The sequence below is a fragment of the Streptomyces sp. NPDC052299 genome (assembly GCF_040679335.1).
GTDB lineage: Bacteria > Actinomycetota > Actinomycetes > Streptomycetales > Streptomycetaceae > Streptomyces.
Genome location: NZ_JBFAUP010000029.1, coordinates 1 through 55454, shown reverse-complemented (window position 1 = coordinate 55454; position 55454 = coordinate 1). Strand labels below are relative to the sequence as shown.

General features: G+C 73.4%; 51 protein-coding genes and 1 pseudogene (1 of these 52 running past the window's edge). 23 read left to right on the top strand and 29 right to left on the bottom strand.

The features are described 5' to 3' along the window. The 7 genes from AB0L33_RS32795 to AB0L33_RS32765 all read left to right on the top strand — a co-directional run. Positions 1 to 1009: the 3' portion of a D-arabinono-1,4-lactone oxidase gene (locus AB0L33_RS32795; protein WP_365687216.1), read on the top strand. 251 nt of this gene lie to the left of the window's left edge; only the last 1009 of its 1260 coding nucleotides appear in the window; its start codon lies beyond the left edge, outside the window; the stop codon is at positions 1007 to 1009. A gap of 15 nt (positions 1010 to 1024) precedes the next feature. After that, positions 1025 to 1531: a hypothetical protein gene (locus AB0L33_RS32790; protein ID WP_365687214.1), complete on the top strand. Its 507-nt coding sequence runs from the start codon at positions 1025 to 1027 to the stop codon at positions 1529 to 1531. 45 nt (positions 1532 to 1576) lie between these two features. After that, on the top strand, positions 1577 to 2530 hold the full coding sequence (locus tag AB0L33_RS32785) for an aldo/keto reductase (protein WP_365687212.1): 954 nt from the start codon (positions 1577 to 1579) through the stop codon (positions 2528 to 2530). A gap of 117 nt (positions 2531 to 2647) precedes the next feature. Next, entirely contained in the window at positions 2648 to 3232 is a 585-nt protein-coding gene (locus AB0L33_RS32780; RefSeq protein ID WP_365687211.1) for a helix-turn-helix domain-containing protein, read from the top strand. 13 nt (positions 3233 to 3245) lie between these two features. After that, positions 3246 to 3434: a hypothetical protein gene (locus AB0L33_RS32775; RefSeq protein ID WP_365687209.1), complete on the top strand. Its 189-nt coding sequence runs from the start codon at positions 3246 to 3248 to the stop codon at positions 3432 to 3434. Positions 3435 to 3492: 58 nt separating this feature from the next. Then, on the top strand, positions 3493 to 4713 hold the full coding sequence (locus AB0L33_RS32770; RefSeq protein ID WP_365687208.1) for a metallophosphoesterase: 1221 nt from the start codon (positions 3493 to 3495) through the stop codon (positions 4711 to 4713). A 94-nt stretch (positions 4714 to 4807) separates the two neighbouring features. Then, entirely contained in the window at positions 4808 to 5491 is a 684-nt protein-coding gene (locus AB0L33_RS32765; RefSeq protein ID WP_365687207.1) for an AroM family protein, read from the top strand. Positions 5492 to 5500: 9 nt separating this feature from the next. Here the strand turns inward: AB0L33_RS32765 and AB0L33_RS32760 are convergent, their stop codons facing one another. Further along, positions 5501 to 6271: an IclR family transcriptional regulator gene (locus tag AB0L33_RS32760; protein ID WP_328903388.1), complete on the bottom strand. Its 771-nt coding sequence runs from the start codon at positions 6269 to 6271 to the stop codon at positions 5501 to 5503. Between the two features lie 201 nt (positions 6272 to 6472). Between AB0L33_RS32760 and AB0L33_RS32755 the strand changes: the two genes are divergently transcribed. The 3 genes from AB0L33_RS32755 to AB0L33_RS32745 are packed head-to-tail and all read left to right on the top strand — an operon-like array spanning position 6473 to position 10689. Further along, on the top strand, positions 6473 to 8122 hold the full coding sequence (locus AB0L33_RS32755; protein ID WP_365687205.1) for an OPT/YSL family transporter: 1650 nt from the start codon (positions 6473 to 6475) through the stop codon (positions 8120 to 8122). Between the two features lie 55 nt (positions 8123 to 8177). Beyond that, complete coding sequence (locus AB0L33_RS32750) at positions 8178 to 9242, top strand: DUF917 family protein (RefSeq protein WP_365687204.1); 1065 nt, start codon at positions 8178 to 8180, stop codon at positions 9240 to 9242. Beyond that, the gene (locus tag AB0L33_RS32745; RefSeq protein ID WP_365687202.1) at positions 9235 to 10689 is read left to right on the top strand and encodes a M20/M25/M40 family metallo-hydrolase; all 1455 of its coding nucleotides are present in this window, start codon (positions 9235 to 9237) and stop codon (positions 10687 to 10689) included. Before AB0L33_RS32750 ends, AB0L33_RS32745 begins: the two co-directional genes overlap by 8 nt. 7 nt (positions 10690 to 10696) lie before the next feature. Here AB0L33_RS32745 and AB0L33_RS32740 read toward each other — a convergent pair whose 3' ends face one another. The 6 genes from AB0L33_RS32740 to AB0L33_RS32715 form a co-directional block, all read right to left on the bottom strand. After that, entirely contained in the window at positions 10697 to 11296 is a 600-nt protein-coding gene (locus AB0L33_RS32740; RefSeq protein WP_365687200.1) for a class F sortase, read from the bottom strand. 49 nt (positions 11297 to 11345) lie between these two features. Then, positions 11346 to 12014: a hypothetical protein gene (locus AB0L33_RS32735; protein WP_365687198.1), complete on the bottom strand. Its 669-nt coding sequence runs from the start codon at positions 12012 to 12014 to the stop codon at positions 11346 to 11348. A 205-nt stretch (positions 12015 to 12219) separates the two neighbouring features. Continuing rightward, a complete protein-coding gene (locus AB0L33_RS32730) occupies positions 12220 to 13083 on the bottom strand; it encodes an ATP-binding cassette domain-containing protein (protein ID WP_365687197.1) in 864 nt (287 codons plus the stop codon). Next, a complete protein-coding gene (locus AB0L33_RS32725; RefSeq protein ID WP_365687195.1) occupies positions 13080 to 14822 on the bottom strand; it encodes a dipeptide/oligopeptide/nickel ABC transporter permease/ATP-binding protein in 1743 nt (580 codons plus the stop codon). Before AB0L33_RS32725 ends, AB0L33_RS32730 begins: the two co-directional genes overlap by 4 nt. Further along, positions 14819 to 15760, bottom strand: a complete 942-nt coding sequence (locus tag AB0L33_RS32720) for an ABC transporter permease (protein WP_365687194.1) — start codon at positions 15758 to 15760, stop codon at positions 14819 to 14821. Before AB0L33_RS32720 ends, AB0L33_RS32725 begins: the two co-directional genes overlap by 4 nt. A gap of 28 nt (positions 15761 to 15788) precedes the next feature. Then, on the bottom strand, positions 15789 to 17324 hold the full coding sequence (locus AB0L33_RS32715; protein WP_365687192.1) for an ABC transporter substrate-binding protein: 1536 nt from the start codon (positions 17322 to 17324) through the stop codon (positions 15789 to 15791). A gap of 156 nt (positions 17325 to 17480) precedes the next feature. Here AB0L33_RS32715 and AB0L33_RS32710 point away from each other — a divergent pair, with 156 nt between their 5' ends. Continuing rightward, positions 17481 to 18113: a TetR/AcrR family transcriptional regulator gene (locus AB0L33_RS32710; RefSeq protein WP_365687188.1), complete on the top strand. Its 633-nt coding sequence runs from the start codon at positions 17481 to 17483 to the stop codon at positions 18111 to 18113. Positions 18114 to 18117: 4 nt separating this feature from the next. On the opposite strand, the pseudogene AB0L33_RS32705 reads toward AB0L33_RS32710, so the two are convergent. Next, positions 18118 to 18605 (bottom strand): annotated as a pseudogene (locus tag AB0L33_RS32705) (hypothetical protein). 316 nt (positions 18606 to 18921) lie between these two features. On the opposite strand from AB0L33_RS32705, the gene AB0L33_RS32700 reads away from it, so the two are divergent. Together AB0L33_RS32700 and AB0L33_RS32695 are read left to right on the top strand one after the other, a co-directional pair. Beyond that, on the top strand, positions 18922 to 21216 hold the full coding sequence (locus tag AB0L33_RS32700) for a glycoside hydrolase family 3 C-terminal domain-containing protein (RefSeq protein WP_365687186.1): 2295 nt from the start codon (positions 18922 to 18924) through the stop codon (positions 21214 to 21216). Position 21217: 1 nt separating this feature from the next. After that, positions 21218 to 22393, top strand: a complete 1176-nt coding sequence (locus AB0L33_RS32695; RefSeq protein WP_365687184.1) for a serine hydrolase domain-containing protein — start codon at positions 21218 to 21220, stop codon at positions 22391 to 22393. 61 nt (positions 22394 to 22454) lie between these two features. On the opposite strand, the gene AB0L33_RS32690 is transcribed toward AB0L33_RS32695, so the two are convergent. Both AB0L33_RS32690 and AB0L33_RS32685 read right to left on the bottom strand, forming a co-directional pair. Continuing rightward, positions 22455 to 23042 carry a TetR/AcrR family transcriptional regulator gene (locus tag AB0L33_RS32690; RefSeq protein WP_365687182.1) on the bottom strand — a complete coding sequence of 196 codons (588 nt, stop codon included), beginning with the start codon at positions 23040 to 23042 and terminating at the stop codon, positions 22455 to 22457. A gap of 10 nt (positions 23043 to 23052) precedes the next feature. Next, positions 23053 to 24348: a family 1 glycosylhydrolase gene (locus tag AB0L33_RS32685; RefSeq protein WP_365687179.1), complete on the bottom strand. Its 1296-nt coding sequence runs from the start codon at positions 24346 to 24348 to the stop codon at positions 23053 to 23055. A gap of 219 nt (positions 24349 to 24567) precedes the next feature. Here AB0L33_RS32685 and AB0L33_RS32680 point away from each other — a divergent pair, with 219 nt between their 5' ends. Then, complete coding sequence (locus AB0L33_RS32680; RefSeq protein ID WP_365687177.1) at positions 24568 to 26124, top strand: family 20 glycosylhydrolase; 1557 nt, start codon at positions 24568 to 24570, stop codon at positions 26122 to 26124. 7 nt (positions 26125 to 26131) lie between these two features. Here AB0L33_RS32680 and AB0L33_RS32675 read toward each other — a convergent pair whose 3' ends face one another. After that, on the bottom strand, positions 26132 to 26806 hold the full coding sequence (locus AB0L33_RS32675; RefSeq protein WP_365687176.1) for a winged helix-turn-helix domain-containing protein: 675 nt from the start codon (positions 26804 to 26806) through the stop codon (positions 26132 to 26134). A 65-nt stretch (positions 26807 to 26871) separates the two neighbouring features. Between AB0L33_RS32675 and AB0L33_RS32670 the strand changes: the two genes are divergently transcribed. Next, on the top strand, positions 26872 to 28452 hold the full coding sequence (locus tag AB0L33_RS32670; RefSeq protein ID WP_365687175.1) for an isocitrate lyase/phosphoenolpyruvate mutase family protein: 1581 nt from the start codon (positions 26872 to 26874) through the stop codon (positions 28450 to 28452). Here AB0L33_RS32670 and AB0L33_RS32665 read toward each other — a convergent pair. The 8 genes from AB0L33_RS32665 to AB0L33_RS32630 all read right to left on the bottom strand — a co-directional run bounded on the left by AB0L33_RS32665 (position 28414) and on the right by AB0L33_RS32630 (position 36507). After that, on the bottom strand, positions 28414 to 29010 hold the full coding sequence (locus AB0L33_RS32665) for a hypothetical protein (RefSeq protein ID WP_365687173.1): 597 nt from the start codon (positions 29008 to 29010) through the stop codon (positions 28414 to 28416). The genes AB0L33_RS32670 and AB0L33_RS32665 overlap by 39 nt on opposite strands. A gap of 13 nt (positions 29011 to 29023) precedes the next feature. After that, complete coding sequence (locus AB0L33_RS32660; protein WP_365687172.1) at positions 29024 to 30187, bottom strand: ROK family glucokinase; 1164 nt, start codon at positions 30185 to 30187, stop codon at positions 29024 to 29026. 111 nt (positions 30188 to 30298) lie between these two features. Then, a complete protein-coding gene (locus AB0L33_RS32655) occupies positions 30299 to 31141 on the bottom strand; it encodes an ATP-binding cassette domain-containing protein (protein ID WP_365687170.1) in 843 nt (280 codons plus the stop codon). Next, the gene (locus AB0L33_RS32650) at positions 31138 to 32184 is read right to left on the bottom strand and encodes an ABC transporter permease (RefSeq protein ID WP_365687168.1); all 1047 of its coding nucleotides are present in this window, start codon (positions 32182 to 32184) and stop codon (positions 31138 to 31140) included. The genes AB0L33_RS32655 and AB0L33_RS32650 overlap by 4 nt, the downstream gene beginning before the upstream one ends. After that, on the bottom strand, positions 32181 to 33164 hold the full coding sequence (locus AB0L33_RS32645; RefSeq protein ID WP_365687166.1) for a sugar ABC transporter substrate-binding protein: 984 nt from the start codon (positions 33162 to 33164) through the stop codon (positions 32181 to 32183). Before AB0L33_RS32645 ends, AB0L33_RS32650 begins: the two co-directional genes overlap by 4 nt. A 171-nt stretch (positions 33165 to 33335) precedes the next feature. Further along, on the bottom strand, positions 33336 to 34511 hold the full coding sequence (locus AB0L33_RS32640) for a cytochrome P450 (protein WP_365687165.1): 1176 nt from the start codon (positions 34509 to 34511) through the stop codon (positions 33336 to 33338). 86 nt (positions 34512 to 34597) lie between these two features. Further along, positions 34598 to 35296, bottom strand: coding sequence for a response regulator transcription factor (locus AB0L33_RS32635; protein WP_365687163.1), 699 nt, complete (start codon positions 35294 to 35296; stop codon positions 34598 to 34600). Continuing rightward, positions 35293 to 36507 (bottom strand): histidine kinase, encoded by a 1215-nt coding sequence (locus tag AB0L33_RS32630; RefSeq protein ID WP_365687161.1) that lies wholly within the window; start codon positions 36505 to 36507, stop codon positions 35293 to 35295. Before AB0L33_RS32630 ends, AB0L33_RS32635 begins: the two co-directional genes overlap by 4 nt. A 146-nt stretch (positions 36508 to 36653) precedes the next feature. On the opposite strand from AB0L33_RS32630, the gene AB0L33_RS32625 reads away from it, so the two are divergent. Next, complete coding sequence (locus tag AB0L33_RS32625; RefSeq protein WP_365687160.1) at positions 36654 to 36857, top strand: hypothetical protein; 204 nt, start codon at positions 36654 to 36656, stop codon at positions 36855 to 36857. Positions 36858 to 36862: 5 nt separating this feature from the next. Here the strand turns inward: AB0L33_RS32625 and AB0L33_RS32620 are convergent, their stop codons facing one another. Then, on the bottom strand, positions 36863 to 37792 hold the full coding sequence (locus tag AB0L33_RS32620; protein WP_365687158.1) for a DMT family transporter: 930 nt from the start codon (positions 37790 to 37792) through the stop codon (positions 36863 to 36865). Between the two features lie 205 nt (positions 37793 to 37997). On the opposite strand from AB0L33_RS32620, the gene AB0L33_RS32615 reads away from it, so the two are divergent. Then, complete coding sequence (locus AB0L33_RS32615; protein ID WP_365687157.1) at positions 37998 to 38744, top strand: SDR family oxidoreductase; 747 nt, start codon at positions 37998 to 38000, stop codon at positions 38742 to 38744. Between the two features lie 83 nt (positions 38745 to 38827). Next, complete coding sequence (locus AB0L33_RS32610; RefSeq protein WP_365687156.1) at positions 38828 to 39658, top strand: aldo/keto reductase; 831 nt, start codon at positions 38828 to 38830, stop codon at positions 39656 to 39658. Positions 39659 to 39832: 174 nt separating this feature from the next. On the opposite strand, the gene alc is transcribed toward AB0L33_RS32610, so the two are convergent. Continuing rightward, on the bottom strand, positions 39833 to 40972 hold the full coding sequence (gene alc / locus AB0L33_RS32605) for an allantoicase (protein WP_365687154.1): 1140 nt from the start codon (positions 40970 to 40972) through the stop codon (positions 39833 to 39835). Continuing rightward, a complete protein-coding gene (gene allB / locus AB0L33_RS32600; RefSeq protein WP_365687152.1) occupies positions 40969 to 42318 on the bottom strand; it encodes an allantoinase AllB in 1350 nt (449 codons plus the stop codon). Before allB ends, alc begins: the two co-directional genes overlap by 4 nt. A gap of 314 nt (positions 42319 to 42632) precedes the next feature. Between allB and AB0L33_RS32595 the strand changes: the two genes are divergently transcribed. Then, complete coding sequence (locus AB0L33_RS32595; protein ID WP_360861727.1) at positions 42633 to 43433, top strand: IclR family transcriptional regulator; 801 nt, start codon at positions 42633 to 42635, stop codon at positions 43431 to 43433. Positions 43434 to 43483: 50 nt separating this feature from the next. On the opposite strand, the gene AB0L33_RS32590 is transcribed toward AB0L33_RS32595, so the two are convergent. Together AB0L33_RS32590 and AB0L33_RS32585 are read right to left on the bottom strand one after the other, a co-directional pair. Beyond that, positions 43484 to 44164, bottom strand: a complete 681-nt coding sequence (locus tag AB0L33_RS32590) for an ABC transporter ATP-binding protein (protein WP_365687151.1) — start codon at positions 44162 to 44164, stop codon at positions 43484 to 43486. Then, the gene (locus tag AB0L33_RS32585; RefSeq protein WP_365687149.1) at positions 44161 to 45234 is read right to left on the bottom strand and encodes an ABC transporter permease; all 1074 of its coding nucleotides are present in this window, start codon (positions 45232 to 45234) and stop codon (positions 44161 to 44163) included. The genes AB0L33_RS32590 and AB0L33_RS32585 overlap by 4 nt, the downstream gene beginning before the upstream one ends. Before the next feature lie 109 nt (positions 45235 to 45343). On the opposite strand from AB0L33_RS32585, the gene AB0L33_RS32580 reads away from it, so the two are divergent. Both AB0L33_RS32580 and AB0L33_RS32575 read left to right on the top strand, forming a co-directional pair. Next, positions 45344 to 46546 (top strand): sensor histidine kinase, encoded by a 1203-nt coding sequence (locus AB0L33_RS32580; protein WP_365687147.1) that lies wholly within the window; start codon positions 45344 to 45346, stop codon positions 46544 to 46546. Continuing rightward, complete coding sequence (locus AB0L33_RS32575) at positions 46543 to 47175, top strand: response regulator transcription factor (RefSeq protein ID WP_018100493.1); 633 nt, start codon at positions 46543 to 46545, stop codon at positions 47173 to 47175. The genes AB0L33_RS32580 and AB0L33_RS32575 overlap by 4 nt, the downstream gene beginning before the upstream one ends. Before the next feature lie 30 nt (positions 47176 to 47205). Here AB0L33_RS32575 and AB0L33_RS32570 read toward each other — a convergent pair whose 3' ends face one another. Next, on the bottom strand, positions 47206 to 47520 hold the full coding sequence (locus AB0L33_RS32570; RefSeq protein ID WP_365687145.1) for a DUF5955 family protein: 315 nt from the start codon (positions 47518 to 47520) through the stop codon (positions 47206 to 47208). A 185-nt stretch (positions 47521 to 47705) separates the two neighbouring features. Here AB0L33_RS32570 and AB0L33_RS32565 point away from each other — a divergent pair, with 185 nt between their 5' ends. Together AB0L33_RS32565 and aceB are read left to right on the top strand one after the other, a co-directional pair. Beyond that, complete coding sequence (locus AB0L33_RS32565; RefSeq protein ID WP_365687144.1) at positions 47706 to 48299, top strand: nucleotidyltransferase family protein; 594 nt, start codon at positions 47706 to 47708, stop codon at positions 48297 to 48299. A 232-nt stretch (positions 48300 to 48531) separates the two neighbouring features. Then, positions 48532 to 50151 (top strand): malate synthase A, encoded by a 1620-nt coding sequence (aceB, locus tag AB0L33_RS32560; RefSeq protein ID WP_365687142.1) that lies wholly within the window; start codon positions 48532 to 48534, stop codon positions 50149 to 50151. Positions 50152 to 50214: 63 nt separating this feature from the next. Here the strand turns inward: aceB and AB0L33_RS32555 are convergent, their stop codons facing one another. From AB0L33_RS32555 to AB0L33_RS32540, 4 genes are all read right to left on the bottom strand, one after another. Beyond that, a complete protein-coding gene (locus AB0L33_RS32555) occupies positions 50215 to 51111 on the bottom strand; it encodes a sucrase ferredoxin (protein ID WP_365687224.1) in 897 nt (298 codons plus the stop codon). Between the two features lie 16 nt (positions 51112 to 51127). Next, entirely contained in the window at positions 51128 to 52339 is a 1212-nt protein-coding gene (locus AB0L33_RS32550) for a cupin domain-containing protein (RefSeq protein WP_365687140.1), read from the bottom strand. Beyond that, positions 52336 to 52680, bottom strand: a complete 345-nt coding sequence (locus tag AB0L33_RS32545) for a BatC protein (RefSeq protein ID WP_365687139.1) — start codon at positions 52678 to 52680, stop codon at positions 52336 to 52338. Before AB0L33_RS32545 ends, AB0L33_RS32550 begins: the two co-directional genes overlap by 4 nt. Before the next feature lie 146 nt (positions 52681 to 52826). Next, a complete protein-coding gene (locus AB0L33_RS32540; RefSeq protein WP_365687138.1) occupies positions 52827 to 55115 on the bottom strand; it encodes a glycosyl hydrolase family 18 protein in 2289 nt (762 codons plus the stop codon). Between the last annotated feature and the right edge of the window lie 339 nt (positions 55116 to 55454).

Here is a 55454-nt window from a genome sequence, read left to right as displayed (position 1 = left end):
CGGGGAGATCACCGGCCTCCTCCACGAGTCGGGGCTCGCCCTGCACAACCTCGGGTCGCTCCCCCACATCTCCATCGCCGGTGCCTGCGCGACCGGTACGCACGGGTCGGGAGACGGCAACGGCACCCTCGCCTCGGCCGTACGGGCCGTCACATACGTCTCGGCCTCCGGCGACCTGGTGACGACGGAGCGGGGCGACGAACACTTCGACGGCTCCGTGGTCGCCCTCGGTGCCCTCGGCGTGGTCACTACGCTGACCCTGGATCTGGTGCCGGCCTTCGACGTCCGGCAGTGGGTCTACGAGGACCTTCCTGTCACCGCCCTGCGCGGGGCCTTCGACGAGGTGATGTCCGCCGCCTACAGCGTCAGCCTCTTCACCCGTTGGAGAGGAGACCTGATCGATCAGGTGTGGTTCAAGCGACGCGCGGATGCCCCAGGGGCCGCGGACGAGCCATCACGGTGGCTCGGTGCCGTCCGGGCCGACGGCCCGCGACACCCCGTCCCCGGCATGCCTGCCGACTCCTGCACCCCGCAGCTGGGGCTGCCGGGGCCCTCCCCGTTCCGGCTGCCGCACTTCAGGCTGGAACACACACCCAGCAGCGGCGACGAACTGCAGTCGGAGTACTTCGTCGCCCGTGAGGACGCCGTCGCGGCCTTCGACGCCCTGCACGCCGTCCGGGACGCCTTCGCCCCGCATCTGCAAGTGGGGGAGATCCGGAGCGTGGCCGCGGACAGCCTCTGGCTCAGCCCGGCCCATCGGCGGGACTCCGTGGCCTTCCACTTCACCTGGCGGCCCGACACCGCCGCCGTGATGAAGGCTCTGCAGGTGATCGAGACCGCCCTCGCCCCCGTCGCGGCCCGGCCGCACTGGGGCAAGCTCTTCGTCACGGCACCCGAGGCCCTGCGCGGTCTCTACCCCCAGTACGACCGTTTCCAGCGCCTGACGGCGCACGTCGACCCAACGGGGAAGTTCCGTAACGACTTCATCGCCCGCTGCTTCCCGCGGTGAACTCCGTCGCCAGGAGTGTTCTTCAAGGACACGACGGACCACCACTGTCCGAGGGCGCCGGCCGACGCCGCGTTTCTGCGGGGCACCGTGCACACCTTCCTGATCCGGGACCCGCGCGAGGCGGTGCCGTCGCACTACGCGCTCAATCCGAAGGTGACCCTGGAGGAGATCGGCTACGCCCACCTGGACGAGCTGTACCGCGCGGTGGAGGCGGCGACGGGCGGGGAGCCGACGGTGATCGACGCGCACGACCTGGTGCACCGGCCGGACGCCCTGGTACGTGCGTGGTGCGAGCGGGTCGGGCTGCCGTTCCGCCCCGAGAGCCTGCACTGGTCGCCGGGCGACCGCGACGAGTGGTCCGCCACCGCGCGCTGGCACACCGACGTCAGCCGCAGCCACGGCTTCCACACCGCCGTACGCGCATACCCCACCACCGTGGACAACGACCCGGTGCTGGCCGCGTACCACGCCCACCACGAGCCGTACTACCGGCGGCTGTGGGAGAGGCGACTGCCGATATGAGGAGAGAGGGCACCGTGCGATACAGGCGTTTCGGCCGGACCGGTCGTGAGGTCAGCGAGATCGGCTACGGAATGTGGGGCATCGCCGGTGGCGAGGGGGGGCTGGACCGGCGCGGACGACACCCTCGGCCGGCGCGCGCTGGACGAGGCGGTCGAACGGGGCTGCACCTTCTTCGACACGGCCTGGATCTACGGCCGCGGCCACAGCGAACAGCTGCTGGGTGAACTGCTGAGCCGTCATCCGGGCCGCGAGCTGTACGTGGCGACCAAGATCCCGCCGAAGGACCGGGCCTGGCCGTCCACCCGTGCGTCACGGCTGGAGGACGTCTTCCCGGAGGACCACATCAGGGAGTACACGAGGCGCAGCCTGGACGGCCTCGGGGTGGACGCGATCGACCTGCTGCAGTTCCACGTCTGGGAGGACTCCTGGGCCGAGGACCGGCGCTGGCAGGACCCGGTGCGGGAATTCAAGGAGGCGGGGCTGGTCCGGGGGGTGGGGATCAGCGTCAACCGCTGGGAGCCCTGGAACGTCCTGCGCACCCTGGAGACCGGGCTGATCGACGCCGTACAGGTCGGCTTCAACATCTTCGACCAGTCCCCCGCCGACGAACTGCTGCCCGTCTGCCAGGAGATGGACATCGCGGTGATCGCCCGTGTCCCCTTCGACGAGGGAGCGCTGACCGGCCGGCTCACCGCGGAATCCAGCTGGCCCGAGGGCGACTGGCGCAACTCCTACTTCGTGCCGGAGAACCTGGTCCCGTCCGTCCGGCGGGTCGCGGAGCTGATGCCGCTGCTCCCGGAAGGCATGACCCTCCCCGAACTCGCCCTGCGGTTCGTCCTCGCCCACCCCGCCGTCTCGACGGTCATCCCCGGTATGCGCACCCCCGCCCATGTCGGCGCGAACCTGGCCGTGAGCGACGGCAGGCCGCTCCCGGACGAGCTGCTGGCCCAGCTCCACAAACACCGCTGGGACCGCGAACCGACCTGGTGGTCGCAGTAGGCCCACGGCCCGGATGCGGCGATGGGCGAACCCTCACCGCGATCCAAGGTAGGCGTGCAAAGAATTAGTTGCAAAGAAACCCTTGCAACCGAGTCTTTGCACGCCTACCTTGGAGTCATGCCAGAACAGCCCGACGGAACGGTCCACCATCTCGACCCCCGCTCACTCCGGGGGCTCGCCCATCCGCTGCGCATGCGACTGCTCGACACGCTGCGCTTCGACGGGCCGGCCACCGCGTCCCAACTCGCGGCGAAACTGGGCGAGTCGAGCGGGGCCACCAGCTACCACCTGCGTCAGCTCGCGGCGCACGGCTTCATCAAGGACGCCCCCGAGCACGGCAAGGGACGGGAGCGCTGGTGGCAGGCGGTGAGCCTGGGTGTGCGCTTCGACGACTCCCTGCTCACCCACTCCAGCCCGGAGGTGCGCGGCGCCGCCGAGCTCTATCTGCACGAGGTCGCGCTCACCCAGGCCCGGGACCTGTCGGCCTGGCTCGGCGACCGCGCGGCCTGGCCCGAGGAGTGGCAGAGCACCTGGGACATGAGCAGCGCGACCCTGCGGCTGACCCCCGGGCTGGCCGGAGAGCTCGTCGCCAGGATGCACGCGCTCATCGACGAGTACCGCGACCGGATCACCGACGAGGACGAGGGCGACAGCGCCCGCGTACGCGTCCACACCCATGCGTTTCCCCTCAGCAGCGAGTAAAGGAGAACCACCGATGCATGCCCAGGCCCACCTCGCCCTGCACCACCTCCGCGCCGCCGAACTCCACGCCGAGGCCGACGAGTACCGCCTCACCCGGTCCGTCCGGAGCCCCCGGCCCCTGCGCGCCGCTCTCGGGCGGACCCTGATCGAGGTCGGACTCCGTCTGACCACCGCACCCTCCCCCGCCCCGGCCGCCTGCTGACGCGAAGGGGCCGGGGAGTACAGTGCCCGGCGGCATTCCGGCCGTCCGAGGAGGAAACGTGACCGACACGAGCGAGGCCCGGCCCGCGGACGGCCGGGCCGCAGCGGCGCCACCGAGCCGGGTGCGGCGCCTGATGCGTTACGTCCCCCTGGTCGCCCCGGTCCTGCTGTGGGCCGTGCCGTGCTGGGTGCTGCTGTACACCGGACAGCACTGGCCGCTCCCCGTCACCGCGGGCGCCACCTGCCTCTTCGTGCTGGGCCTCGTCACCATGCCGTTCGCGATGGTGCGCGGGCACGGCAGGCGGCAGCGGGACCGGGCGGCCATCGTCGGGGACAGCCTGCTCGGGTCCGTCTGGGTGCTGTTCACCTGGTCCGTGCTGCTCGGCGTCCTGCTGCGGCTCGCCCTGACCCTGGCCGGGACCGGCGACGGGCAGGACCGGGCCAGGATCGTCACCTGGTCGGTGCTCGGGGCCGCCGCGGCCCTGCTCGGCTGGGGGTACGCCGAGGCGCGCCGGGTGCCGAGGGTGCGCCGGGTCGACGTACGACTGCCGCGCCTGGGGCCGGGGCTGGACGGGACGCGGGTCGTCCTCATCACCGACACGCACTACGGGCCGCTGGACCGGGCCCGCTGGTCGGAGCGGGTGTGCGCGGAGGTCAACGCGCTGGAGGCGGACCTGGTCTGCCACACCGGTGACATCGCGGACGGCACCGCCGAGCGCCGCCGCGCCCAGGCCGCCCCGCTCGGGACGGTGCGCGCCGCCCACGCCCGTGTCTACGTCACCGGGAACCACGAGTACTACAGCGAGGCGCAGGGCTGGGTGGACCTGATGGACGAGCTGGGCTGGCAGCCGCTGCGCAACCGCCATGTGCTGCTCGAACGCGGCGGCGACACCCTCGTGGTCGCCGGTGTGGACGACGTCACCGCCGAGTCCTCCGGCCTGGCCGGTCACCGGGCGCACCTGGCGGGGGCGTTGGACGGGGCCGACCCCGGACTGCCGGTGCTGCTCCTGGCGCACCAGCCGAAGTTCATCGACCGGGCCGCCGAGGGCGGCGTCGACCTCCAGCTTTCGGGCCACACCCACGGCGGCCAGATCTGGCCGTTCCACTACCTGGTCCGCCTCGACCAGCCGGCCGTCGCCGGGCTGAGCCGCCACGGCGACCGCACCCAGCTGTACACCAGCCGGGGCACCGGATTCTGGGGCCCGCCGTTCCGGGTCTTCGCACCCAGCGAGATCACCCTGCTGGTGCTCCGCTCCCCGGAGGGCCCGGCCGCGCCCTGACCCGCGGTACGGCCGGGCCGGTCCACCGGGGCGGACGATACGGTTATCCGGAATTCGATTCCATTATCCGGAACAACCGTCGAAGCGAGGCCCCGTGCAGCACACCGTGACCTTCCTGACCATCGGTCAGTCCCCCCGCCCGGATCTCTCCGTGGCCATCGAGGCGGAGCTGCCTGCCGGCGCCCGGATACGGCACGCGGGGGTCCTCGACGGGCTCGACCGGGCGGCGGTGGAGTCGCGGTTCGGGGCGGTGCGCGGGCGCGCGACCCTGCTGAGCAGGCTGGCCGACGGGACCCCCGTGACCCTGGACGCGGACGCCGTCGGGGCCGGGCTCGCCACCCTCGTGGAGCGGGTGGAGGCGGACGGGGCGGACGTCGTGGTGCTGCTGTGCACCGGGGAGTTCCCGGGACTGCGGACCCGTCGGGCGCGGCTGGTCGAGCCGGACGCGCTGCTCACGGGATACGTGGGCGCGGTGCTGCGGGGCGCCCGGATCGGGGTCGTCGTACCGCTGCCGGAGCAGGTGGCGGAGGCCCGGACGAAGTGGCGGGCGCTGGACCCGGCCCCGGAGTTCGGCACGGCCTCGCCGTACGCCGACGACGAGGGCGCCCTGTGCGCGGCGGCCCGGGCCCGGCTGGACGCGGGGGCGGAGGCGCTGGTGCTCGACTGCATGGGCTACGGCACCCGGCACCGCGAGGCGCTGCGCGCGGCCGGGATCACCGCGCCGGTGCTGACCCCGGGCGCGGCGGTGGGCGCGATGCTGGGGCCGCTGCTCGTCTGAGGGACGGCCCTATTCGGCCACGTAACGCAGCCAGTACGGGTCGCCGATCCGCTTCCCCACGCGCCGCGCGGCGTCCCGCACCGCGCGGCCGAACCGGGCCTCGTTCTCGTGGCGCAGCTCGGGGGCGGGCAGGGCGATCCCTATCCCGAAGACCTGCCCCGTATCGCCGTCCACGACGGCCGCGGAGATGCCCGCGACGTTCGGCACGAACTCGCCGCGCGAGGACTCCCAGCCGTCGGCGCGCACCCGGGCCAGCGACGAGACCAGCTCGCCGGGGGTGCGGGGCGCCGATCCGGTGGCCTGTTCGAGGCGGGCGTCGACGAGCCGCAGCACCTGCGCGTCGTCCAGGCGGGCCAGCAGGGCGCGGCCCATGGAGCTGGCGTAGGCGGGCGCGCGGGTGCCGGCCGGGGTGTACGCCTGGAGGGCACCGACCGTGCCGATCCGCATGTGCAGCACCAGCGATTCGGCGCCGTCGAGCACGTCCACGTAGCCGGTGTAGCCGATGTCCGCGACCAGTCTGGCCAGCTCCTCCTCCAGGAGCGAGGCGGTGGAGCGGGAGGCGCGGAAGTGGTACGAGGCCTCCATGACGAGTTCGCCGGGCCGATAGGCGCGGCTCACCGGGTCGCGGTCCAGGAAGCCGTACTCGGCCATCATGCTCAGCGTCCGTGACACGGAGCTCTTCGGCAGGTCGAGGGCGCCCGCCACGTCCGTCACGGTCAGGTCGCGCTGCAGGCGCGCCAGCAGCCGCAGGACGTCCCGCGCGTTGGCGAGTGTGCTCACCGTTCTCCTGCCTCCCCCGGGCCCCGGGCCCGTGCGTCCGATCGTAAGGGGCGCCCACATACCGAGACCGCCGCCCACCCCCTTGACGGGCGGGCGTGCCCCGGAGATGATCCAGCACATCCAGATATTCACACACGGTTCCATATTTTGGAACTTCTGGAGTGGCGGACACGCCGCCCCGCACGGAAGCACCGGAGATCCATGAGCACCGACGCGACGAACCGGGCCGTCACCGACGCCCCGCACACCGCGGCCGACGGAGCGCGCCATCCCCGCGCCCTCGCGCCCGGCAATCTGATCCTCACCGTCGTGCTCAGCGTGTTCGGCGCGGTCGTCGGCGTGCAGCTGCTGGCCACGCTCGGCGTCACGCCCAGCACCTCGCTGATCGGCGCGCTCGCCGCGATGACGCTGGCCCGGGTGCCGCTCGTCGCCTTCCGCGGCTTCCGCTCGGTCCACGCGCAGAACCTGGCGCAGACGAGCATCTCGTCGGCCACCTTCGGCGCCGCGAACAGCCTGTTCCTGCCGATCGGCATCCCGTTCCTGTTCGGGATGGGCGACATGATCGTCCCGATGCTGATCGGCGTCTCGGTCGCGATGCTGGTCGACGCCTGGCTGCTGTACCGGATGTACGACACCCCGGCCTTCCCCGCGAAGAACCCGTGGCCGCTGGGGCTGGCCGCCGCCGAGGCGATCAGGGCGGGCGACGAGGGCGGACGGCGCGCCAAGGTGCTCGGGCTGGGTCTGGTGACCGGCCTGGTGGGCGCGGTGTTCTCGCTGCCGATGTCGGCGTTCGGCGTGGCCCTGATCGGCGGCTTCGGCGCCATGGCCGCGTTCGGCGTCGGCCTGCTGTTCACGCAGTACGCGGACCCGCTGTTCGGCCTCGACCTGAACGCGATGTACCTGCCGCACGGGATGATGATCGGCGCCGGTCTCGTCGCCCTCGTCCAGGTCGGCCGGACCATCCTCGGCGCCCGGCGGACGAACGCGGCGCGGGCCGGTTCGGCCGGTTCGGCCGGTGCGCCCGAGGGCGCGGAGGAGGGCGCGCGGCGGCTGGGGCGCTCGATGCGCCTGGGCCTCGGCGCCTACCTCGCGATCTCGGTCCTGCTCGCCTTCGGGACCGGCGCGGCCACGCACATGAGCCCGGGCATGCTGATCGGCTTCCTGGTCTACGCGTCCGTCGCGGCGTTCCTGCACGAGCTGCTGGTCGGCATCGCGTCCATGCACTCCGGCTGGTTCCCGGCCTTCGCCATCGCCCTGATCACCCTCCTGCTCGGCATCCTCATCGGCTTCCCGCCCAAGGCGCTGGTGGTGCTCTCCGGCTTCACCGCCGCGACCGGTCCGGCCTTCGCGGACATGGGTTACGACCTGAAGACCGGCTACCTGCTGCGCGGCGAGAACGCCGACCCGGCCTTCGAGCTGGAGGGCCGCCGCCAGCAGCTGATCGCCGCGATGATCGGCTTCGGCGTCGCGATCGTCGTCGTCCTCGTCTCGTACCGGATGTTCTTCGACAACGGGCAGACCGCCCCGATCGACGCCGCGTACGTCGCCGCGATCAAGGCCGGCCCGTCCGTCGAGACCGCGAAGCACCTCGCGCTGTGGGCGATCCCGGGCGCGATCGTGCAGCTCGTCGGCGGGTCGAAGCGGCAGCTCGGCATCCTGCTCGCGACCGGGCTGCTGATCACCACCCCGATGGCCGGCTGGATGGTCGCCGCCGGCATCGCCGCCCGCGTCCTCGCCCCGCGCCTGCTCGGCCGGGACGTCAAGGGCGACCTGGAGGTCTTCGCCGGCGGCGCGATCGCCGGGGACGCCCTCTACTCCTTCGGCAACGGCGTGTTCAAGGCCGCCAAGTAGCCGGACCGCACTCCATCCCCCGTACCACCCGCACAGCACCACCCTGGGAGAACCCGTGAAGCGACAGCTGACCCATGACGACATCCGCGCGGCCGTGTACGGCGGTGCCGTACTCGGCGGAGGCGGCGGCGGCTTCGTGGAGCGGGGCCTGCGCACCGCCGAACTGGCCCTTCAGGTCGGCACGCCCGAGCTGTGGAGCGCCGACGAGTTCGCGGACGGCGATCTGACCGCGACCGTGGCCCTGGTCGGCGCCCCCGCCGCGCCCGACCCGCAGGTGCTGCCGACGCACCTGGTTCGCGCGCTGGAACTGCTGCGCCGGGAGCTGCCGGGCGACCTGGTCGCGCTGCACACGAACGAGAACGGCGCCGAGACCACGATCAACGGCTGGTTCCACTCCGCGCTGACCGGACTGCCCGTCATCGACCTGGCGTGCAACGGCCGCGCCCACCCGTCCAGCCAGATGGGCGCGATGGGCCTGCACCGCCGCGAGGGCTACCGGTCCAGCCAGGGTTACGCGGGCGGCAAGCCGCACGCCTATGTCGAGGGCGCGGTCTCCGGCGGCCTGGACGCGACGTCCAACGTGGTCCGGCGCGCGTCCGTGGAGGCGGGCGGCTGGGTGGGCGTCGCCCGCAATCCGGTCGAGGTCGGCTACGCCGTCCGCAACGGCGCCCCGGGCGCCATCGGCTTCGCGATCGAGCTGGGGCACCGCTTCCTGGCCGAGGGGCCGGCCGGTGCGGCCGCGCAGCTGGGCGGCGAGATCGCCGCGGCGGGGACCGTGCGCGAGTACCGCTGCGAGCAGCGCGAGGGCCTGGACGTGGGCGTCGCGGTCCTGGACGACGCCGACGGCACCACGCTGCACTTCGTCAACGAGTACATGGCGCTCGACCTCGCGGGCGGTCGCCGGGCCGCGTTCCCGGACCTGATCACGACGTTCGACGAGGCGGGGCAGCCGCTCGCCTCCGCCGATGTCGAGGTGGGCAAGCGCGTCGAGGTCCTGGTCGCCCCCGCGGAGAACCTGCTGCTGTCGCCGACGATGTACATGCCCGAGGTGTACGCCCCCGTCGAGGCGCTGCTCGGCATCGAGTTCGCGCCCGCCGAGAACGCGCTCGCCCATGTCTGAGCCGTTCCGCGTCGACCCGGCCCCGGTACGGGAGTTCTGCGACGCCCAGTGGGAGACCGAGATCCTGCCGCTGGTCCGGGACCACATCCGGGTCCCGGCCGTCAGCCCCGCGTACGACCCGGAGTGGGAGGCCCGCGGGCACCTGGACCGGGCCGTCGACGCGGCGGCGGCCTGGCTGCGCGCGGTGCCGCTGCCCGGCCTGCGCACCGAGGTCCTGCGCGCCCCCGGCCGTACGCCCCTGATCTTCTTCGAGGTCCCGGGCGCGGGCACCCGGTCCGATGAGACCGTCCTCTTCTACGGCCACCTCGACAAGCAGCCCGAGGGCGAGGGCTGGACCGGCGGCCGCACCGCGTGGGAGCCGTCCTTCGACGGCACCCGGCTGTACGGGCGCGGCGGCGCCGACGACGGGTACGCGCTGCCCGCCTCGGTGACCGCGATCCGGGCCCTGGCCGAGCAGGACGCGGCCCGGCCCCGGTGCGTCGGGGTGTTCGAGGCCGGGGAGGAGTCCGGCAGCCCGGACCTGGACCACTGGTTCGGGGAACTGGCGGACCGGATCGGCGAGGTGGGCCTGGTGGTCTGCCTGGACTCCGGCGCGGGCGACTACGAACGGCTCTGGCTGGTCACGTCGTTGCGCGGGGCCTGCGGCGGCACGCTCGACGTGCGGGTCCTCGGCGACGGCGCGCACTCCGGGGACGCCGGAGGCGTGGTGCCGTCGTCGTTCCGGGTGCTGCGGCAGCTGCTCGACCGCGTCGAGGACGGGGCGACGGGCACGCTGCGCCCCGCCGTCCTGCACGGCGAGGTGCCTCCGGAGCGCCGGGAGCAGACCCGTGCGGCGGCGGCCCTGCTCGGCGACGGGGTCCGGGAGCGCTTCGACTGGTACGGGGACACCTCGGCCGTGGCCGACGACCCCGGGGAGCTGCTGCTCAACCGGGCGTGGCGCCCCAGTCTGGAGGTCACCGGCGCCGACGGGCTGCCCCCGGTCGCCTCGGCCGGCAATGTGCTGCGCCCGCACACCCGGGTGAAGCTCGCGCTGCGGCTGCCGCCGACGGTGGACGGCGCAGCGGCGGTCGCGGAGCTGGGCAGGCTCCTGGAGGCGGACCCGCCGTACGGCGCGACGGTCCGCTTCACGCCCGACCGGGTCCTGGCCGACGGCTGGCACGCGCCCGCCGAGGAGCCGTGGCTGAGCGCCGCGCTCTCCGGGGCGAGCCGGGCCTGCTTCGACGGGGCGGACGTCGCCCGGATCGGGCAGGGCGGCACGATCCCGCTGATGGGGAAGCTGTCCCGGCAGTTCCCCGGGGCCCAGTTCCTGGCCTGCGGAGTCCTGGGCCCGGGGGCGAACGCCCACGGTCCGAACGAGTCGCTGCACGTGCCGTACGCACGGCGGCTCACCGCGAGCCTGTCCCTGACCCTGAACGCGTTCGCCGTTCGGGAGCGGTGCGCCGGGTGAGGGGGCGTCATACCTTCTTCAACGAGGTGAGGTGGGCGAAGACGACGACGTTGGCGGCGTAGCCGTCCTTCTTGTTGAAGCGCCCGCCGCACGTCATCAGGCGGAGTTCCGGACGGCCGGTGCTGCCGTACACCTTGTCGTCGGGGAACTTGTCCTTGGTGTACGTCTCGACCGCGTCGACCGTGAACACGGCCTTCTGCTTGTCGGCCCGGGTGACGGTGACCTTGTCGCCCTTGTGCAGGGCGTTGAGGTTGAGGAAGATCGCGGGTCCGGTCTCCGTGTCGCGGTGACCGACGATCAGCGAGGTGCCCTTCTCGCCGGGCGAGGGCCCGTCGCGGTACCAGCCCACCTCCCTGGGTCTGCTCAGGGGCGGGGCCCCGAGGTGCCCCTTCTTGTCGAGTCCCAGGCCGGTGACCGGCGCCTCGATGAAGATCGCGGGCACCGCGACCTTCACCGGCCGCGACGGTGACAGGGGGGCGTGCGAGACCGGCCGGTCGCCGCCGCCCGCGGCGTCGTTGCCGTGGGCGGCGGCGACCGGATCGTCGGACGAGTCGGAACTCGCCCAGACGATGCCGGTCACCAGCGAGGAGGTCACGCTCAGCGTCATCGTGAGACGACACGCCCGGCTCGGGCCCCGTCGGCGTCTTCTGCGCGGGTTATGCCTCGTTGCGGGCACGGCGGCGTGCGGCTCGACGGACCATGATCAGCCCGGCGGCTCCGACGGCGCCGGCCGCCAGCGCGGCGGTGGCCCCGGCGTTCGAGTCGCTCTCGGAGCTGACGCCCTCCATGTCCGGGACGCCGCCGCCACCGGCGGGGACGCCGCCGGACGGCTGCTCGTAGCCCGCCTCGGAGCCCGAAGCGGCCGAACCGCGCTCGGCGGTGTTGCTGGAGCCGTTGTTACCGGCCGGCTTGGTGCAGTTGACCTTGAACGCCTTGTTCTTCGGGCCGGACGGAACGATCCACACCAGCTGGTACGTGCCCTCGGGGAGCAGGTACTCCTGGCTGCGCGCCGAGCCGTTCACCAGCGGAAGGGTGCTGGCGAGGGTGTCCCCCGGGGGGACGGTCGGGGGCTGCGCGGTGATGGTCCACGGCACGGCCGGCATGTCGCCGAAGTTGCTGGCCTGGAGGACGAACTTGCAGACCTCGTTGCCGTCGCCGCCGCGCGCCGCCCAGCCGCCGGGGCGGATGTCGATGTCACCGCTGTCACCGGGGGCGGCGAAGGCGGCGGACGCCCCGCCCAGTGTGGCGGCGGCGGCCGCGACCACGGCGGCCGCGACCGTACCCGCGCGGACGCTGCGGGCACGGACAGAAGCGGAAATGCGCATGCTGAACTCCTTCGAGCCGGGATGATTGTCGTACTGATCAATCGATCGACCTAAGAGATGCCATGGCGCGCGGGATAAATGCCGCGTAACACTCTGAAAAGTGCGACAAGTACCCTGAGTAGCCGATAGGGGTCCGACCCGAAAAGCCCCGGAGACGCGATCGGGGCGCCCGGTGGGCGCCCCGATCCGTCCGTGTCGTCGCAGGTCAGTCAGGTCCGCCGGCGGCACCGGCCGCCGCGCGCCGCCTGCGCTGCTCGGCCACGTCCGCCACCGGCGAGGCCAGCAGGAGCGTGCGCGTGTACGCGTGGCGCGGCTCGGAGGTGACCGTCGCGGCGTCGCCCGTCTCCACGATCTCGCCCCGGTGGATGACCGAGACGCGGTGGCTCATGAAGCGGACGACGGCCAGGTCGTGGGAGACGAAGAGGTACGCGACCCCCGTCGCCTCCTGGATCTCCAGGAGGAGGTCGAGCACCGTGCGCTGGGTCGTCAGGTCCAGCGCGGACACCGGCTCGTCGCAGATGACCAGCCGGGGCCGCAGGGCCAGCGCCCGGGCGATCGCGACCCGCTGCCGCTGTCCCCCGGAGAACTCGCGGGGCAGCCTCCCCGCCGCGTCGGACGGCAGATGGACCCGGTCCAGCAGCCCGGCGACCCTCCCCCGGGCCTCCCGCGCCGCCGTGCCCTGCCCGATCAGCGGCTCGGCGAGGGTGTCCCCGATGGTGCGCGACGGATTCAGGGAGGTGTACGGGTCCTGGAAGATCACCTGGAGGTCGCGGCTGAGGACCCTGCGGCGCCGGGGACCGGCGTGCTCGATGCGCTCGCCGTCGAAGGTGATGGTGCCGGAGCGCACCGGGACGAGCCCGAGGACCGCGCGCCCGATGGTGGACTTGCCGGAGCCAGACTCGCCGACCAGGCCCAGGGTCTCCCCGGGCCGGACGGAGAGGCCGACTCCCTTGAGGACCTCGGTCTCCGGGGCCCGCCGCCCCTTGCCGGGGAAGGAGACCCGCAGGTCCCGCACGGCGAGCAGGGCGTCGGCCTCGGCGGCTTCGGGCGCGGCGTCGGAGGTCTTCATGCGGTGACGGTCCTTGCTTCTCGGGGCTGCCAGGGGGCGCGGGCCGGTGCGTCGTCCAGGACGGCGGCGAGCAGGGTGCGGGTGTACGGGTCCCGGGGGGCGCCGAGGATCTGTTCGGTGGTGCCGGTCTCCACGATGCGCCCGGCGTTCATCACGGCCACCCGGTCGCAGAGGTCGGCGACGACCCCGAGGTTGTGGGTCACCAGGAGGACGCCGAGTCCGCGTTCGTCCCGCAGACGGCGCAGCAGGGCGAGCACTTCGGCCTGCACGCGCACGTCGAGCGCGGTGGTGGGCTCGTCGGCGATGAGGAGGTCGGGGTCGCAGGACATCGCCCCGGCGATCAGGACCCGCTGGGCCATGCCACCGGAGATCTCGTGCGGGTAGAGGCGCAGGGTGCGGTCCGGGTCCGGGATCTCGACCAGGCGCAGCAACTCGCGCGCCCGTTCGGCGGCTTCCCTGCGCCCGAGTCCGAGGTGGTGGCGTACGGGCTCCATCAGCTGGCTGCCCATGGTGAAGGCGGGGTCGAGATTGCTCATGGGTTCCTGCGGCACGTACGCGAGGGTGCGGCCGCGCAGCGCGCGGTGGTCGCGTTCCCGCATGCCCGCCGTCTCCCGGCCGTTGACCGTGATGCTGCCGTGCGTGACGCGTCCGCCCTCGGGCAGCAGGCCCAGGACCGAGAAGGCCGTCTGGGTCTTCCCGGAGCCGGACTCGCCGACCAGGCCGACGATTTCGCCGGGGCGCACATCGAGGTCGATGCCGTGCACGACCTCCTTGTCGGTGCCGTCGGGCCGGGCGTAGGCGACGGTGAGGCCGCGCACGGAGAGCAGTTCGGCGCGCGGGGCGGCGGTCTCCGTGGACTCGGCGGACTCCGCGGGAGCGGCGGGCCCGGTGCGCCGGCGGCGGACGGGCCGGGGCGTATGGTCCTCCAGGGCGTCGCGCAGGGCGCCGGCGAGCAGGACGAGCGCGCAGTTGGTGAGGCCGAGCGCGAGTCCGGGCCAGAGGATGAGCCGGGGCGCGCGCTGGATGTTCTGGAACGCCTCGTTGAGCATGGCGCCCCAGGTCGCGGACGATCCGCTGCCGACGCCGAGGAATTCCAGGCCGGCCTGGAGGGCGATCGCGATGCCGGCGACCAGGGCGGTCTGGATGATGATGGGGCCGCGTACGACGGTCAGGACGTGCCGGGCGACGATGCGGGTGTCGGAGAGCCCGGAGACCTTCGCGGCGTCGACGTAGAGCTCACCCCGGACGTTGGCGACGATGCCGCGCACCAGGCGGAAGAAGCTGGGCGCCACCAGGACGCCGAGCACGATCATCAGGACCGTGACGTCGGGGCCGAGGATGGCGCGGGAGGCGAGCAGCACCACCATGGCGGGCAGGGCCATGACGAGGTTGACCGTCCAGTTGGCGACGGAGTCGAACCAGCCGCCCCGGTACCCGGCGAAGAGCCCCGACGGCACCCCGAGCACCAGCGCGATGGCGAGGGCGAGCAGCGCGCCGCCCAGCGTGTTCCGTCCGCCGTACAGCACCCGGGCGAGGATGTCGCGCCCCGCCGAGTCCATGCCCAGGGGGTGGCCGCCGCTGGGGGCGGCGAACGCCTCGCTGAGCGACGAGGCGCCCGGATCCTGCGAGGCGATCACGGGGGCGAGGAGCACGGCCGCGACGATGAGCAGGAGCAGGAGGGCGGAGAAGCCGCCGAGGGGGTTGCGCAGGACCCTGCGCAGGGTGCGGCCGGTACTCATGCGACCCTCGCCTTGGGGTTGAGCCAGCCGATCAGGATGTCGACCAGGAGGTTGATCAGGACGACGCCGACGACGGTGAGCATGACGAGCGCCATGATCACGGGGATGTCGCCGCGGGTGGTGTAGGTGACGGTCATGGAGCCGATGCCGGGAAGCCCGAAGATCTGCTCCACGAGGACGGCCCCGCCGAGCAGGCCGACGAACTGCATGCCGAGCACGGAGAGCGCGGGCGCCGAGGCGTTGCGCAGGACGTGCTTGAACACGATGCGGGACGCGGGCAGCCCACGGGCGCGCAGGGTGCGTACGTAGTCCTGCCGGAGGGCGTCGATGACGGCGCCCCGCACCTGCTGCGAGACACCCGCGACGGACGCCACGGACAGCGAGAGCACCGGCAGGGTGATGGTGGACAGCCAGCCGCCGGGCGAGTCGGTGAACCCGGTGTAGCCGATGGCCGGGAACCAGCGGAGCCGTACCGCGAAGACCAGCACTAGGACCAGGGTGAGCAGGAATCCCGGCAGGGCGTACCCCACCACACCCAGCACCTGCACGAAGCGGTCGGCCGCGCCGCGCCGCACTCCGGCCCACACGCCCAGCAGGAAGGCGCAGACCGTGGTGACGGCGGTGACGCCGAGCATCAGACTCGCCGTGACGGGGAGGCGGTTGCCGACGGCCTGGCCCACGTCCTCACTCGTGAACCAGGAGGTGCCGAGGTCGCCCCGGACGGCGTGGGACAGCCAGGTCCCGTACTGCTGGAGCACCGGGTCGTCCAGGCCCAGCGACGCGTTCTTGGCGTCGATGGCGCTCTGGGACGCGCTCTCGCCGAGCAGTTGCCGGCCCACGTCGATGTGCGGGACGGACAGCAGCAGATAGGTGAGGAAGGAGATCACGACCAGGAGCAGGGCTCCGGAGGCGATCCTGCGGGCGATGAAGTTCAGCATGACACTCGGTATCCGTCGGCGCGGGGCGCTACTTGGCGGGCGCGTAGTTGTAGATCGAGGGGACGGCCATGCCGGACTGCGGCGCGATCTTCACGGTGCCGTCCGAGACGTGCAGATAGCTCATCCGGTAGAAGGGGACGAACCAGGCGTCCTCGACCAGGTGCTGGTTCAGCTCGCGCGCGGCCGCCTTCGCCTCGGCCTCGCTGCCGGCCTTGAGGGCGGGCAGCAGCTTCCGCGTCACCTTGTCCGAGGTGCCGAACATGTTGAACGCGCCCGGGGTGACCAGCTCGTCGGCCGCCGCCCAGTCCGAGGTGGACTGGCCCATGTTCATGACCATGCCGGAGTACTGGCGGTCCTTGAAGACCTTCTGGACGGCCGAGGCCCCGTCGAGGGTGTCCCAGACGAGCTTCACGCCGATGGCCTTGAAGTCGGACTGCAGCGAGGCGGCGAGCGCGTCGTTGACGATCGCCGTGATCCTCGGCAGCTTCAGCGTGAAGCCGTCTCCGTAACCGGCCTGCTTGAGCAGGGACTTGGCCTTGGCCGGATCGTGCGCGTAGTAGCCGTCGAGCTTCTTGTCGTACGCCTGGGTCTCGGGGCCGAAGACCTGCGAGGTGGTCCGGCCGCGGTTCTGGCGGATGCGGTCGAGCATGGTGGCGCGGTCGACGGCGTAGTTGAGCGCCTGGCGCACGCGGGGATCGCGCAGGGCCGGGGTGATCTTGCCGTCGCGGTCGAAGAGCAGCAGCCCCTGGAAGTCGAACTCCTGCTTCTCGGTCCTGACCTTCGGGTCGGACTCGATGGCGATCTGCTGGTCGGCGGTCTGCAGGAGCGCCGCGTTGATCTGCCCGGTCTTGAGTCCGTTGGTGATGGCGGTCTCGTTGTCGAAGAAGCTGATGTTGACGTTCTTGTACGGGAGTTCCTCGCCCCAGTAGTCGGCGTTGCGGCTGAACGACCACTTGGTGCCGACCGTGGTCCGCGCCTTGTCGAGGCGGTACGGGCCGGTGCCGTCCGGTGTCGTCCTGAGGCTGTCGCCCTTCGCGAACTGCCGGGGATTGGCCATCAGGCCGGGGGCGTCGCTGAGGTAGAACTCCATCGCCGGGTTGGGCTGCTTGAGCTTGAGCGTGACGTGGGTGGCGTCGGTGACGTCGACGGCCGCCAGGTCGTTCAGCCACTTCGCGGAGGCGCCGCCGCCCTTCTGGAAGCGCTCCAGGTTCGCCTTGACCGCCGCGCCGTCGAAGGCGGTGCCGTCGGCGAACTTCACGTCCTTGCGCAGGGTCAGCGCGAGCGCCGTGTGCGCCTTGTCGTACGTCCACTCCGTGGCGAGCATCGGGCTGAAGGTGCCGTCGGGTTCGCGCTTGATGAGGGTGTCGTACACCGCCTGGAAGTACGGCAGGGCGCTGCCGGTGGCGACGGCGGGGTCCAGGCTCTGCGGGAGGGTCATCGTCGCGATGTTCAGCGTGGACGATCCGGCACCCGCGGCGCCGCCGTTGTCGCCGGCGCATCCGGCGAGGGCGAGCGAGGCCGCGACGCAGGCGGCAACCGTCGCGGTTCGGGCAGTTCTGCTCATGTCTTTCGCTCCGTCTGGAGAGCCGGGGGCACCGCCCCGGCGAAGATTGCCGGTGAGCCTACACACGGAATTAACCACTTGGTAGGTTTTCGTTCGGTGGGATTGACCAGCCGGTAAGTTCCGCTGGACGAGACTCGATCGCGGCAGGAGACCGAAGTGACCGACCCCGCCCCCGAGGCGCCCCGACGGCTGTCCAAGGGCGAGCGCACCCGCGCCCGCATCCTGGACTCCGCGGCCGAGCTGTTCGCCCGCTCCGGCTACCTCGCGGTCTCGCTGCGCGACATCGCCGCCCACGCCGGACTCACCCACGCCGGAGTGCTGCACCACTTCCCCGGCAAGGAGGCCCTGCTCCTGGACGTGCTGAGCCGCCGGGACGAACTGGACGCGCGCCGCCTCTTCCCCGGCGTGCTCGGCCCGGGCGAACCGGAGCCTGAGCCCGCCGAGCGGCTGCGCCTGCTGCTCGACGTGGTCGAGCGCAACGCCCGTACGCCAGGCCTGGTCGCGCTGTACGCGAAGCTGTCGGCGGAGGCCTCCGATCCGGACCACCCCGCCCACCTCTACTTCGTCCGGCGCTACCAGGTCCTGCGCCGCGAGCTGACCGGCCTGCTGGCGGAGCTGTTCGCGGCGGCGGGCGCCCACGAGGACCCGGCCGCCGTGGCACAGCAGCTGCTGGCCCTGCTGGACGGGCTGCAGACGCAGTGGCTCCTCGATCCGGACGCGGTCGACATGGCGGAGCAGGTCCGCGCCTTCCTCCACCGCTACGGCGTGGCGGCGGAGGGGCGCGGCTGAGGCGTCAGTGACCGAGGGCGGCGAGGACGGCATCGGCCGTGCTCCTGTGTCCGGCGGCGTTCGGGTGGAAGCCGGCACCCTCGGCCGAGTCGGCCGGTTCGATCCAGCGCACTCCGGCGGCCTGGCAGGCGTCGTGCCCGACGGACGGGCCGTAGCTGTCGCCATGTGCGTGGTGTCGGCCCCGGCGCAGGTGACGTCGGTGAAGGACGCGGCGCCCACCGCAGCCGCCACGAGCGAGGGGTAGTTGTGGTCCGAGCGCCCGCAGACGGTGTCGGTCTGCTGCGGGATGCCGAGCCCGGAGCTGTACGAGTCGCCGAGCGCCACGTACCGGACGGGCTCGCCGGGCGCCGGGGCGGCCGGGGCTGCGACGCCGGGCGAGGCGGCGCCCGCGAGCAGGGCGACGGCCGCCGCCGCCGCGAGGGCCAGGCGCGGGGTGCGGGGACGGCCCGCCTCTCGGAGCGCGGGGGTGGTCGACCGACCGGAAACCGACATGACCGTTCCTCGATTCAGGGGAGAGCGGAGCCGACGGGACGGACGGCAGAAGCAGGGAGCTCATCGGAGCGGACCGCCCGAGCTCGAAAACCGTACGGTGATCGGTTTCTGGCCGTCAAGGGCCGCGTCCGAAATGAAATCCGGCCACACGGAGGGGCCCCGCACGCCGCGCGCGGGGACCCTTGACACCGAAAACCGATCACCATACGTTTTTGGGTCGCATGCCGTCTTGCCCCGATTCGCTCCGCCGGACGGCCTCGGCCCGCCCTCCTCGCCCCGGCACCCCGCCCCTCACGGAAGCCCGACAGGTATTCGTATGACTCAGCGATCCACCCCCCGCCCCTCCCCCGCCACCGCGCTGCCGCTCGCCGAGAAGGCCGCCCTGACCAGCGGCTCCGGGGACTTCGTGAGCGAGGGGTCCGAGGCGGCGGGGCTGCCCGTCGTCAAGATGTCCGACGGCCCGCACGGGCTGCGGCTGCCCCGGGAGAGCGGGGACGGCGGCCAGCTCGACCTGCACAGCGCGGCGCCCGCCACCTGCTTCCCGCCCGCCGTCGCCCTCGGCAGCAGCTGGAATCCGGAGCTGGCCGAGGAGGTCGCCGCCGCCATCGCGGCCGAGGCCGTGGCGCACGGCGTCCACGTGGTGCTCGGGCCGGGCATCAACATCAAGCGGTCACCGCTGTGCGGCCGGAACTTCGAGTACTTCTCCGAGGACCCGCTGGTCTCCTCGGAGCTGGGCGGCGCGATGGTGCGCGGACTCCAGAAGGCCGGGGTCGGGGCGTCGCTCAAGCACTACGCGGCCAACAACCAGGAGACCGACCGGATGCGGGTGAGCGCTGACATCGACGAGCGCCCGCTGCGCGAGATCTATCTGCGCGCCTTCGAACGCGTCGTCCGCCGCGACCGCCCCTGGTCCGTGATGGCCTCCTACAACGGCGTCAACGGGGTGCCCGTCGCGCAGCACACCCGCCTGCTCACCGAGATCCTGCGCGACGAGTGGGACTTCGACGGGATCGTCGTCTCCGACTGGGGTGCGGTACGCGACCGGGTCGCCGCCCTCCGCGCCGGTCTCGACCTCCAGATGCCGGGCCCCGGCGGGCACACGGACCGCGAGGTGGCCGCCGCCGTGGAGTCCGGCGCGCTGGACGAGGCGGTGCTCGACCGGACCGTCGAACGGCTCGCCCTCTTCGCCGACCGCGCGACCGGCGGGTCCGGAGCGCCCGGAACGTTCGACGCGGACGCCTCGCACCGCGTCGCCGGACGGGCCGCCGACCAGTGCGTGGTGCTCCTGAAGAACGAGGACGCGCTGCTGCCGCTGGACCCGGCGCGCGGCAGCCTCGCGGTCATCGGCGAGTTCGCCCGTACGCCCCGCTTCCAGGGCGCGGGCAGCTCGCAGGTGACCCCGACCCGGCTCGACGTCCCGCTGGACTGCCTGCGCGAGCTGGCGACGGGCGCGGAGGTGCGGTTCGCCGCCGGGTACGCGCTGCCGGGCGCGGAGGGCGGGCCGACGGACGCCGGCCTGGCCGACGAGGCGGTGCGGCTGGCGGAGGCGGCGGACACGGCGGTGCTGTTCCTCGGCCTGCCCGCGCAGGACGAGTCCGAGGGCTTCGACCGCGACCACCTGGACCTGCCCGCCGCCCAGACCGAGCTGCTGCGGCGCGTCCTGGACGTCAACCCGCGCACGGTCGTGGTGCTGTCCAACGGCGGCGTCGTCCGCACCGCGCCCTGGCAGGACCGGGTGCCCGCGCTCGTGGAGGGCTGGCTGCTCGGCCAGGCGGGCGGCGGCGCGCTCGCCCGCGTCCTGTTCGGCGCGGTCAACCCGTCCGGGAAGCTGACGGAGACCGTCCCGCTGCGCCTCGAGGACTCCCCGAGCCACCTCTCGTTCCCGGGCGAGGAGGGCAGGGCCCGGTACGGCGAGGGGATCTTCGTCGGATACCGGGGGTACGACGCGCAGCGCCGCGAGGTCGCCTTCCCGTTCGGCCACGGCCTGTCGTACACGACGTTCGGCTACGAGGACCTGGCCGTACGGGAGGACGGCGACGGCTTCCACGTCACACTGACCGTCACCAACACCGGCACGGTGGCCGGGCGCGAGGTCGTGCAGTTCTACGTGGCCGGGCCGGACGGTTCACGCGTCCTGCGGCCGGTGCGCGAACTGCGCGGCTTCACCTCGGTGTTCCTGGAACCGGGTGCGAGCGCCGAGGTGGCGGTGCGCGTGGCGCGGCACGATCTGGCGTACTTCAGCGAGCGGGAGGGCGGCTGGAAGGTCGAGGGCGGCCGCTACCGCTTCGAGGCCGGCGCCTCCTCGCGCGACATCCGCGCCCGCGCGGAGACCGAGGTGACGGGCGACCCCTCGGGCCTGCGGCTGACCGGCCGGAACACCCTCGCCGAGTGGTTCGAGCACCCGGTGGGCGGCCCGCTGCTGAAGGAGGCGTTCGCGAAGGCTCGTACGGGCGGGTCCGCGGGCGCACTGGCCGATCCCATGATGCTGCGGTTCCTCGCCGGGGTGCCGCTCGACGTGATCTGCGAGTTCCCGCAGAGCCCGCTGTCCCCCGAGAGCCTGCCCGCCCTCGCGGACGAGGTGGCGGCGCGCACGGAACAGCGGGCGGGCTGAGATGGTCACCGGCCGGGTGGCGCCCGGCTGGGAGCCCGTCCGCGACGCCTTCGTACGCGGCTGTGCCGACGACCCCGGCGCCGCGCAGCTGGCCGTCCACCACCACGGGCGCCCGGTGGTCGACCTGGCCTCCGGTCCGCCGGGCTTCGGGACGGACTCGGTCGGCGTGCTGATGTCCGTGACCAAGGGGCTCGTCGCGGTCTGCGCCCACCTGCTGAGCGAACGGGGCGCACTGGACCTCGACGCGCCCGTGGCCCGCTACTGGCCAAAGTTCGCTGCCGCCGGGAAGGGCGGGACGACGGTGGCCGACCTCCTCACGCACCGGGCGGGGCTGCCCGCGTTCTCGGCCGGTCCGGCGGGGTGCGGGCTGCCCGGGCTGCTCGACCGGGAGGCCCGGCTGGACGTCCTCGCGGCGATGCGGCCGGTGTGGGAGCCGGGCACGGCGTGCATGTACCACGCGCTGACCTACGGCCACCTGGTCGGCGAGGTGGTGCGCCGGGTGAGCGGCCGGAGCATCGGGGCGTTCTTCGCCGCCGAGGTGGCGGGGCCCCTGGGGCTCGACCTGTGGATCGGGCTGCCCGCGGCCGAGGAGCACCGGTTCGCCCCGCAGTTCTCCGTACGCCCCGACCCCTCGCCGGAGCAGGTCACCGGCTTCCTCGCCGGGCTGGGGCTCGCCCCGGACGCGCCGCTGTCCCGTGCGCTGCGGGCGTCGCAGGCGGAGCTGGCCGCGGCGGTCCAGGGGCTGACGACCCGGGAGGGCCGTGCGGCCGAGCTGCCCGGCGCGGGCGGCATCGGCAACGCCCGCTCGCTGTCCCGGATGTACGCGGCGCTCATCGGCCCGGTGGACGGGATGCGGCTGCTCTCCCCGGCGGCGCTGGAGCGGGCGGTCGCCCCGCGCGACGACGTGCCGCCGCCACCACCGCTCGACGGCGGGGACCCGGCCGGCCGCTCCCGCTTCGGGCTCGGCTTCGAGCTGCCCCGGAAGGGGCTGCCGATGCTGGGCGAGGGCTCGTTCGGGCACGCGGGGGCGGGCGGCCGGCTGGGCATGGCCGACCCCGGCAACGGTCTCGCCGTGGGGTACGTGTGCACGGCGATGGCCTGGGAACCCGCGGCCGGGCCCGATCCGCGCTGGGCAGACTGGACGGAAGCGGTGACCGCGACGGCGTCGGCGCTCTGAACCGTACGGGCGGAGAGGCACGAAGGGGCGGCGCGTGGGCGCCGCCCCTTCGTGTGCCGGGTCAGGCCCCTTCGGCCGCCGTGCGCGGGTCGAGGATCGCGAGCAGGTCCTCGATGGGCTGCTCCATGTCCGTCGACCGGTCGATCAGCCATTGCAGCTGGATGCCGTCGGCCACGGCGACCAGGAGCACGGCCAGCCGCTCCGGTGGGATCGCGGAGCTGATCCGCCCCTCCGCGACCCCCTCCCGGACGAAGTCCGCGACGCGTTCGCGCACCACCGGGTAACGCTCGGCGAAGTGGGCGTGGGCGGGGTGGGCCGGGTCGCTGGCGGCGGCCGCCATCGAGACGAACAGCTCGACCAGGCCGGGGGTCTTGGCGCCCTCCCGGATGATCTCGCGGTAGCCGTACGGATCGGCCCGCTCCACCTGCCGGGCCCGCGCGGTCTCGTCACGCATCCGCAGGACCTGGGTGAGCAGGTCCTCCTTGGAGTCGAAGTAGTGCATCAGACCGGGCAGGCTGAGGCTGCACTTCGCCGCCACCTTCCGCAGGGAGGTACCCCGGTACCCCTCGGCGGCGAAGATCTCCAGTGCCGCGTGCAGGATCTCGCTGCGCTTGGCCTCGCCCTTCTCGTACGGGCCCCGTTTCGCCATGCCGGTCACCCTAACGCGAGGAGGGTGCGGTCACCGACCCGAGCGGGGCTCCGGCGGGCAGCCGCCGTTCCCGGGACAGGGCGCCCAGCCAGCGCGCCGAGTCCTTGGGCGTGCGGGCGAAGGTGTCGCGGTCGACCGCGATCAGCCCGAACGTCGGCCGGTAGCTCCCCCACTCGTAGTTGTCGAGGGCGCTCCAGTGCAGATAGCCGCGTACGTCGACGCCCTCGGCCATCGCCTCGGCGAGGCTCACCAGGGCGCGGGCGGTGTAGGCGATGCGGCGCTCGTCGTCGTCGGTGGCGATGCCGTTCTCGGTGACCAGCAGCGGCACGTGCGGGCCGACGACCTCCGCCGTGTGCCGCACCGCTTCACCGAGCGCCTCGGGGTAGAACTCCCAGCCGGTGAGCGTCAGTTCGGCGCCGGCGGGCGGGGGCAGGGCGCCGCCGGGGCCGATGCGGTGGCGGGTGTACGCCTGGACGCCGATCCAGTCGTCCTCGCGGGCGGCCTCCAGGAAGACGTCCTCGCGGGGCCGCGCGTGGGCGGTCGCGGCGGACTCGCAGCCCGGCTCCGCCTGATAGACCTGGTTGGCGACGGTCCAGCCGACCCGGACGCCGGGCACGGTCTCCTTCAGCGCGGCGGTGGCGGCCCGGTGGGCGCGGATCAGGGCCCGGGTCACCTCGGGGTCCGGGGCGAAGGAGGCCGGGTCGACGGCGGCCGCACCGGCCTGGCGGGCCGCGTTCGCCCCGGGCGCGACGCTCTCCCAGCCGTGCTCGGCCGCGTGCCGCTTGAGGGCGTACATCAGGGCCATGATGTTGGGCTCGTTGATGGTGGCGACATGGCGGACGCCCTCGCGCAGGATGCCGGCGCAGGTGCGCGCGTAGGCCGCGAACAGTTCGTCCGCGCCGGGGGCCGTCCAGCCGCCGAGGTCGCTGAACCACCGGGGCGAGGTGAAGTGGTGGAGGGTCACGACCGGGGTCAGCCCGCGTTCCAGCGCGCCGCGCACCATGGCCCGGTAGTGCTCGACGGCGGCGCGTGAGATCCGGCCGCGCTCGGGCTCGACGCGCGCCCACTCGATGCTGAACCGGTAGGAGTCGAAGCCGAGTTCGCGCAGCAGGTCCATGTCCTCGGGCCACCGGTGGAAGCTGTCGGCCGCGTCCCCGCTGGGCTCCTGGACGAAGCTCTCGGGGTGGTTCTCCAGGGTCCACCAGTCGCTGGAGACGTTGTTGCCCTCGACTTGGTGGGCCGAGGTCGACGCCCCCATGAGGAAGCCTTCCGGCAGGGCGAAACCGGGTCCGGCCTCGTGCACCATCGGGTTCTCCTTTCGCCCGGAGGCGGGCCGTTCGCCCACTCCGCAAAAAGCGTTCATTGATCGGTTTTCGTGTTAGCGTACAGGTGGCAGCGGTACGGGAGAAGAGGCGGCCGGTCCGGTCCCGCCCCGGCACCGAATGCCCGGGGGGCCGGACCGGACGGAACCTGACGCCGCCGCTCCGGCCCCCGGCCCACCGGTCCCACCTCCAGGGAGAAGCCCGTGAACGCCGTCATTCCGCACGCCGACGCCCGACCCTCCCGGCCCGCCGGCGCACTGCCCGCGGCCACCGCCTGGCACGTACGGGCGGCCGACCCGGCGCTGGCGGAGGTGGCGGAGACCGTACGGGCGCTCCTCGCCCCGCACCTGCCGGACGCACCCGGCACGCCGCTTCGTGAACTGGTCCTCGGTCTGGACGAGTTGGCGTCGGCGCCGCCGCTCGGCGTCTCCCCCGACGGGGCCGCCCGGCCGGTGGACGAGGGCTACCGGCTCCGGGTGGACGCCGACGGCATCACCTGCCGCGGCCGCACTCCGGCCGGGGTGTTCCGGGGCGCGACCACGGCCCTCCAGCTCATCGCCACGGGCAGGCTGCCGTACCAGGAACTCACCGACGCCCCGCGCTACGCCTGGCGCGGGCTCATGGTCGACCCGGCCCGCAGCTTCCTCACGCCCGACGAGGTGCGCCGGATCATCGACCTCGCCGCGCTCTACAAGCTCAACGTCCTGCACCTCCACCTCACCGACAACGAGGGCTGGCGCATCGAACTCCCGGGCACCCCGGCGCTGACGCCCCCGGGCACGGATTTCTACACGGCGGCCGAGTACCGGGCCCTTCAGGAGTACGCGGCCCGGCGGTTCGTCACCGTCGTCCCCGAGATCGACCTGCCGGGCCACTGCGCGACGTTCCGGGCCGCCGTGCCCGGCCTCCCGCCGGCCCCCGCCCCGGCCGGGCTCGCGGACCGCTTCCCGTTCGTGCCCCCGCTCGACCTCACCGACGCGGCGACCCACGCCGCCGTCGCCCGCGTCCTCACCGAGGTCTGCGCGCTGACGACCGGCCCCCATGTGCACATCGGCGCCGACGAGGCGTTCGGCGCGACCCCGGAGAGCTTCGACGCCTCCGTACGCGAACTGCGCGCGCTCGTACGCGGCCTGGGCAAGCGTCCGGTGGCCTGGCAGGAGTCCTCACGGGCCGGGACCGGCCCCGAGGACATCGCGCAGTACTGGGTGGACGTGGAGATGATGGACCTGCCGGACACGGCGGAAGGGCTGGCCGCCCGGCCCGAACTCGTGGCCGCCGGGCGGAGCGTGGAGATCATCGCGGCGCTGAAGAAGTTCTTCGCCCCCACCGACGACGACCTCCGCCGCACCGTCGAGGGCGGTGGGCGCGTGCTGCTCTCCCCGCAGTCGCACCTCTATCTGGACCGCCCCTACGCGGCGGAGTTCGCCCCGGCCGAGCAGTCCGCCGAGGCCGCCCGGCTCGGCTTCGACGGCTACCGCCCGCTGGGCGTCCGGCACGCGGCGGCCTGGGACCCGGGCGCCCACCCGGTCCCGGACGCGAACGTCGCGGGCGTGGAGGCCACGGTGTTCGCCGAGAAGTTCAAGGGCTTCGAGGACGTCTCCCTGCTCCTGCTCCCCCGGCTCGCCTCGGTCGCGGAGGCCGCGTGGTGCGGGCGCGCCCCGGAATGGGCCGGATACCGCGAGCGTCTGGCGCACCACGGCCGCCTCTGGGCCGACCGGGGCCTGCCCTACTTCGCCTCCACCGAGGTGGACTGGCGCTGAGGGCGGCTCACACCTCCACCCCGAGCAGTTCCGCGAACGCCGTGCTTCCCTCCGGCGTCACCTTCACCGCCCGCCCCGAGCCGACGCGGCGGACCCACCCGCGGTCCAGGGACGCCGTGCACAGCGCCGCGCCCAGGGCGCCCGCGAGGTGCGAGCGGCGCTCGGTCCAGTCCAGGCAGGTGCGGACGAGGGGGCGTCGGGCCCCGGCGGGCTGCCGGAAGTCCAGGGTGTCGGACAGCCAGCCGCGGCCCGCCGGGGTGACGGCGATCCCGGAGCCGGTGTCGACCAGGCCGCGCGCGGCCATCGCGTCCGCCAGGGCGACGCCGAGCCGGCCCGCCAGATGGTCGTAGCAGGTGCGCGCCCGGGCCTCGGCGTCTTGGCGGACCGAGGCGCGCAGGGTGCGCGGGCGGGGCGTGCCGGGGGCGTACCCGGCAAGCGCCTCGGTCAGCGCGGCCGCTTCCGGGCCCGCGAGCCGGACGTAGCGGTGCCGCCCCTGCCGCTCCTCGGCCAGCAGCCCGCCTGCCACGAGGCGGGAGATCTGCTCGCTGGCGGTGGACGCAGTGACGCCCGCGTGCCGGGCCAGCTCACCGGACGTCCAGGCCCGCCCGTCGAGCAGTGCCTCGCAGAAGGCGGCGCGGGTGCGGTCGGCGAAGAGGGCGGCGGTCTCGGCGAGGGAGGACATGACTCCATGGTGGCGCAGGGACGGTTCGGCGGGGGCCGAAGTGTTCCGGTCCTACGGTCGGAGCCATGAGCCACGCGACGACCCATGAGTTCAGTCAGTACGCGGAGATCCGCACGGCGCTCGCCGACCCCGCGCTCGTCCCTCCGGTGCCCGGCCCGTTCGCCGGTCCGCCCGGCGCGAGCGTCGCCTGGTTGCGGGCCACGGTGGCGAGGTTCGCCTCCGGTGAGCCGCATCTGCGGCGCCGGGCGTGGGTGGAGGCGGAACTCGCCCGCCTGACCCCGGCCGATCTGCACCGGGCGGCCTCGGCGCCGGGCGGGGAGGGCGATCCGCGGAAGCGCGTGGTGAGCCGCCTCGCCGCCGCCCTGGACCTGCCGCAGCCGGAGCGGGTCGCCCGGGAGGTGGCGGTGCTCGCGGACGCGTACTTCGGCGAGGACGGCGGGACCGACGCCGACCGGGCCGTCGCCCGGCTCGTGGACCTGCTCTCGCCGGACCCGGCGGACGACACCGGGCTGGAGGCCGTCGCGCAGCGCATCGGGCTCCTGGCCCAGGCGTGCGCCGCGACCGCCGCGCTGACCGGGGCCGTCGGGGCGGCCGGGCCCGCGGTGCCGACGGCCCGGGTGCTGCGGGACGATCCGCCGGTGCGGGTCATGCGCCGGGTCGCCGCGCGGGCCACCCGGGTCGCCGGACGGGAGATCGCCGAGGGCGACGAGGTGGTCCTCGACCTGGTGGCCGCCCGCCAGGGCCACCCCGTAACGCTCGCCTTCGGCGCGCCGCCCCGGGTCTGCCCGGGCAAGGCCCACGCCCTCGCGCTGACCGAGGGGCTGCTCGGGCGGCCGATGACACCGTTCGCCCGCCTCCACCATCAGGGGAAGGCCCTGCTGCTGCCCAACGCCTGGGACTACGCGTCGGCCGCCGCGCTGGCCGCCGAGGGGTTCGCAGCGGTGGGAACCACCAGCCTCGGCGTGGCGGCGGGGCTCGGGCTGCCCGACGGGGCGGCGGCGACGAAGGAGGCGACCGTGGACCTGGCCCGGCGGCTCGGGCGGGGGCCGTTCCTGTTCAGCGTGGACGCGGAAGGGGGGTTCGGCGACGACCCGGCGGAGGTCGCCGTGTTCGCGCGGCGGCTGTACGAGGCGGGAGCGGCGGGGATCAATCTGGAGGACGGGCGGGCGGACGGCACCCTGACCCCGGTGGAGCTGCACGCCGCGAAGGTCGCCGCCGTCAAGGAGGCGGTGCCCGGGCTGTTCGTCAACGCCCGCACGGACACGTACTGGCTGGGGTGCGAACAGGAGCGGACCGCCGCCCGGCTCGCGGTCTACGAGCAGGCCGGTGCGGACGGGGTGTTCGTGCCCGGTCTTTCGGACCGGGCGGAGATCGCCGCGCTGGCCGACGCCCTCGTCACCCCGCTGAACGTGCTGTACAGCCCGGCCGGACCGGGCATCGCCGAGCTGAGCGCCCTGGGGGTGCGGCGGGTCAGCCTGGGCTCGCTGCTGTACCGGGAGGCGCTGGCCGGGGCCGTGTCCACGGCCGCCGCGATCCGGGACGGGGGCCCGGTGCGGAGCGGAGCACTCCCGTACGCCGATGTGCAGGCACTGGCGCCGGGCGACGGGTCAGGGGGTCGCGGCGGAGACGACGTAGACGACCGGTGACATCGGGTCGGTCATGTCGACGGTGATGTCCTGGGTGGGGCGCGGGTCCTTGTTCCTGTGGGTGGTGCCCGCCCAGGAGACGCCGTCGCCGAAGTACCAGCCGGCGATCTTCGTGTCGCGCTTGCTGATGGTGACCTTGCCTGGTTCCAGGGCGGCGCGGCCGGTGCCGATGTCGTTGAGGAAGGCGTCCAGGCCGTTGGACGTCGTGCGGAACTGCACGTACATCCGGCTGGCCTTCCAGTTGTTCGTCTCGTAGTACTGCACACCGGTCGCGTAACCGGGGATCGGGACCTCGAAGATGCGGCGCAGCATCCGGGACGGCCAGCCGGGGCGCAGCCCCTGCGCGGCGGCCTCGGCGGCCTTGTCCTGGCCGGAGCGGCGGCTCTGGCCCGCCGAGATCAGCAGGTATCCGGCGGGGATGCCGATGAGCAGCACGATGATCGTCGCCGTGATCAGGCGTCGGCGGATCAGGTGGCGGCGGGTCTCCGGGGCCCGTCCGTCGCCCTCGTCCGGGGACGGGGACTGGCGCGGCACGACGGGGTGCTCGGCTGCGGTCATGGGTGTGGGGCCCCTAGGAAGTGCGGGTGTTGCGGTTGCTGCGGAGGGTGCTCGCCGCCTGGTCGTAGATCTGCGCGTACCGCTCGTACCGCTCGACGCGGCGGCGGTTGGTGCGGCGGAAGCGCCGCGCGACCAGCCGGGCGAGGTCCGCCGCGCCGACCATACCGGCCTCCGGGCCGAGCTGCGCCTTCGCGATCCTGGCCTCGGGGCGGTATCCGCGCCCGGTGAGGTGGCGCTTGAAGGCGTCCCGGGCGGGTCCGATGAGCAGGTCGTCGGCGGCGCTGACCCCGCCGCCGATGACGAAGCAGGAGGGGTCGAGCGCGGCGGCCAGATTGGCGATGCCGACGCCGAGCCACTGGCCGATGTCCTGGAGGAGCTCGACGCACATCGCGTCGCCCTCGCGGGCCAGTTCGGTGATGAGCGGTCCGGTGATGTCCGGGACATTGCCCTTGACGCGCTCGATGATCCCGTGGGCCACCGGCGAGTCGGCGGCGGCCAGCTCGCGGGCCTCGCGGACCAGCGCGTTGCCGGAGCTGTACTGCTCCCAGCAGCCCCGGTTGCCGCACGGGCAGCGGTGGCCGCCGGGCACGACCTGCATGTGGCCGAACTCACCGGCGACGCCGTACTTGCCGCGCTTGACCTGGCCGTCCTCCAGGATCGCTCCGCCGATGCCGGTGCCGAGGGTGATCATGACGAGGTGGTCCTCGCCGCGCCCGGCGCCGAAGCGCCACTCGGCCCAGGCGGCGGTGTTGGCGTCGTTGTCCACCATGACGGGGACGACGAGCCGGGAGGCGAGGGCGTCGCGCAGGGGCTCGTCGCGCCAGGCCAGGTGCGGGGCGAAGAGGACCTTGGAGCGGTCCGCGTCGACCCAGCCCGCAGCGCCGATGCCCACCGCGTGCACGTCGTGCCGGTCGGAGAGGTCGAGGACCAGCTCCACGATGGTGTCCTCGACGACCTTCGGGCTCTTGGACTTGTCCGGCGTCTCGGTGCGCACCGTCTCCAGGATGGTGCCGTCGGCGTCCACGACTCCGGCCATGACCTTGGTGCCGCCGATGTCGATGCCGACGGTGGGAACCCGGGGCGCCGTGAGGTGCGAGCGCCTTTCCCGGGTGCCCACGGTCCGCAGGACGGTCGCGCGGGCGGAGCCGCGGTGTGCGAAGTCGCGGTACGTGCTCATCGTCCCTGAAAGGTGTGGGGTGACCGGGTCAGGTGTGATCCCGGTGGCGGACGGCGCCCGTCCGTCCCGATTCTGCCACCCCGGAGGGGACGGGGTCGCCGCGCGGCTCCGCTACACGCTGTCGCCGGTGCCCGGCCCGGAGGTGCGCTCCAGCTCGTGGCTCAGCTCCTCCAGCTCGCTGCCGCCCGCCATCTGCCGGGTCAGCTCGTCCAGCGTGACGCCGTCCTTGGTGTGGCTGCCGGCCATGGCGCCCCGCTTCAGGAGGACGAACCGGTCACCGACGAGATACGCGTGGTGCGGGTTGTGCGTGATGAGGACCACGCCGAGACCGGCGTCCCGGGCGGCCGCGATGTACTTCAGGACGACCCCGGACTGCTTGACGCCGAGGGCGGCCGTCGGCTCGTCCAGGACGAGCACCTTCGCGCCGAAGTGGACGGCGCGCGCGATGGCCACGCACTGCCGCTCGCCGCCGGACAGGGTGCCGATGGGCTGGTCCACGTCGCGCAGGTCGATGCCCATGCGGAGCAGCGCCGAGCGGGTCGTCTCGCGCATCAGCTTCACGTCGAGGCGCTTGAAGGGTCCGGCGCCGGTCGTGGGCTCGGAGCCCAGGAAGAAGTTGCGCCAGACCGGCATCAGGGGGACGACCGCGAGGTCCTGGTAGACGGTGGCGATGCCCCGGTCGAGGGCGTCGCGCGGGTTGGCGAGGGCGGTCTCCTCGCCGTCGATGAGGAACCGCCCGGCGTCGTGCCGGTGCAGCCCCGCGATGATCTTGATGAGGGTGGACTTGCCGGCGCCGTTGTCACCGAGCACACAGGAGATCTCGCCCGCGTGGACCTCCAGGGAGACGCCTTCCAGCGCCTTGATGTTGCCGTAGTACTTGGCCACGTCGTCCAGCTCGACGAGGGCCTGCCGGCCGGTGTCCTTGGGCCCTTCCGGGGCCTTGGGGGCCGTCATGTCGTCGCCTCCGCGCGCTTGCGTACCCATGCGTTGAGCAGGGTGGCCAGGAGCAGCATCGCTCCCAGGAAGAACTTGAACCAGTCCGGGTTCCACTCCGCGTACACGATGCCCTTGCTGGTCATGCCGAAGATCAGGGCGCCGACCGCCGAGCCGATCGCGGAGCCGTAACCGCCGGTGATCAGGCAGCCGCCGATGACGGCCGCGATGATGTAGATCAGCTCGTTGCCGACGCCCTCGCCGGACTGCACGACGTCGTAGCTGAACAGCAGGTGCTGCCCGGAGACCCAGGCGGCGAAGGCGACCCCGAGGTAGAGCCCGATCTTGGTGCGGACGACCGGGACGCCGACCGCGCGGGCCGCGTCCGCGCCGCCGCCGACGGCGAAGATCCAGTTGCCGAAGCGGGTGCGGAGCAGGATCCAGGTGGCGACGGCCACCAGTCCGGCCCACCACAGGAGCGTCACCTTGAGCTCGACGCCGCCGACGGTCCAGTACGAGGCGAAGAGCTTGCGGGCGGAGGGGAAGCCCTCCATGTCGCCGATGCCCTTCGTGGAGACGGTCCCGCTGATGAGCTTGGTGAGGCCCAGGTTGAGCCCGGTCAGCATCAGGAACGTGCCCAGCGTGATGATGAAGCTGGGGAGTTTCGTGCGGGTCAGCATGAAGCCGTTGAACGCGCCGAAGGCGAGCGTGACCAGCAACGACACGAAGACGCCGACCCAGACGTTGGCCGTCATCTGGTAGCTGAACATCGAGGAGACCAGCGCGGAGCTGGTGACCATCACACCGGCCGACAGGTCGAACTCGCCGCCGATCATCAGGAGCGCGACCGGAGCCGCCATGATCCCGATGGTGGAGGCCGCGTACAGCACCGTGCCGAAGCTGGTGACGCGCAGGAAGCTGTCGGCGACGACCGCGAAGAAGAGGAAGACCGCGAGCGCGCCGACGACCGAGCCCAGCTCCGGGCGGCCGAGGAGCTTGCGCAGCGGTGAGGTGCGCAGCAGCCGTTCGTCCACGACGGCGGTCGATCCGGGCCCGGCGGTCATCGGGTGCCCCGGTCGGCGTACTCGGCGAGCGTTCCGGCGTCCTTCGCGGTGATGATCTGCGGGCCGGTGAGGACGGGGCGGCCGCCGCCGAGGACGTTGCGGTTGTAGCGGTAGAGCCAGAGCAGGTCGACGGCCTCGTAGCCCTGGAGGTAGGGCTGCTGGTCGACGGCGAAGCCGAGGGTTTCGGACTTCAGCCCGGCCGCGACGGTGGCGTTGAGGTCGAAGGTGTCGACCTCGGCCTTGCTGCCGGCGGTCTTCTTCGCCTTGACGGCGGCGTCCGCGAAGGGCGCGCCGAGCGTGACGACCGCGTCGATGTCCTTGTCGGACTGGAGCTTCGCCTCGATGGACGCCTGGACGTCGGGCATGTTGGTGCCCTCCACGTACAGGTTCTGCATCTGGCCGTCGAAGGTCTTCTTCGCACCGGCGCAGCGCTGCTCGTGGCCCACGTTGCCCTGCTCGTGCAGGATGCAGAGGGCCTTCTTGCGGCCGCGTTTGTTCAGCTCGTCGCCGACGGCCTCACCGGCGATGGACTCGTCCTGGCCGATGTGGGTGAGCGCGCCGTACGCCTTGGACTCGGCGGAGCCGGAGTTCACCGTGATCACGGGGATGCCGGCGCGGACGGCCTTGGCGACGACGTCCTTCATGGCGTCGGGCTTGGCGAGCGTGACGATCAGCCCGTCGACCTTCTTGTCGATGGCCGCCTGGACCAGCTGGGCCTGTTGCTGGCCCTCGTCGCTCTTCGAGTACAGGAAGTTGATGTTGTCCTTCTTGGCCGCCATGTCGGCGCCCTTCTGGACGATGTCCCAGAAGGTGTCGCCGTCGCCCGAGTGGGTGACCATGGCGAAGGTCCAGCGGGGCGTGTTCACCGCGGCCCGGCCTTCGGCCGCGGCCTTGGCCGCACGCTCCTCCGCCCGCTTGCCGCCGGTGCTGCTGCATCCCACGAGGGACACCCCCAGCACCGCCGCAAGCACGGCGCCCATCGCACGTACCCCTGTCCGAACCCTTGCCACGACGCCGTGCCCTTCTTGTGCTGCTCGCTGTGCTGCTGCCGGTGGTGCCGGGGCCCTGTGGTCCCGGCCCGGCTGGGCAAGTATCCCCGAGCGCGTGCCGCCGCGACCCGGAGGGGCACGAAGAGGACGGCGGCGCGTCGCTCACCAGCGCACCGGCAGGCGGCGCACCCCCCGGATCAGCGTGCCGGGCAGCCAGTCGAGCGGGGCGGCCTCCGGGTCGGCCTCCAGGCCGGGGCAGCGTTCCAGGAGCGCGCGGATCGCGATGCGGCCCTCCATCCGGGCCAGCGGGGCGCCCAGGCAGAAGTGGATGCCGTGTCCGAAGGCGAGGTGGCCGCGGGTGTCACGGCGGATGTCGAAGCGGTCGGGCTCGGGGTAGCGGGCCGGGTCGCGGTCCGAGCCGGCGAGCGAGACCAGGACCGCGTCGCCGGTCGCGATGGTCCGGGAGCCGACCTCGACCGGCTCCCGGGCGAACCGGAGGGTGGCCGTCTCCACGGGTCCGTCGTAGCGCAGCATCTCCTCGACGGCGCCGTCGAGGAGCGAGGGGTCGGCGCGGAGCGCGGCGAGCTGGTCCGGGTGGGCGAGCAGGGCGCGCACGCCGTTGGAGATGAGGTTGACCGTCGTCTCGTGGCCGGCGACAAGGAGCAGGAAGGCCATGCCGACCAGCTCGTCGGGCGAGAGCGCGTCGTCGTCCTCGTGGCGGGCGGCGATCAGGGCGCTGAGCAGGTCGTCGCCGGGTGAGCGGCGCTTCTCCTCGATCAGCTCCACGAGGTAGCCGCCCATGGCGCGCACCGCCTCGCCCTCCTCCTCCGCGTTCGCGGGGGCGACGACGCCGTTGGACAGCTTGCGGAAGGCGGCCCGGTCCAGGTCGGGGACGCCGAGCAGCTCGCAGATCACGGTCATCGGGAGGGGGAAGGCGAGCGCGTCCACGAGGTCGGCGCGGCCCTCGGGGACCATCAGGTCGAGGAGTCCGGCGGTGATCTCCTCGACCCGGGGGCGCAGCGCCTCGATGCGGCGCGGGGTGAACTCGCGGGCGACGAGCTTGCGCAGCCGGGTGTGGTCGGGGGCGTCCGTCTCCAGCATGTTGGCGTTGATCGGGTCACCGCCGGTCTCGCCGGGGAGCGACCGCCAGTCCTTGCCGAAGCGCTGGTCGGCCAGGACGGCCCGGCCCTCGTCGTAGCCGACGACGAGCCAGATCCGGTCGAACTCGTCGGTGCGGACGAGGTGCACGGGTCCGGTCGCGCGCATCCGCTCGTAGTAGGGATAGGGATGCGCGGTGAAGTCGGGCAACCCGCTGAGATCCACAACGACTTCGGACATGAGTCCGCCCTCCCGGTCGTGTCGTCCCCGCTCCGAGGACCGGCCCGTTCAGCCTATGCCGGGCGGCCTGCGGGGAGGGAGCCGCTTCAGGCCGGATTCGATCCGCTCTCGTCGTCCAGGAGACCGGCGTCGTGGACGAGCAGGGCGATCTGGACGCGGTTGTTGAGGCCGAACTTGGCCAGGATGCGGGAGACCTGGGTCTTCACCGTGGCGACGCTGAGGTAGAGCTCCGCGGCGATCTCCGCGTTGGACCGGCCCCGTCCCACGGCGACGGCCACCTCGCGCTCCCGGTCCGCGAGCAGCGCGATCCGCTCGCGCGCCCGGGCGGCCCGGTCCACGCGTTCGTCCCGTCCGGCGCCGGCCGCCCGGGCCATGAGCTGCCGGGTGACGGCGGGCGAGAGGACCGGGTCGCCGCCGGCGACCCGGCGCACCGACTCCACGATCAGGGCCGGCGGGGTGTCCTTGAGGACGAAGCCGGCGGCCCCGGCGCGGATGGCGCGGAGCACCTGCTCGTCGGCGTGGAAGGTGGTCAGGACGACGATCTCCGGCGCGTCGGGCCGGGCGCGCAGCGCTTCGGTGGCGGCCAGGCCGTCCATGACCGGCATCCGGATGTCCATCAGCACCACGTCGGGCCGCAGCCGGTCGACCAGGGCCGCGGCCTCGCTGCCGTCGGCGCCCTCGCCCACGATGTCGATGTCGTCGGCGCCGCCGAGCATCAGGTTCAGCCCGGCCCGGACGAGCGGGTCGTCGTCGATGATGAGCAGGCGGACGGGCGCGTCGGTCATGACGCCCACGGTAGCCAGGCCCGCACCGCGAACCCGCCGTCGGGGGCGGGCCCGTGGTCGAGGCGGCCCCCGGCGAGGGTGGCCCGTTCGGTGAGGCCGATGAGCCCCTGGCCGGAGCCGGGGACCGGGGTGAAGGGCTCGGTGGGGGCCGGGTTGCGCACCTCGACGGTGATGCCCTGCCCGGGTCCGCCGGTGACGGCGACGGTGACCCCGGTGCCCGGGGCGTGCTTGCGGGCGTTGGTCAGCGCCTCCTGGGCGATGCGGTAGACGGTGCGGCCGGAGGCGGCGGGCACGGCGTCGGGGTCGGCGAGGCGGTTGTCGAGGGCGACGTCCATGCCCGCCTCCCGGGACTCGGCGACGAGCGCGTCGAGGGTGGCGAGGGTGGGCTGCGGGCGGTTGCCGTCGGTGTCGCGGGGGCCGCGCAGCACCCCGATGATCTCGCGGAGGTCCTGCAGCGCCTCGTGCGCGCTGTCCCGGATGACCCCGGCGGCGCGGGCGACCTCGGCCGGGGGCGCGTCGGGGCGGAACTCCAGGGCGCCCGCGTGGACGCTGAGCAGGGTCAGCCGGTGGGCGAGCACGTCGTGCATCTCCCGGGCGATCTCCTCGCGGGCGAGTCGCTGCGCCTGCTCGGCGCGGAGGGCGGCCTCGGTCTCGGCGCGGACGGCGCGTTCGCGGAGGGAGACGACGAGCTGGCGCCGGGAGCGCACGATCATGCCCCAGCTGAGGACGAGGAGGATCAGCAGGAGCCCGATGACGGTGGACGCCAGGAACGACGTGTCCGGGTCGGGGCGCAGATACGGCTGTACGGGGGCGACGGCCAGGGCCCCCACGCCGACGAGGGCGACCGGGCGGAACGGCCGGTGAACGGCCACGCTGAACAGCGCGACGAGCAGGGCACCCGCCGCGACCGGTTCGACGGTGGACAGCAGGGTCAGGGCGACGGCCAGCCCGACCGGCCAGCGGCGCCGGAACCACAGGGCGCAGCAGGCGGCGGCGCCGACGAGGGAGTCCACGAGGACGAAGGTGTCCGGTGTGGTGGGGTCTGCCTCGATGGTGGCGAGCGTCGCCAGGCCGATGCCCGCCGCGCAGAGGAACGCCGTGAGGTCGACCACCCAGTCCCGGACGGTGCGGCGGGACCGGCCCCGGTCGCCGGGCAGCTCGGGTCCGGCCATCGCCGAGGGCAGCAGCCAGGGGTACTCCGTACGCGTCATGTCGACAAAGCTACGCACGCGGGCGGCGGGTCCGGGGCGTCCGGGGCGCGGGAGCGACCAAAGTCGCGGAGCCGGAGACTTTCGGACCCGGTGGGCAGCCCACCGGCCGACGCGGCCCGGCCGCCCGGGCGGCCAGGCTCGGGGCCATGAAGAAACTCTGCGAGACGGTCGGGTTCCTGGTCTTCGTCCAGGGGGTCGCCGGACTGATCCATGTGTGGGTGGACTGGTTCCGCTTCTTCAACCTGTGGCAGCGGCTGCCGTTCGCCGCCGAGTACCCGGTCTTCGTGTCGATCGTGCTGATGGTGGCGGGCGCGGCCGTCATGGTCGCGGCGGACGCGATCAAGGAGTGAGCCGGTCAGGGCGCGCCCGGGTCCGCGCTCCGCCGTCCCCAGGCGGTCCCGGCCAGTACCAGCGCGGCGCCCGCCGCCCCGGCGGGGCCCAGCCGCTCACCGCCGATCGCGATGCCCGCGGCGGCGGCCCACAGCGGTTCCGTACCGAGCAGCAGGCTGACGCGGGACGGGGAGGTGCGGCGTACGGACCACATCTGCACGAAGAACGCGAAGAGGGTGCAGAACACCGCGAGGAAGAGCAGCCCGGCCCACTCCCGCACCCCGAATCCGGCGGCGACCGTCCAGGGCGCCGCGCCCGTCCCCGGCGCGGCGGCCAGCAGGGCGAAGACGGCGAGGGCGCTGCCGAGCTGCACGGTCGTCAGGGACAGCGAGTCCGCGCCCCGGACGGACTTGACGCGGGCCATGAGCAGGACGTGCAGGGTCCGGGCGAGGGCGGCGACGAGCATGAGCAGGTCACCTGCGGAGGGGCTGGTGAATCCGCCGCCCTGGGTCAGCAGCACGACCCCGGCCACGGAGAGCCCGGCGGCGGCGAGGAAGGCCCCGGTCGGCCGGGTCCGGGTGACGGCGGCCTCGGCGAGCGGGGTGAAGATCATGGTGAGGCTGATGATGAGCCCGGCGTTGGTGGCCGAGGTGTGCACGATGCCGTACGTCTCCACCAGGAAGATCCCGCTGAGCACGAGGCCCAGCAGCCCGGCGCCCCGCCACTGGGCGGCGCTCAGCGCGCGCAGCCCGCGCAGCCCGGCGACCACGAGGACGGGCAGCACGACCGCGAAGCGCAGCACGAGCACGGCGACGACGGTACGCGGGGTGGTGATGCCCTTGGCGGCGAGATAGCTGGAGCCCCACACCACGGCGACCAGCAGGACGGGCAGATCGGTGAGCCAGGCCCGGCGCGGCGGGGCGAGGACGGGGGCGGGAACGGCGGCGGAGGACACCTGGACTCCTGCTCTCTCCACAGGGACGACGTGGAGACGGCACCGGCTCGCACTGGGAACGATCACGCTACCGGGCGCGCTCCCGGAATGACGAGGCCCCCGGCGGGACGGGCCCGGACTCGGCGTCCAATTCCCGCCGGTCTCCGGGCCGCCGGACGACTTTCCTGGTTCCTGTCAGCACGACCGGCAACGGACAGGAACGACGATGAACAGCACCTTTCCCACCCCCCGCACCGCGCTCGTCACCGGCGGCAGCCGGGGCATCGGCGCCGCGACCGCCCTGCGGCTCGCCCGGGACGGCGCCGACGTGGCGCTGACGTACGTACACGACGAGGGCGCCGCCAAGGAGGTCGTCGCCGCGATCGAGGCGACCGGGCGCCGCGCGGTGGCGCTGCGCGCCGACGCGGCCGACGCGGAGGCCGCCGCCTCGGTGGTGCACCGGGCGGCACAGGAGCTGGGGCGGCTGGACGTCCTGGTCAACAACGCGGGGATCGGCGTCCTCGGCCCCATCGGCTCGCTCACGCCCGCAGACGTCGACCGGGTCCTGGCCGTGAACGTCCGGGCGGTGTTCCTCGCCTGCCGGGCGGCGGCCGAGGTGATGGGGCGCGGGGGCAGGATCATCTCCCTCGGTACGGCCCTGAGCCGGCATGCGGGCGGGCCCGGCGGAACGCTCTACGCGATGAGCAAGTCCGCGCTCTCCGGCCTGACCAAGCCGCTGGCCCGCGAACTGGGCCCGCGCGGCATCACGGTCAACCTGGTCCAGCCGGGTGCCGTGGACACCGGGATGAACCCGGCCGACGGCCCCTTCGCCGAGGGCCAGCGCGCGGCCAACGCGCTGGGCCGGTTCGGCACGACGGAGGAGATCGCCGCGCTCATCTCGTACCTCGCGGGCCCGGAGGCCGCGTTCGTCACCGGGGCCGAGCTGGTCGTGGACGGCGGTCACGCCGCCTGACGTCGCGCTGCCGCTCCTCCCCGCCCCGCCTACGCTGGGCGGGGAGGCAGGCCCGTAACGGCAGACGAGGAGAAGGGACGATCATGTCCGGTATCCCGGCGCACACCCTGAACGACGGCCGTACGATCCCGGCGGTGGGACTCGGCACCTATCCGCTGGACGACGACGCGGCGGAGAAGGCGGTGTCCGGGGCCCTCGGTCTCGGCTACCGGCTCGTGGACACCGCGTTGAACTACGGCAACGAGACCGGTACGGGGCGCGGTGTCGTCCGCAGCGGGGTGCCTCGCGAGGAGGTCTTCGTGACGACCAAGGTGCCCGGCCGGCACCACGGCTACGAGAAGACGCTCGCCTCGTTCGAGGAGTCCCGGAGCAACCTCGGCCTGGACTACGTGGACCTCTATCTCATCCACTGGCCGCTGCCGAAGGTGGGCCTGTACGTGGACACCTGGCGAGCGCTCATCAAGCTGCGCGAGGACGGGCTCGTCCGGTCGATCGGGGTCTCCAACTTCACCGCGGAGCACCTGAGGCGGCTGGCGGAGGAGACGGGCGTGGTGCCCGCCGTCAACCAGATCGAGCTGCACCCCCGGCTGCCCCAGGAGGAGCTGCGCGCGGCGCACGCGGCGATGGGGATCGTCACGCAGAGCTGGAGCCCGCTGGGGCGCGGCCGCGATCTGCTGGCCGACCCGGACGTGGTGGCCGTCGCCGAGGCGCACGGCGTCACCCCGGGCCAGGCGGTGCTGCGCTGGCACACCCAGCTCGGGGCCGTGCCGATCCCGAAGTCGGCCGATCCGGGGCGGCAGCGGGAGAACCTGGACCTGTTCGGGTTCGAGCTGACGCCCGAGGAGCTGGGGCGGATCTCGAACGGGCGGCGGGAGCGGTTCGGCGGGGACCCCGAGGAGCACGAGGAGTTCTGACGCCCCCGGGGTCCCGTTCCGTCAGCCGCCCAGGCCCTGTCGTCACATTTCCGTCGTCCGCCCGGAGGACGGGCCGGGCGGCGTCAGGTGCGTGCTCTCGGCGTGCCGGCCCCAGATCCCTGTACTGGATGTACTGGGGTCTGGGGCCGGGGCGGCGAGAGTGCGTGCATGGCGTCACCCGGCAGACGGAAATGTGACGACAGGGCCTAGCTCCGCGTGGCGGGCGGCCAGCCGGGCCGTGCCGCGTGCGGTGAGGGAGCCGAAGAGGCGGAGGCGGGAGATGCCGCCGTCCGGGAAGATGTCGATGCGGACCTGGTCGGCGCGGACCGCGTCGGGCAGCACGAAGCGGTGGTTGGTGTCGGGCTGGAGCCGGGTCCGGGGCAGGAACTCGGTCCACGCACCGGTCTCCGCGTCCCGGGCGGTGAGCCGGGCCCAGCCCGCCGCGTTGCCCTTGAGGTACGCGGTGTCGATCTCGACGGCGCGGATGTCCGACTCTTCGGCCAGGTGGTAGTGGATCCAGTCGTTGCCCCGGTCGCGGCGGCGCCGGGTCTCCCAGCCGTCGTCCATCTTGCGGGAGCGGCCGGGCTGGATGGTGTGGGTCGCCGGGGAGTAGAAGCGGTCCGACGCGTCCTCGACCCGGCCGCCGTTCTCCAGGGCGACGACGTCGAAGGTGCCGAGCGCGGCCAGCCAGGCGGGGTCCGGGTCGACCTCGCCGTGGACCCGCAGGCGGGCGATGCCGCCGTCCGGGTGCTGGTTGAGCCGCAGATGCGTGAAGCGGCGCTCCACGTCGACGGCGAACCCGTTGGCCGCGTGGCCGCCGACGGCGGTACGGGGGACGAGCGTCGTCCACTTCACGTCCGGGGCCAGCAGGTCCTCCGGCGAGGGCGAGCCGGGCAGCGAGACGGCCTCGATGGAGACGGCCTGCGGGTAGTTGCCGCGGAAGTGGGCGGTGTCCACGACCAGGCCGCGCACGATGCCGGGGGCGCCGAGGCGGATCAGCGCCCAGTCGTGGTCCTCGTCCACCGGGTGCGGCTGCGTGGCACCGGTGCCGCGTCGGCGGCGGGTCTCCCAGCCGTCCATGATCTTGCCCTTGTGCCCGAAGCGCTCGGGGTCGAAGTGGGCGGGCTCCGGCTTGAGCAGGTTCTCGCGCTCGGCGAAGAACTCGTCGTTGGCGGCGATCACGGCCGCCCCGAGCCGCCGGTCGGCGAGGTCCACGAGGTGGGTGAAGGGGTGGTCGGCGGTGCGGTAGTCGGCGTACGGATCGCCGCCGCCGTACGGGTTCGCGTCGCCGGTGAAGTGCGCTGTCGCCGTCATGCCTGGGGGTCCCTTGTCTGGAGGCGGCCGGTGGGTTCGGAGAGCACGCCGTCGGCGGCGATCCGTACGCCGCGCAGCCAGGTGGAGCGCACCACGCCGTGCAGGGTGCGTCCGGCGTACGCGGTGACCTGGTTGCGGTGGAAGAGCTCGGCCGGGTCGACGGTGAAGGTGGCGTCGGGTGCCAGGACCGCGAAGTCGGCGTCGCGGCCGGCCTCGATGGCTCCCTTGTGGTGCAGCCCTGCGAGGGCGGCGGGGGCCGCGGACATCCAGCGGGCGACGTCGTCCAGGGTGTGGCCGCGGCGGCGGGCCTCGGTCCAGATGGCGGGCAGGCCGAGCTGGAGGGAGGAGATGCCGCCCCAGGCCGAGGCGAAGTCCGGGGTCTTGAGGTCGGTGGTGCAGGGCGAGTGGTCGGAGACGATGCAGTCGATGGTGCCGTCGGCGAGCCCCTGCCACAGCGCGTCCTGGTTGGCGGCCTCCCGGATGGGCGGGCAGCACTTGAACTCGGTGGCCCCGTCGGGGACCTCCTCGGCGGTGAGGGTGAGGAAGTGCGGGCAGGTCTCGACGGTGAGCCGGACGCCCTCGCGGCGGGCGGCGGCGATCAGCGGCAGCGCGTCGCTGGAGGACAGGTGCAGGACGTGGACGCGGGCGTCCAGCCGGCGGGCGTGGGCGATCAGGCCCTCGATGGCGGTGTTCTCGGCGTCGCGCGGCCGGGACGCCAGGAAGTCCGCGTAGGCCGGTCCGCCCTGCTGCGGCGCGGAGGCCAGGTGGTGGGGGTCCTCGGCGTGCACGATGAGCAGCCCGCCGAAACCGGCGATCTCGGCCATGGACCGGGCCAGCTGCTCCTGGTCCAGCTCGGGGAACTCCTCGACGCCGGACGGCGACAGGAAGCACTTGAAGCCGAAGACCCCGGCCTCGTGCAGCGGACGCAGGTCCTTGACGTTGGTGGGGACCGCACCGCCCCAGAAGCCGGTGTCCACGTGCACCTTGGGCTCGGCGACGCCCTGCTTGACCCGCAGGTTCCCGACCGTGGTGGTGGGCGGCAGGGAGTTGAGGGGCATGTCGAGCAGCGTGGTGATGCCACCGGCCGCCGCCGCGCGGGTGGCGGTCCAGAAGCCCTCCCACTCGGTGCGGCCGGGGTCGTTCACATGGACGTGCGTGTCCACGAGGCCGGGCAGCAGGACGTCGTCCCCGAAGTCCTCGACGCGGGCACCGGCCGGGGCCTCGGTCTCGTACGGCAGAACGGCGTCGATGGTCCCGCCGGTGACGGCGACCGACGCGGGCCGGGTCCCCTCGGGGGTGACGACGCGCGTCGAGCGCAGTAGCAGCTTCACGTCCTGACCGGACACCGGCGCTCCTCACTTCGCACTTTCAACGAACTGTTGAAGGAGTCTTCACTCGGGAGTGCGACCCGTCAAGACCCCATCCTTGCTCCCCGCCCGCCCCGGGAGCCGCGCTGGAGGTTTCCACAAAGTAAAAGGTGAATTTCGGAGTGCGGAACGTAGAATGGGCCAGGTGCCGCGCGGCCGGGGTGCCGCGCGGCCTGCGGACACCCGGACAAACGGGCGCTGACCGGCCACGACGACCCTCCTCGGCAGTGGGGCCACCGGAAAGGGCCCGGTAGGCTGCTGCCTTGCTCCTCCGCTTCGAAAGGACCGTTGACGTGCCGCCGTCCCACGCCAGCACTTCCGACTCCAAGCCCGCCGGTTCCAGCGGTGGTGTGCAGTCCCTTGAGCGCGCCTTCGACCTGCTGGAGCGGATGGCCGACGCGGGAGGCGAGGTCGGCCTGAGCGAGCTCTCCGCGAGCAGCGGACTCCCGCTGCCGACGATCCACCGCCTGATGCGCACGCTGGTCCTGTGCGGTTACGTACGCCAGCAGCCCAACCGGCGTTACGCGCTCGGCCCCCGGCTGATCCGCCTCGGCGAGTCCGCCGCACGGCTGCTCGGCACCTGGGCCCGCCCCTATCTGGCCCGGCTGGTCGAGGAGACGGGCGAGACGGCCAACATGGCGCTGCTCGACGGCGACGAGATCGTGTACGTGGCACAGGTGCCGTCCAAGCACTCGATGCGCATGTTCACCGAGGTGGGCCGCCGGGTCCTGCCGCACTCGACCGGCGTCGGCAAGGCGCTGCTCGCGCACACCCCGCCGGACGAGGTGCGCGCCTTGCTCGCCCGCACCGGGATGCCCGCCGCCACCGAGAAGACGATCACCACCCCGGACGGCTTCCTGGAGGCGCTGGACCAGGTCCGCCGGGTGGGTTACGCGGTGGACGACAACGAGCAGGAGATAGGGGTCCGGTGCCTGGCGGTCTCGGTGCCCAACTCCCCCACCTCCGCCGCGATCTCGATCTCCGGCCCGGCGGGCCGGGTCACCGAGGCGGCCACCGAGCGGATCGTGCCGATCCTCCAGCAGGCGGCCAAGGAGCTGTCGGACGCGCTGGCGAGCAGCGGCGCGGCGGGCTGAACGGCAGCGAGGCGGGCCGGACCCGGGAGGGGTCCGGGCCCGCCCGCGTTTCAGGTGAGCGCCGGGGCCGTCAGGCGGCCGTCCAGCATCGTGACCGTCCGGTCCACCCGGTCCAGGTGGGCGCGGTCGTGCGTGACCAGGACCGTCGCCGTGGACCGCTGCCGGGTCAGCGTCACCAGCAGGTCCAGGACGGCCGCGCCGCGCTCGTGGTCCAGGGCGCTGGTCGGCTCGTCCACGAGCAGCAGGGCCGGGTCGTTCATCAGGGCCCGGGCGATGTTGATCCGCTGGCGCTGCCCGCCGGAGAGCTGGTGGGGCCTGCGGCCGGCCTGCCCGGCGAGACCGACGGCGTCGAGCAGGTCGAGCGCCCGGGCCCTGGCCGCCCCGGCCCGGCCGCCCGACAGATGGGTCATGACCTGGAGCTGTTCGACCGCGGTCAGGGACGGGAGGAGGTTGGGCTGCTGGAAGACGATGCCGATGCGCTCCCGCCGCAGCGCCGCCTTCTCCGCGCGCCCCAGCCCCGTGGTGTCCGTACCGGCGACGACGACCGCGCCGGCGTCCGGGGCGACCAGGGTCGCCGCCACGGCGAGCAGGCTGGACTTGCCGGAGCCGGACGGGCCGACGACGGCGGTGAGGGTGCCGGCGGGCACGTCGAGCGCGACGCGGTCCAGCGCGGTGAGCCGCCCGTCGCCGTCCGGATAGGTGAGGGTGACATCGGTGAGCGTGAGGGTCATCGGGCACTCCCGAGCGCGGTGAGCGGGTCGACGGCTGTGATCCGCCGGATGGACAGGGCGGCCCCGGCCGCGCCGAGGGCGATCATCACGGCGGCCGGGACGAGGACCGTCGCCGCGTCCAGAACGAACGGCACGGAGCCGCCGGAGACGAGGGCGCCGATGCCGGAGGCGAGGGCGGTGCCCAGACCCGTACCGACGGCGAGCATCACGACGGCCTGCCCGAGCGCATCCCGGAGCAGATACGGCGTCGAGGCACCCAGCGCCTTGAGCACGGCGACGTCACCGCTGCGCTGGATCGTCCAGACGGTGAAGAAGGCGCCGATGACCAGGGCGGAGATCGCGAAGAGGAAGCCGCGCATCAAGTGAAGGGAGCCGTTCTCGGCCTGGTAGGAGCCGATCGCGCTCAGCGAGTCGTCCAGCGAGAGCGTGCGGGTGCCGGCCGCCCTGTCGCCCGCGGCCAGATCGGCGGCGCCGGTGGTGGTCAGGGCGATCACGGTGGCGCGCCCGTCCCCGCTCCCGGACCGCCGCCAGTCGGCGAGGTCGGTCCACACGACCGGGGTGTGGCTGTACGAGGCGTCGCCTGCGACGGCGGACACGGTGGCCTCCCGGCCGCCCAGGGTCAGCCGGTCGCCGGGGCGCACGCCCAGCTCGTCGGCGCCCCCGCGCGAGAGCACCACCTCACCGGGGCCGACCCGGGCGGGCGCCAGGCCGCTGCCGGGCTCCACGCCGAACGCGGAGACGGCGGCGGTGCGCTCCCCCGTACCGGCGGTGGCGTTCAGGGTGCGGATGCCGAGCGGGTGCGCGGACTCCACGCCGGGCCGCCCGGCCCAGGCGCGCACGGCGGCCTCGCCGACGGCCGAATCGGTGAAGGACACCGACCGGCCGTCCGGCGGGGCGGCGAAGGCCAGGTGGTCGGCGTTCAGCCCGGTGACGGCCGAGGTGTTCTCCCGGGCCAGCCCGGCGGTCAGACCGGACAGCAGGCCCACGAGCAGCGTGATCAGCACGATCACCGTGCCCATGAGGGCGAACCGGCCCTTGGCGAACCGTAGGTCTCTCCATGCGACGAACATGGCTCCAGCGTCGTTTCCCCCCGCTCCGGAAACATCGCCCCCGGGCTGGTGACGACATCAACCTTTCGATTGACCGGCCCGGGACGGCCCGCGCCTAGGCTGGAGCATCATGGAAACGCGTGTCCATCCCCCGGTCGCCGCCGCGCTGCGGCTGTGTCTGCACGCACTGATGCTCGGCCTGCTGGCGCTCGCCGTGGTCAAGGCGTTCGCCGACGACGGCCCGCGCCCCGGCGCGGTGACGGCGGTCGCCGGTGCGCTGGCGGCGGTGTACGTGGCGGGCGCGGCGGCCAGGTTCGTGCAGCCGGGGACCCGGGCGGGCGCGGGGTGGCTGGCGGTGCTCGGGGTGTTGTGGGCGGCGCTGCTGGTGCTGTCACCGGACGCGTTGTGGGTGGCCTTCCCGCTCTACTTCCTCCAGCTGCACCTGCTGCCGACGCGCTGGGGCCTGCCCGCCGTGGCGGTGACGGCGGCCGCCGCCATCGCGAGCTTCCTGCTGCACGGGCAGGCGGTCACGCCCGGCACGTTCATCGGTCCGCTGCTCGGCGCGGCCGTCGCCGTCGCCACGGTCCTCGGTTACGAGGCGCTGTTCCGGGAGAGCGAGCGGCGCCGCGAGCTGATCGAGGAGCTGGTCGCGACCCGTGCGGAGCTGGCCGAGGCGGAGCGCACCGCCGGCACGCTGGCCGAACGCGAGCGGCTGGCCCGGGAGATCCACGACACCCTCGCGCAGGGCCTGTCCTCCATCCAGCTGCTGCTGCGCGCAGCCGAACGGGCGCTGCCCGGGGACGCCCCGGCTGCCGCCCATGTGCACCGGGCGCGCGAGGCGGCGCAGGACAACCTAGCCGAGGCGCGCCGCTTCGTCCGCGCGCTGACCCCGCCCGACCTGGCGAACGGCTCCCTGACGGCCGCACTGGAACGGCTGTCGGCCCGCTCCACGACGCCCGCGCTCGCCGTGCGGTTCGCGGTCAGCGGCACACCGGTCGAGCTGCCCACGCCGTACGAGGTGGCGTTGCTGCGGACCGCGCAGTCGGCGCTGTCCAACACCGTGCGGCACGCCGGGGCGGGGCGGGCGGAGATCACGCTGAGCTTCATGGACACGTCGGTGTCGCTGGACGTGGTGGACGACGGGCGCGGCTTCGCGCAGGACGTCGCGACGGCCGGTGCCACGGAGTCCGGCGGCTTCGGGCTGCCCGCGATGCGCTCCCGGGCCCGGTCGCTCGGCGGCACCCTGAGCGTCGAGTCGGCACCCGGCCAGGGCACCGCCGTCGCGCTGACGCTCCCGCTGCCGGTGGGCCGGGCCGGGCGGGAGGCGGCATGAGCGGGCCGGTCCGGCTGCTGCTCGCCGACGACCATCCGGTGGTACGGGCGGGGCTGCGGGCCGTCCTGGACACCGAGCCGGACTTCCGGGTCGTCGCGGAGGCCGCCACCGCGGAGGAGGCGGTCGCCCGGGCGGCGGCCGGCGGGGTGGACGTCGTGCTGATGGACCTCCAGTTCGGCGCCGGGATGCACGGCTCGCAGGCCACCGCCGCGATCACCGCGGCACCGGACGCGCCCCGGGTGCTGATCCTGACGACCTACGACAGCGACGCGGACATCCTGGCGGCGGTCGAGGCGGGGGCGGCGGGCTATCTGCTGAAGGACGCGCCGCCCGAGGAGCTGGCGGCCGCGGTCCGTACGGCGGCGGCCGGGCGCTCGGCGCTCGCCCCGGCCGTGGCGCACCGGCTGATGGACCGCATGCGCACCCCCGCCCAGGCGCTCACCAAGCGCGAGCTGGAGGTGCTGCAACTGGTCGGCGAGGGCCTGTCGAACGCGGAGATCAGCAAGCGGCTCTTCCTCAGCCAGGCGACCGTGAAGTCCCATCTGGTGCACATCTACGCGAAGCTCGGCGTCGACTCGCGCACGGCGGCCGTGGCGGCGGCGACCGCCCGCAGGCTCATCCGCCGCTGAGACCGCCGGAGCCCCCGGCCGCCCGCCCGTTCAGCGCTGCGGCGGCTCGCCGAAGAGGTCGACGGCGACCCGGACGTCGCGCAGGGCCGCGGCCAGTGCGCTGACCGAGCCGATCGCCCCGGCGATCAGCAGCAGCGAGCGGCGCAGCCGGGGGATCTCGGGTGCCCCGCTGAGCGCCATCGCGTCCAGCGCGGCGAGCTCGTCCTCGGCGATGGCCCGGTCCGGGAACCGCCCGGGGTGTCCGGCCAGGGCCCGCCGGAGCCGGGAGACCGCGGTACGCAGCTCCGCCACCCTGGGGTCCTCACCGCTGCTGGTCACCCGCTCCTGCCCGACGCTCTTCAACAAAGCTCCCCCTCGCACGTCCTTGTGCCAGTGTCGTTCCGACCGGTCCCGGGACCGTGGTCAAGTGTCCGGGGATGCGGGCAAGTTAACGCCATAAAAGGTGCCGGGCGCCACTCCGCGTACGTAACACGCGCCGCAGAGGTACGAGGCGGTGGGCGCGAGCGGCCGCCGTGGGGTATCCAGGCGGCATGACACACGCACGAATCGCCGGACTGCTGCTCGCCGCGGGCGGGGGCCGCCGGCTCGGCGGACGCCCGAAAGCCCTGCTGGAACACCGCGGCGGCCTGCTCGTCGAGCACGCGGTGCGCACGCTGCGCGCGGGCGGCTGCGGCACGGTCCATGTGGTGCTCGGTGCCTCGGCCGACGAGGTCGCCGCCCGGGCGGATCTGGCCGGCTGCGGCGTGAGCGTCAACCCGGAGTGGACCGAGGGCATGGGCTCGTCGCTGCGGACGGGGCTGGACGCGCTCGCGGGGACGGGCGCGGACGCGGCGCTCGTCCTGCTGGTCGACCAGCCGGGGATCGGGGCAGAGGCGGTGGCCCGGGTGGGTGCGGCGTTCCGGGACCGGACGAGCCTGGCGGCGGCCTCGTACGCGGGGGAACGCGGGCATCCGGTGCTGTTCGGGGCGGACCGGTGGACGGACGTCGCGGCGGGGGCGGTGGGCGACCAGGGGGCGCGGGCCTACCTGCGGGCGCACCGGGCGGCGCTGACGCTGGTGGAGTGCGGCGACGTGGCACAGGCGTACGACATCGACACTCCGGCGGACCTTTCGCACCTGGAGTGAACGCCCTGGCACGCTGCGCCGACACGCGGGCCGTTCTGTCGACCCGAAGAATCTCGACATCAACAAACCATTGAACTTCCACCATGAGGAAACTACTATCCACTTTTCAGAAGCCCTCTGCACCTCAGACGGCGGCCACAGCCGTATCCCGGAGCCCTGGCACGCCGTGCCGAATCGGGCGGCCCGGCGGCCGTGACGCCGTCCGCACCGCCCGCTGAAGGAGTGACAGCTCATGTCCGCACCAGCGCCGTCCTCGCTGGCCATCGTCGATGCCGAGCCCCTGCCCCGGCAGGACGAGGTCCTCACCCCCGCGGCCCTCGCGTTCGTGGCCGAGCTGCACCGCCGGTTCACGCCCCGGCGCGACGAACTGCTCGCCCGCCGCGGTGAGCGCCGTGCCGAGATCGCCCGCACCTCCACGCTGGACTTCCTGCCGGAGACCGCGGCGATCCGTGCGGACGACTCCTGGAAGGTCGCCCCGGCCCCGGCCGCGCTGAACGACCGCCGCGTGGAGATCACCGGTCCGACCGACCGCAAGATGACCATCAACGCCCTGAACTCGGGCGCGCGGGTCTGGCTCGCCGACTTCGAGGACGCCTCGGCGCCCACCTGGGAGAACGTCGTCCTCGGCCAGCTCAACCTGATGGACGCGTACAACCGCTCCATCGACTTCACCGACCCGAAGTCCGGCAAGTCCTACGCGCTGAAGCCGGCCGACGAGCTGGCGACGGTCGTCACCCGCCCGCGCGGCTGGCACCTGGACGAGCGTCACCTCCAGCTCGACGGCACGCCCGTGCCCGGCGCGCTGGTCGACTTCGGCCTGTACTTCTTCCACAACGCCCAGCGCCTCATCGACCTCGGCAAGGGCCCGTACTTCTACCTGCCGAAGACGGAGTCGCACCTGGAGGCCCGCCTCTGGAACGACATCTTCGTCTTCGCGCAGGACGAGCTGGGCATCCCGCAGGGCACCGTCCGCGCCACGGTCCTGATCGAGACCATCACCGCCGCGTACGAGATGGAGGAGATCCTGTACGAGCTGCGCGACCACGCCTCCGGGCTGAACGCGGGCCGCTGGGACTACCTCTTCTCCATCGTGAAGAACTTCCGTGACGGCGGCGCCAAGTTCGTCCTGCCGGACCGGAACGCGGTGACGATGACCGCCCCGTTCATGCGGGCGTACACCGAACTCCTCGTCCGCACCTGCCACAAGCGCGGCGCGCACGCGATCGGCGGCATGGCGGCCTTCATCCCGTCCCGCCGCGACGCCGAGGTCAACAAGGTCGCCTTCGAGAAGGTCAAGGCCGACAAGGACCGCGAGGCGAACGACGGTTTCGACGGCTCCTGGGTCGCCCACCCGGACCTCGTCCCGATCGCCATGGCCTCCTTCGACGCGGTCCTCGGCGAGAAGCCGAACCAGAAGGAGCGCCTGCGCGAGGACGTCTCCGTGGCGGCCGGCGACCTGATCGCCATCGACACCCTGCACGCCAAGCCCACGTACGAGGGCCTGCGCAACGCCGTCGCCGTCGGCATCCGCTACATCGAGGCGTGGCTGCGCGGCATGGGCGCGGTCGCCATCTTCAACCTGATGGAGGACGCGGCCACCGCCGAGATCTCGCGCTCGCAGATCTGGCAGTGGATCAACGCGGACGTGGTCTTCGAGAACGGCCGGCACGCCACGGCGGACCTGGCCCGCGAGGTCGCCGCCGAGGAACTGGCCGCGATCCGCGCGGAGATCGGCGACGACGCCTTCGCCGCCGGCCAGTGGCAGGAGGCCCACGACCTCCTCCTCCAGGTCTCCCTGGACCAGGACTACGCGGACTTCCTGACCCTCCCGGCGTACGAGCGGCTGCGCTGACGCCGCACCTTCGCGTGAGCCCCGCGCCCCGGTGTACGCCTCCGGGGCGCGGGGCCTTCGCGTTCAGTGGACGCGGATCGCGGTCACCTCGTGCACCATGGCCGCGCTCGTCGCCGGGCCGTTGCAGGTCAGCTGGTGCGGTGGGGCGCGGTGCACGGTGACCTCCACGTCGTACGCGGTCGCGCGGGGCGGTGGGCCGGTGACGCGGATCAGCCAGTGGGGTCCGGCCCGGGAGGTCCCGGTGACCGTGTAGTCGTGGCGGCCCGCCGGGCCGAAGCGGGCGAGCACCGCGGCGACGGCCGCCTGCTGGGCCGGGAAGAGGTCGGTGTACCCGCGCAGGTGGGTGGCGTGGACGCGGCCCGCGAGGTGCTGTCCGACCACGGTCACGGCCGAGCCGGCGTCCAGGCCCCCGTAGTAGACGCCGTCGGGCGCGACGAGGACGTTGGCGGCGAACCGGTCACCGCCCACGTGGGTGCACTCCCACACCGGGTCCGGCCACCGCTCGGCCAGCGCGCGGGCGGCCGGGCGTCCGCGCAGGGCGCAGCAGGTGTCGTGCCGGCCGTGGGCGCAGACGAGGACGACCGGCGGGTGCCCGGGCTCCCCGGGCGCGCCGAGCGCGGCGGCGGCGAGCGCCAGGTCCTCGTCGCGCTCCCAGGTCCCCCACTGCTGACGGTGGCCGCCGGTGCCGTCGTGGCGCAGCACGGCCCAGCGCCGGGGACCCGCATCGCGGGGGCGGCGGCCGTGCCGGCGGATCAGGAGGATGCGGGCGCGCACGGCCCGGGCCGCCTCGTAGAGCAGGGACTTCGGCACGGGGTCGAGCGCGAGGCCGTCGTAGCCGTTGGCCGGCCAGGGCGCGTGGTATTCCACGAGGACCCAGACCAGGCCGTACGGGGCGGTGCCCGCGAGCGCGTCGCCGCGGGCCCGGGCGGCGTCGGCGCAGAAGAAGCGCTCCGCTGTCACCGGAGGCTTGCCGCGCTCACTGAGCGGCCGGGACGAGGACACCGGCGCGCAGCAGCCTCCCCGCGCAGGCGAGGCCGAGGTCGGCGGCGGTGCGCACCTCACCGGCGAGCAGGCGGGCCAGGGCGGGCAGGTCCGCGTCCGGGAAGTCCAGCCATCCCACGCGGGTGACCAGGCGGTGGCCCTCCAGCCGGGCGTCCAGCGCGCCCCGGAGGCGGACCGGGGTGCCGGGGGCCAGTCCCTTGAGGGCGGCGAGCTGGGCGAGCGGGCCGAGCGGTGCGGGGCGGGCCTGGGCGCGCCGGGCGCGGTGGACGTGCGGGGCGGGGTCGGCGGCGGCCAGGGCCGCGGCGAGCCGTTCGCGTACCGGGGCGGCCTCCTCGTCCGGGTCTGCCGGGCCCAGCGGCAGGGAGCCGCGCATCCATGCGTCGTCGCGCAGCTCCGCGAGCGCGGCGCGCACCAGCTGTTCGGCGAGCGCGTACCGGGTCCAGGTGTGGACGCCGAGCGTCAGGTGGACGGAGACCTCGCCCTGCGCCTCAGCGGCGTGCAGCCAGCCGCGCGGCAGGTAGAGGACGTCGCCCGGCCCGAGCACGGTGTCGAGATGCGGTTCGCCCGCGGCGGCCTCGGCGACGGCACCGCGGTGCTCGGTCCAGGGCTGGTCGCGCAGCGGGTCGGGGTGCACGGGGCGGTGGACGATCCAGCGCTTGGTGCCCTCGGTCTGGAGCACGAAGACGTCGTGCACGTCGTAGTGGGCGTCGAAGCCGCGGTTCTGCGGCGGGGTGACATAGGCGTTGGCCTGCACCGGGTGGCCGAGTTCGGCGGCGAGCGCGGCGGTGAGGTCGCCGACGGGGGCCCAGGTGCGGTGGAGCGCCTGCAGGACGAGCGTGGCGCCGTCGGCGAACTCCCGCCACAGCGCGGTGTCGTCGGCCTGGTCACCGATGGTGGCGCCCACCCCGGCGGGCGAGGTGAACGAGGCGTCGGGCAGCGTGGCGCCGTTCTTGGCGACGCGGAGGAACGGCGTCCGCAGTCCGCGCCGCGAGACGAGTTCGTCCACGGCGGCGGCCGGGAAGAGGTCGGAGAAGTCACCGGCCCGCCGGGTGAGCAGCGCCTCCCGCCCCCAGAAGTCCCGGGCGAACGCGGTCCGGTCCGTGCCGGGCGTCAGGCGCGATTCCAGGACCCCAGGGGCCGCGCTCGCGGTCCGGGGGTCCTGGGTGCCGGTCGGGGATGTGCTCAAGAACGGCCCGCGCCGCCGTCGGCCCCGCCGTCCTGGACACCGGGGGTGCCTGCGGCGCCGCCGTCGGCCGGCCCTTCGGCGCCACCGTCGGCGCCGCCGTCGTGGACGCCCGGCGTGCCCGCCGCGCCGCCGTCGGCCGGACCTTCCGCACCACCGTCGGCGCCGCCGTCGGCCCCGCCGTCCGCGCCGCCGTCATGGACGCCCGGCGTACCGGCCGCGCCACCGTCCGCAGGGCCCTCGGCCCCGCCGTCGGCGCCACCGTCGTGGACGCCCGGCGTGCCCGCCGCGCCACCGTCCGCGGGGCCTTCCTGCTGGTTCGGGTCCTGCTCGGGGCTGGTCATGGTTCCTCCCGCGCATCGAACGGCTGGGGCCGGACCCGTAACGGAGCCCGGTGGTGAGGCACGGCGGTGCCACGGGGGCACCGCCGCGACCAGCCTACCGCTATGGGCGGTAAGTCTCGATTTGAGGGAAATGAACCGATAGCGAGCTACTTCAGCCCGTTGTCCAGGGCACCCATCAGCGTGCCCTGGGTGGTGTCGCCCGACATTTCCCAGACCATGACGCCGAGCAGCCCCTTGTCCTTCACGTAGTCCGTCTTCTTGCCGATGGACCAGGTGTCGTCGAAGGACCACCACTGGCTGCCGGTGTAGCCGTACGTCGAGATGGACTGCTCGTCGTGATGGACCGTCATCGTCGGATAGGCGCCGATGAGGTTCGAGTAGCCCCGGGTGCCGGCCTCCTCGGCGAACTGTCCCGGCGCGGCCCCGCCCGCCGGTTGCCACTCGCCCGCGACGCCGCCGTCGGTGACGCCCTGCCAGCCCCGGCCGTAGAACGGGATGCCGAGGGTCAGCTTGCGGGGTTCGACACCCGCGTCGGTGTACGCCTTGATGGCGGTGTCGGCGCTGAAGTGGAAGTCGTACGGGTCCTGCGTGTCGTTGTAGAGGTTGGCCTGGTGGCCGGTGCGGTTCGGCTCCCAGGAGTTGTCGCTGCCGGAGCCGTGGAAGTCGTAGCCCTGGACGTTGGCGACGTCGAGCGAGTCGAAGACCTTCGACAGGTCCCAGCCCTCGTCGATCTTCTGCGGGTCGGCGGGGGTGAAGGCGGTGAGCAGGCGGTGGCCGCCGCCCAGCGCGTCGAGCTGCTTGCGGAACTCGGCCAGCAGCAGGGTCAGGTTGTCCTTGTCGTCGGGCGAGTAGTGGTTGCCGGGGTGCCCGGTGCCGGTGCCCGGCCACTCCCAGTCGATGTCGAAGCCGTCGAAGATGCCGGCCGCACTGCCCGGGCCGCCCGCGCCGTTGTACTCGGGCAGGTTGCCCTTGATGTACATGTCGATGCAGGAGGAGACGAACTTCTTGCGGGCCGCGTCGGTGGCGGCCACGTCGGAGAAGTACTTGGAGTACGTCCAGCCGCCGAGCGAGACCACGATCTTCAGGTCCGGGTGGAGCTTCTTCAGCTTCTTCAGCTGGTTGAAGTTGCCGCGCAGCTTGGCCCAGCCGTCGTCCGCGACCCCGTCCACGGACTGGGCGGCGCTGAACGGACGGGCGTAGTCGGCGTCCGCGTCACCCGCGCCGGTGCCCTGCTCGGGGTCCTGGGGGTCGGCGGTGGTGCCCTTGGTGACGCCGTTGAGGCAGGTGAGGTTGTTGGGGTCGATGTTGGCGAAGGCGTAGTTGACGATGTCGAGCTTGTCGGCGGCTCCGGAGGTCTCCAGGTTCTTGACGAAGTACTGGCGGCCGTAGATGCCCCACTGGACGAAGTAGCCGACCTTCGCGTAGTTCCCCGCCCCGACGATGTCGTCGGTCTTCACCGTGAGGGCGTTGCTCGCCGGCGATGCGTTGTCGGCGGCGTCGCGGGCCTTCACGGTGAAGGTGTACGAGGTGGAGGGCGACAGGCCCCCGACGGTCGCGGTGGTCGTGGTGCCGGAGACCGTGGTGGCCAGGGCGGAGCCCCGGTAGATGTCGTACGCGGCGACGCGCTGGTTGTCCGTCGACGCGGCCCAGGCGAGCGTCACGGACGAGGAGTCGGTGCCGGTGGCACGCAGGGCTCCGGGGGCCGTCGGGGCCGAGGTGTCGGTGGCCGGGTCGACGGTCGTGACGGTCAGCGGGGCGCTCTCGGCGGAGACGTTGCCCCGGGTGTCCTTGGCGCGGACGGTGAACGCGTAGGCGGTGGCCGGGGTCAGGCCGGTGACCGTGGCGGAGGTGGCCGCGGTGGCGGAGCCGACGACCTTGCCGCCCGCGAGGATGTCGTACGAGGCCACGGGGAAGTCGCCCGCGGTGGCGGCCGTCCAGGACAGCATCGCGGTACGGGCGGTGACGTCGGTCTGCTTCAGCCCGCCGGGCGCGCCCGGGGGCACGTCGGCGGAGCCGTCGCACTTGTCGCCGTTGATCCTGCACCCGGTCGGCGCGGTGATCGGACCGGTGGCGACGAACCAGAAGCTGTACGGCTCGGTGCTGCTGTGCGCGGCGATCGTGCCGTTGTAGTGCGCGTTGACGGCGGTGACGTGGCTGCCCTGGGTCGTCGTGGTCCCGTTGTACGAGGACTGGATCGCGACCCCGGCGGGCAGGTCGAACTCCAGGCTCCAGCCGGTGACGGCGGTGTCCGTGTCGTTGTGCAGGACGTAGGTGCCCTTCCACCAGGGGCCGTTGTCGGCGGAGGTGAAGGTCGCCGTGAGCTTGCCGGCCGCGTGCGCGGGGACGGCCTGCAGGGACAGGAGCGCGAGGAGGAGGCCGAGCACGGCGAGCAGTGCGGTCGCCGTTCTCCTTCTGAGTGGCATGTGCTCGAACATGGTTCTCCCTTACGGCAGGGACCGGTGAGGCGGTCCTCGGGGAGGTGCGGATGTCGTGCCATGGAGCACACGGGAAGGTAATTGGTCTGGACCAAGCCGTCAATAGGTACAGACCACTTGAGATACGCGGGCCGTCCCGCCACCGATGCCCCCTCAGCTGTTGGCGCAGGTGTGCGAATTGATCGTCTTCATGGTTAGGATCAGCGATGGCAAGGCTGTAGCGCAGAGGTCGTCGCGCCCTAGCTGTATTGCCCTGTGAGGTTGGGGACGCGGCTGGCGGGTGGCTTGCCTGCGAGCGCGGTGTGTCCGCGGTGGTGATTGTAGGTGTGCAGCCAGCCG

Excerpts from the sequence above, each read along its gene's own strand:
- AB0L33_RS32780 (WP_365687211.1), top strand. The coding sequence starts at position 2,648 with ATGCCAGAACAGCCCGACGGAACGGTCCACCATCTCGACCCCCGCTCA.
- AB0L33_RS32775 (WP_365687209.1), top strand. The coding sequence starts at position 3,246 with ATGCATGCCCAGGCCCACCTCGCCCTGCACCACCTCCGCGCCGCCGAA.
- AB0L33_RS32755 (WP_365687205.1), top strand. The coding sequence starts at position 6,473 with ATGAGCACCGACGCGACGAACCGGGCCGTCACCGACGCCCCGCACACC.
- AB0L33_RS32745 (WP_365687202.1), top strand. The coding sequence starts at position 9,235 with ATGTCTGAGCCGTTCCGCGTCGACCCGGCCCCGGTACGGGAGTTCTGC.
- AB0L33_RS32740 (WP_365687200.1), bottom strand. The coding sequence starts at position 11,296 with ATGACGCTGAGCGTGACCTCCTCGCTGGTGACCGGCATCGTCTGGGCG.
- AB0L33_RS32735 (WP_365687198.1), bottom strand. The coding sequence starts at position 12,014 with ATGCGCATTTCCGCTTCTGTCCGTGCCCGCAGCGTCCGCGCGGGTACG.
- AB0L33_RS32730 (WP_365687197.1), bottom strand. The coding sequence starts at position 13,083 with ATGAAGACCTCCGACGCCGCGCCCGAAGCCGCCGAGGCCGACGCCCTG.
- AB0L33_RS32725 (WP_365687195.1), bottom strand. The coding sequence starts at position 14,822 with ATGAGTACCGGCCGCACCCTGCGCAGGGTCCTGCGCAACCCCCTCGGC.
- AB0L33_RS32720 (WP_365687194.1), bottom strand. The coding sequence starts at position 15,760 with ATGCTGAACTTCATCGCCCGCAGGATCGCCTCCGGAGCCCTGCTCCTG.
- AB0L33_RS32715 (WP_365687192.1), bottom strand. The coding sequence starts at position 17,324 with ATGAGCAGAACTGCCCGAACCGCGACGGTTGCCGCCTGCGTCGCGGCC.
- AB0L33_RS32700 (WP_365687186.1), top strand. The coding sequence starts at position 18,922 with ATGACTCAGCGATCCACCCCCCGCCCCTCCCCCGCCACCGCGCTGCCG.
- AB0L33_RS32695 (WP_365687184.1), top strand. The coding sequence starts at position 21,218 with ATGGTCACCGGCCGGGTGGCGCCCGGCTGGGAGCCCGTCCGCGACGCC.
- AB0L33_RS32690 (WP_365687182.1), bottom strand. The coding sequence starts at position 23,042 with ATGGCGAAACGGGGCCCGTACGAGAAGGGCGAGGCCAAGCGCAGCGAG.
- AB0L33_RS32685 (WP_365687179.1), bottom strand. The coding sequence starts at position 24,348 with ATGGTGCACGAGGCCGGACCCGGTTTCGCCCTGCCGGAAGGCTTCCTC.
- AB0L33_RS32675 (WP_365687176.1), bottom strand. The coding sequence starts at position 26,806 with ATGTCCTCCCTCGCCGAGACCGCCGCCCTCTTCGCCGACCGCACCCGC.
- AB0L33_RS32670 (WP_365687175.1), top strand. The coding sequence starts at position 26,872 with ATGAGCCACGCGACGACCCATGAGTTCAGTCAGTACGCGGAGATCCGC.
- AB0L33_RS32665 (WP_365687173.1), bottom strand. The coding sequence starts at position 29,010 with ATGACCGCAGCCGAGCACCCCGTCGTGCCGCGCCAGTCCCCGTCCCCG.
- AB0L33_RS32660 (WP_365687172.1), bottom strand. The coding sequence starts at position 30,187 with ATGAGCACGTACCGCGACTTCGCACACCGCGGCTCCGCCCGCGCGACC.
- AB0L33_RS32655 (WP_365687170.1), bottom strand. The coding sequence starts at position 31,141 with ATGACGGCCCCCAAGGCCCCGGAAGGGCCCAAGGACACCGGCCGGCAG.
- AB0L33_RS32650 (WP_365687168.1), bottom strand. The coding sequence starts at position 32,184 with ATGACCGCCGGGCCCGGATCGACCGCCGTCGTGGACGAACGGCTGCTG.
- AB0L33_RS32645 (WP_365687166.1), bottom strand. The coding sequence starts at position 33,164 with ATGGGCGCCGTGCTTGCGGCGGTGCTGGGGGTGTCCCTCGTGGGATGC.
- AB0L33_RS32640 (WP_365687165.1), bottom strand. The coding sequence starts at position 34,511 with ATGTCCGAAGTCGTTGTGGATCTCAGCGGGTTGCCCGACTTCACCGCG.
- AB0L33_RS32635 (WP_365687163.1), bottom strand. The coding sequence starts at position 35,296 with ATGACCGACGCGCCCGTCCGCCTGCTCATCATCGACGACGACCCGCTC.
- AB0L33_RS32630 (WP_365687161.1), bottom strand. The coding sequence starts at position 36,507 with ATGACGCGTACGGAGTACCCCTGGCTGCTGCCCTCGGCGATGGCCGGA.
- AB0L33_RS32625 (WP_365687160.1), top strand. The coding sequence starts at position 36,654 with ATGAAGAAACTCTGCGAGACGGTCGGGTTCCTGGTCTTCGTCCAGGGG.
- AB0L33_RS32615 (WP_365687157.1), top strand. The coding sequence starts at position 37,998 with ATGAACAGCACCTTTCCCACCCCCCGCACCGCGCTCGTCACCGGCGGC.
- AB0L33_RS32610 (WP_365687156.1), top strand. The coding sequence starts at position 38,828 with ATGTCCGGTATCCCGGCGCACACCCTGAACGACGGCCGTACGATCCCG.
- alc (WP_365687154.1), bottom strand. The coding sequence starts at position 40,972 with ATGACGGCGACAGCGCACTTCACCGGCGACGCGAACCCGTACGGCGGC.
- AB0L33_RS32590 (WP_365687151.1), bottom strand. The coding sequence starts at position 44,164 with ATGACCCTCACGCTCACCGATGTCACCCTCACCTATCCGGACGGCGAC.
- AB0L33_RS32585 (WP_365687149.1), bottom strand. The coding sequence starts at position 45,234 with ATGTTCGTCGCATGGAGAGACCTACGGTTCGCCAAGGGCCGGTTCGCC.
- AB0L33_RS32580 (WP_365687147.1), top strand. The coding sequence starts at position 45,344 with ATGGAAACGCGTGTCCATCCCCCGGTCGCCGCCGCGCTGCGGCTGTGT.
- AB0L33_RS32575 (WP_018100493.1), top strand. The coding sequence starts at position 46,543 with ATGAGCGGGCCGGTCCGGCTGCTGCTCGCCGACGACCATCCGGTGGTA.
- AB0L33_RS32565 (WP_365687144.1), top strand. The coding sequence starts at position 47,706 with ATGACACACGCACGAATCGCCGGACTGCTGCTCGCCGCGGGCGGGGGC.
- aceB (WP_365687142.1), top strand. The coding sequence starts at position 48,532 with ATGTCCGCACCAGCGCCGTCCTCGCTGGCCATCGTCGATGCCGAGCCC.
- AB0L33_RS32545 (WP_365687139.1), bottom strand. The coding sequence starts at position 52,680 with ATGACCAGCCCCGAGCAGGACCCGAACCAGCAGGAAGGCCCCGCGGAC.
- AB0L33_RS32540 (WP_365687138.1), bottom strand. The coding sequence starts at position 55,115 with ATGTTCGAGCACATGCCACTCAGAAGGAGAACGGCGACCGCACTGCTC.